Origin of the sequence: Microbispora sp. ATCC PTA-5024 (assembly GCF_000511135.2) — a bacterium.
GTDB classification, from domain to species: domain Bacteria; phylum Actinomycetota; class Actinomycetes; order Streptosporangiales; family Streptosporangiaceae; genus Microbispora; species Microbispora corallina.
Map to the genome: position 1 here is coordinate 268,708 of NZ_KI866523.1, position 52,842 is coordinate 321,549.

General features: G+C 72.2%; 52 protein-coding genes, 1 pseudogene and 2 riboswitches. Of the genes and pseudogenes, 25 read left to right on the forward strand and 28 right to left on the reverse strand.

Annotated elements, in window-relative coordinates; genetic code table 11:
* From MPTA5024_RS13715 to MPTA5024_RS13730, 4 genes and pseudogenes are all read left to right on the forward strand, one after another.
* Positions 1-551 (forward strand): annotated as a pseudogene (locus tag MPTA5024_RS13715) (hypothetical protein); the annotation flags it as partial.
* A 91-nt stretch (positions 552-642) separates the two neighbouring features.
* Positions 643-1,002: a YciI family protein gene (locus tag MPTA5024_RS13720; protein ID WP_036324329.1), complete on the forward strand. Its 360-nt coding sequence runs from the start codon at positions 643-645 to the stop codon at positions 1,000-1,002.
* Complete coding sequence (locus tag MPTA5024_RS13725) at positions 924-2,249, forward strand: RNA polymerase sigma factor (protein WP_269750576.1); 1,326 nt, start codon at positions 924-926, stop codon at positions 2,247-2,249. Before MPTA5024_RS13720 ends, MPTA5024_RS13725 begins: the two co-directional genes overlap by 79 nt.
* A gap of 118 nt (positions 2,250-2,367) precedes the next feature.
* A complete protein-coding gene (locus MPTA5024_RS13730) occupies positions 2,368-2,952 on the forward strand; it encodes a hydrolase (RefSeq protein ID WP_036324330.1) in 585 nt (194 codons plus the stop codon).
* 16 nt (positions 2,953-2,968) lie between these two features.
* Here MPTA5024_RS13730 and MPTA5024_RS13735 read toward each other — a convergent pair whose 3' ends face one another.
* Positions 2,969-3,406 carry a TIGR03668 family PPOX class F420-dependent oxidoreductase gene (locus MPTA5024_RS13735; RefSeq protein WP_036324331.1) on the reverse strand — a complete coding sequence of 146 codons (438 nt, stop codon included), beginning with the start codon at positions 3,404-3,406 and terminating at the stop codon, positions 2,969-2,971.
* Between the two features lie 26 nt (positions 3,407-3,432).
* Here MPTA5024_RS13735 and MPTA5024_RS13740 point away from each other — a divergent pair, with 26 nt between their 5' ends.
* Positions 3,433-3,801 carry an MmcQ/YjbR family DNA-binding protein gene (locus tag MPTA5024_RS13740; RefSeq protein ID WP_036324334.1) on the forward strand — a complete coding sequence of 123 codons (369 nt, stop codon included), beginning with the start codon at positions 3,433-3,435 and terminating at the stop codon, positions 3,799-3,801.
* 32 nt (positions 3,802-3,833) lie between these two features.
* Complete coding sequence (locus MPTA5024_RS13745) at positions 3,834-4,238, forward strand: ClpX C4-type zinc finger protein (protein ID WP_157099463.1); 405 nt, start codon at positions 3,834-3,836, stop codon at positions 4,236-4,238.
* A 107-nt stretch (positions 4,239-4,345) separates the two neighbouring features.
* Here MPTA5024_RS13745 and kynU read toward each other — a convergent pair whose 3' ends face one another.
* Complete coding sequence (gene kynU / locus MPTA5024_RS13750) at positions 4,346-5,578, reverse strand: kynureninase (protein ID WP_036324336.1); 1,233 nt, start codon at positions 5,576-5,578, stop codon at positions 4,346-4,348.
* 407 nt (positions 5,579-5,985) lie between these two features.
* Here kynU and MPTA5024_RS13755 point away from each other — a divergent pair, with 407 nt between their 5' ends.
* Positions 5,986-6,738, forward strand: coding sequence for a GntR family transcriptional regulator (locus MPTA5024_RS13755; RefSeq protein ID WP_084369692.1), 753 nt, complete (start codon positions 5,986-5,988; stop codon positions 6,736-6,738).
* Between the two features lie 118 nt (positions 6,739-6,856).
* Positions 6,857-7,075 carry a hypothetical protein gene (locus tag MPTA5024_RS42110; RefSeq protein ID WP_036324338.1) on the forward strand — a complete coding sequence of 73 codons (219 nt, stop codon included), beginning with the start codon at positions 6,857-6,859 and terminating at the stop codon, positions 7,073-7,075.
* A 101-nt stretch (positions 7,076-7,176) separates the two neighbouring features.
* Here the strand turns inward: MPTA5024_RS42110 and MPTA5024_RS13765 are convergent, their stop codons facing one another.
* Positions 7,177-8,388: a hypothetical protein gene (locus MPTA5024_RS13765; protein ID WP_198167145.1), complete on the reverse strand. Its 1,212-nt coding sequence runs from the start codon at positions 8,386-8,388 to the stop codon at positions 7,177-7,179.
* Positions 8,389-8,579: 191 nt separating this feature from the next.
* Here MPTA5024_RS13765 and MPTA5024_RS13770 point away from each other — a divergent pair, with 191 nt between their 5' ends.
* Positions 8,580-9,107, forward strand: coding sequence for a gamma carbonic anhydrase family protein (locus MPTA5024_RS13770; protein ID WP_036324342.1), 528 nt, complete (start codon positions 8,580-8,582; stop codon positions 9,105-9,107).
* Here MPTA5024_RS13770 and MPTA5024_RS13775 read toward each other — a convergent pair.
* Entirely contained in the window at positions 9,016-10,044 is a 1,029-nt protein-coding gene (locus tag MPTA5024_RS13775) for an endonuclease/exonuclease/phosphatase family protein (protein WP_084369693.1), read from the reverse strand. The two genes, MPTA5024_RS13770 and MPTA5024_RS13775, sit on opposite strands and share 92 nt — an antisense overlap.
* 108 nt (positions 10,045-10,152) lie before the next feature.
* The gene (locus MPTA5024_RS13780; RefSeq protein ID WP_198167146.1) at positions 10,153-11,397 is read right to left on the reverse strand and encodes a mannosyltransferase family protein; all 1,245 of its coding nucleotides are present in this window, start codon (positions 11,395-11,397) and stop codon (positions 10,153-10,155) included.
* 195 nt (positions 11,398-11,592) lie between these two features.
* On the opposite strand from MPTA5024_RS13780, the gene MPTA5024_RS13785 reads away from it, so the two are divergent.
* Both MPTA5024_RS13785 and MPTA5024_RS42115 read left to right on the forward strand, forming a co-directional pair.
* A complete protein-coding gene (locus MPTA5024_RS13785) occupies positions 11,593-13,050 on the forward strand; it encodes a hypothetical protein (protein ID WP_084369694.1) in 1,458 nt (485 codons plus the stop codon).
* 174 nt (positions 13,051-13,224) lie between these two features.
* Positions 13,225-13,386 (forward strand): hypothetical protein, encoded by a 162-nt coding sequence (locus MPTA5024_RS42115; protein WP_169806330.1) that lies wholly within the window; start codon positions 13,225-13,227, stop codon positions 13,384-13,386.
* Between the two features lie 109 nt (positions 13,387-13,495).
* On the opposite strand, the gene MPTA5024_RS13790 is transcribed toward MPTA5024_RS42115, so the two are convergent.
* Entirely contained in the window at positions 13,496-13,777 is a 282-nt protein-coding gene (locus MPTA5024_RS13790) for a metal-sensitive transcriptional regulator (RefSeq protein ID WP_036324345.1), read from the reverse strand.
* 132 nt (positions 13,778-13,909) lie between these two features.
* Between MPTA5024_RS13790 and MPTA5024_RS13795 the strand changes: the two genes are divergently transcribed.
* From MPTA5024_RS13795 to MPTA5024_RS13805, 3 genes are all read left to right on the forward strand, one after another.
* Positions 13,910-14,962 carry a PP2C family protein-serine/threonine phosphatase gene (locus tag MPTA5024_RS13795; RefSeq protein ID WP_036324348.1) on the forward strand — a complete coding sequence of 351 codons (1,053 nt, stop codon included), beginning with the start codon at positions 13,910-13,912 and terminating at the stop codon, positions 14,960-14,962.
* A 112-nt stretch (positions 14,963-15,074) separates the two neighbouring features.
* The gene (locus MPTA5024_RS13800; protein WP_051458150.1) at positions 15,075-15,464 is read left to right on the forward strand and encodes an STAS domain-containing protein; all 390 of its coding nucleotides are present in this window, start codon (positions 15,075-15,077) and stop codon (positions 15,462-15,464) included.
* A 120-nt stretch (positions 15,465-15,584) separates the two neighbouring features.
* On the forward strand, positions 15,585-16,091 hold the full coding sequence (locus tag MPTA5024_RS13805; protein ID WP_036324351.1) for a MarR family winged helix-turn-helix transcriptional regulator: 507 nt from the start codon (positions 15,585-15,587) through the stop codon (positions 16,089-16,091).
* Positions 16,092-16,268: 177 nt separating this feature from the next.
* On the opposite strand, the gene MPTA5024_RS13810 is transcribed toward MPTA5024_RS13805, so the two are convergent.
* From MPTA5024_RS13810 to MPTA5024_RS13835, 6 genes are all read right to left on the reverse strand, one after another.
* On the reverse strand, positions 16,269-17,339 hold the full coding sequence (locus MPTA5024_RS13810; RefSeq protein ID WP_036324352.1) for a glycosyltransferase: 1,071 nt from the start codon (positions 17,337-17,339) through the stop codon (positions 16,269-16,271).
* The gene (locus MPTA5024_RS13815) at positions 17,336-18,130 is read right to left on the reverse strand and encodes a hypothetical protein (RefSeq protein WP_036324354.1); all 795 of its coding nucleotides are present in this window, start codon (positions 18,128-18,130) and stop codon (positions 17,336-17,338) included. Before MPTA5024_RS13815 ends, MPTA5024_RS13810 begins: the two co-directional genes overlap by 4 nt.
* 160 nt (positions 18,131-18,290) lie before the next feature.
* Complete coding sequence (locus MPTA5024_RS13820) at positions 18,291-20,393, reverse strand: (Fe-S)-binding protein (protein WP_036324356.1); 2,103 nt, start codon at positions 20,391-20,393, stop codon at positions 18,291-18,293.
* 237 nt (positions 20,394-20,630) lie between these two features.
* Entirely contained in the window at positions 20,631-21,296 is a 666-nt protein-coding gene (locus MPTA5024_RS13825; protein ID WP_232326460.1) for a TetR/AcrR family transcriptional regulator, read from the reverse strand.
* Positions 21,293-22,063, reverse strand: coding sequence for a class I SAM-dependent methyltransferase (locus tag MPTA5024_RS13830; RefSeq protein ID WP_036324359.1), 771 nt, complete (start codon positions 22,061-22,063; stop codon positions 21,293-21,295). The genes MPTA5024_RS13825 and MPTA5024_RS13830 overlap by 4 nt, the downstream gene beginning before the upstream one ends.
* Before the next feature lie 40 nt (positions 22,064-22,103).
* A complete protein-coding gene (locus MPTA5024_RS13835; protein ID WP_036324362.1) occupies positions 22,104-22,919 on the reverse strand; it encodes a sugar phosphate isomerase/epimerase family protein in 816 nt (271 codons plus the stop codon).
* A 154-nt stretch (positions 22,920-23,073) separates the two neighbouring features.
* Here MPTA5024_RS13835 and MPTA5024_RS13840 point away from each other — a divergent pair, with 154 nt between their 5' ends.
* The 5 genes from MPTA5024_RS13840 (at position 23,074) to disA (ending at position 27,257) form a co-directional block, all read left to right on the forward strand.
* Positions 23,074-23,772, forward strand: a complete 699-nt coding sequence (locus MPTA5024_RS13840) for a class I SAM-dependent methyltransferase (protein WP_036324364.1) — start codon at positions 23,074-23,076, stop codon at positions 23,770-23,772.
* Positions 23,773-23,871: 99 nt separating this feature from the next.
* Complete coding sequence (locus MPTA5024_RS13845) at positions 23,872-24,252, forward strand: MerR family transcriptional regulator (RefSeq protein WP_036324367.1); 381 nt, start codon at positions 23,872-23,874, stop codon at positions 24,250-24,252.
* Entirely contained in the window at positions 24,249-24,563 is a 315-nt protein-coding gene (gene trxA / locus MPTA5024_RS13850; RefSeq protein ID WP_036324370.1) for a thioredoxin, read from the forward strand. The genes MPTA5024_RS13845 and trxA overlap by 4 nt, the downstream gene beginning before the upstream one ends.
* A 103-nt stretch (positions 24,564-24,666) precedes the next feature.
* A complete protein-coding gene (radA, locus tag MPTA5024_RS13855) occupies positions 24,667-26,094 on the forward strand; it encodes a DNA repair protein RadA (protein ID WP_232326461.1) in 1,428 nt (475 codons plus the stop codon).
* An 89-nt stretch (positions 26,095-26,183) separates the two neighbouring features.
* The gene (gene disA / locus MPTA5024_RS13860; RefSeq protein ID WP_157099464.1) at positions 26,184-27,257 is read left to right on the forward strand and encodes a DNA integrity scanning diadenylate cyclase DisA; all 1,074 of its coding nucleotides are present in this window, start codon (positions 26,184-26,186) and stop codon (positions 27,255-27,257) included.
* Positions 27,258-27,283: 26 nt separating this feature from the next.
* Here disA and MPTA5024_RS13865 read toward each other — a convergent pair whose 3' ends face one another.
* The gene (locus tag MPTA5024_RS13865) at positions 27,284-27,988 is read right to left on the reverse strand and encodes a hypothetical protein (RefSeq protein ID WP_036324375.1); all 705 of its coding nucleotides are present in this window, start codon (positions 27,986-27,988) and stop codon (positions 27,284-27,286) included.
* Between the two features lie 137 nt (positions 27,989-28,125).
* Here MPTA5024_RS13865 and MPTA5024_RS13870 point away from each other — a divergent pair, with 137 nt between their 5' ends.
* The gene (locus MPTA5024_RS13870) at positions 28,126-28,992 is read left to right on the forward strand and encodes an A/G-specific adenine glycosylase (RefSeq protein WP_036324378.1); all 867 of its coding nucleotides are present in this window, start codon (positions 28,126-28,128) and stop codon (positions 28,990-28,992) included.
* A gap of 75 nt (positions 28,993-29,067) precedes the next feature.
* Here MPTA5024_RS13870 and MPTA5024_RS13875 read toward each other — a convergent pair whose 3' ends face one another.
* The 6 genes from MPTA5024_RS13875 to MPTA5024_RS13900 form a co-directional block, all read right to left on the reverse strand.
* The gene (locus tag MPTA5024_RS13875) at positions 29,068-30,003 is read right to left on the reverse strand and encodes a TIM barrel protein (RefSeq protein ID WP_036324381.1); all 936 of its coding nucleotides are present in this window, start codon (positions 30,001-30,003) and stop codon (positions 29,068-29,070) included.
* A 464-nt stretch (positions 30,004-30,467) separates the two neighbouring features.
* Positions 30,468-32,972 carry an ATP-dependent Clp protease ATP-binding subunit gene (locus MPTA5024_RS13880; RefSeq protein WP_036324384.1) on the reverse strand — a complete coding sequence of 835 codons (2,505 nt, stop codon included), beginning with the start codon at positions 32,970-32,972 and terminating at the stop codon, positions 30,468-30,470.
* 267 nt (positions 32,973-33,239) lie between these two features.
* Positions 33,240-33,587 carry a histone-like nucleoid-structuring protein Lsr2 gene (locus tag MPTA5024_RS13885; protein ID WP_036324386.1) on the reverse strand — a complete coding sequence of 116 codons (348 nt, stop codon included), beginning with the start codon at positions 33,585-33,587 and terminating at the stop codon, positions 33,240-33,242.
* Between the two features lie 535 nt (positions 33,588-34,122).
* On the reverse strand, positions 34,123-34,758 hold the full coding sequence (locus MPTA5024_RS13890; protein ID WP_084369695.1) for an RDD family protein: 636 nt from the start codon (positions 34,756-34,758) through the stop codon (positions 34,123-34,125).
* A gap of 166 nt (positions 34,759-34,924) precedes the next feature.
* On the reverse strand, positions 34,925-36,205 hold the full coding sequence (locus MPTA5024_RS13895; RefSeq protein ID WP_051458152.1) for an RDD family protein: 1,281 nt from the start codon (positions 36,203-36,205) through the stop codon (positions 34,925-34,927).
* 114 nt (positions 36,206-36,319) lie between these two features.
* Positions 36,320-36,874: an amino-acid N-acetyltransferase gene (locus MPTA5024_RS13900; protein ID WP_036324391.1), complete on the reverse strand. Its 555-nt coding sequence runs from the start codon at positions 36,872-36,874 to the stop codon at positions 36,320-36,322.
* Positions 36,875-37,249: 375 nt separating this feature from the next.
* Positions 37,250-37,418, forward strand: a riboswitch (cyclic di-AMP (ydaO/yuaA leader).
* Between the two features lie 74 nt (positions 37,419-37,492).
* On the opposite strand from MPTA5024_RS13900, the gene MPTA5024_RS44255 reads away from it, so the two are divergent.
* On the forward strand, positions 37,493-38,530 hold the full coding sequence (locus MPTA5024_RS44255) for a C40 family peptidase (RefSeq protein ID WP_036324394.1): 1,038 nt from the start codon (positions 37,493-37,495) through the stop codon (positions 38,528-38,530).
* A gap of 154 nt (positions 38,531-38,684) precedes the next feature.
* On the opposite strand, the gene MPTA5024_RS13910 is transcribed toward MPTA5024_RS44255, so the two are convergent.
* Together MPTA5024_RS13910 and MPTA5024_RS13915 are read right to left on the reverse strand one after the other, a co-directional pair.
* Positions 38,685-38,933 carry a LuxR C-terminal-related transcriptional regulator gene (locus tag MPTA5024_RS13910; RefSeq protein ID WP_036324397.1) on the reverse strand — a complete coding sequence of 83 codons (249 nt, stop codon included), beginning with the start codon at positions 38,931-38,933 and terminating at the stop codon, positions 38,685-38,687.
* 93 nt (positions 38,934-39,026) lie between these two features.
* On the reverse strand, positions 39,027-39,440 hold the full coding sequence (locus MPTA5024_RS13915) for a winged helix-turn-helix transcriptional regulator (RefSeq protein ID WP_036324399.1): 414 nt from the start codon (positions 39,438-39,440) through the stop codon (positions 39,027-39,029).
* Positions 39,441-39,543: 103 nt separating this feature from the next.
* Between MPTA5024_RS13915 and MPTA5024_RS13920 the strand changes: the two genes are divergently transcribed.
* Entirely contained in the window at positions 39,544-40,467 is a 924-nt protein-coding gene (locus tag MPTA5024_RS13920) for an NADP-dependent oxidoreductase (protein WP_036324401.1), read from the forward strand.
* A gap of 98 nt (positions 40,468-40,565) precedes the next feature.
* Here MPTA5024_RS13920 and lysS read toward each other — a convergent pair whose 3' ends face one another.
* From lysS to MPTA5024_RS13945, 5 genes are all read right to left on the reverse strand, one after another.
* Positions 40,566-42,254, reverse strand: coding sequence for a lysine--tRNA ligase (gene lysS, locus MPTA5024_RS13925; RefSeq protein WP_036324403.1), 1,689 nt, complete (start codon positions 42,252-42,254; stop codon positions 40,566-40,568).
* Between the two features lie 60 nt (positions 42,255-42,314).
* Positions 42,315-43,097, reverse strand: a complete 783-nt coding sequence (locus MPTA5024_RS13930; protein ID WP_036324405.1) for a type III pantothenate kinase — start codon at positions 43,095-43,097, stop codon at positions 42,315-42,317.
* A gap of 49 nt (positions 43,098-43,146) precedes the next feature.
* Positions 43,147-45,708 (reverse strand): L-aspartate oxidase, encoded by a 2,562-nt coding sequence (locus MPTA5024_RS13935; protein ID WP_036324406.1) that lies wholly within the window; start codon positions 45,706-45,708, stop codon positions 43,147-43,149.
* Between the two features lie 72 nt (positions 45,709-45,780).
* Positions 45,781-46,629, reverse strand: coding sequence for a pantoate--beta-alanine ligase (gene panC / locus MPTA5024_RS13940; RefSeq protein ID WP_036324407.1), 849 nt, complete (start codon positions 46,627-46,629; stop codon positions 45,781-45,783).
* Positions 46,620-47,510 (reverse strand): Rossmann-like and DUF2520 domain-containing protein, encoded by an 891-nt coding sequence (locus tag MPTA5024_RS13945; protein ID WP_036324408.1) that lies wholly within the window; start codon positions 47,508-47,510, stop codon positions 46,620-46,622. Before MPTA5024_RS13945 ends, panC begins: the two co-directional genes overlap by 10 nt.
* A gap of 161 nt (positions 47,511-47,671) precedes the next feature.
* Here MPTA5024_RS13945 and MPTA5024_RS13950 point away from each other — a divergent pair, with 161 nt between their 5' ends.
* Positions 47,672-48,640 (forward strand): SAM-dependent methyltransferase, encoded by a 969-nt coding sequence (locus tag MPTA5024_RS13950; RefSeq protein WP_036324410.1) that lies wholly within the window; start codon positions 47,672-47,674, stop codon positions 48,638-48,640.
* Between the two features lie 3 nt (positions 48,641-48,643).
* Here the strand turns inward: MPTA5024_RS13950 and MPTA5024_RS13955 are convergent, their stop codons facing one another.
* Positions 48,644-49,843, reverse strand: coding sequence for a cytochrome P450 (locus MPTA5024_RS13955; RefSeq protein WP_036324412.1), 1,200 nt, complete (start codon positions 49,841-49,843; stop codon positions 48,644-48,646).
* Between the two features lie 115 nt (positions 49,844-49,958).
* Positions 49,959-50,074: riboswitch (SAM riboswitch) on the forward strand.
* Between the two features lie 91 nt (positions 50,075-50,165).
* Between MPTA5024_RS13955 and MPTA5024_RS13960 the strand changes: the two genes are divergently transcribed.
* Positions 50,166-51,419, forward strand: coding sequence for an aminotransferase class V-fold PLP-dependent enzyme (locus MPTA5024_RS13960; RefSeq protein ID WP_442922067.1), 1,254 nt, complete (start codon positions 50,166-50,168; stop codon positions 51,417-51,419).
* Between the two features lie 41 nt (positions 51,420-51,460).
* Positions 51,461-52,633 (forward strand): NADH-quinone oxidoreductase subunit D, encoded by a 1,173-nt coding sequence (locus MPTA5024_RS13965; protein ID WP_036324413.1) that lies wholly within the window; start codon positions 51,461-51,463, stop codon positions 52,631-52,633.
* 4 nt (positions 52,634-52,637) lie between these two features.
* Here the strand turns inward: MPTA5024_RS13965 and MPTA5024_RS13970 are convergent.
* Positions 52,638-52,842, reverse strand: a 205-nt coding sequence (locus MPTA5024_RS13970) for a DUF3180 domain-containing protein (protein ID WP_036324415.1), incomplete at its 5' end; no start/stop codon positions are given.

Here is a 52,842-nt window from a genome sequence, read left to right on the forward strand (position 1 = left end):
GTCTGGGGGTCGCGGCGGGCTCCGGGGTGTGCCTGGCCGCCTCCTACGTGTTCACCGTCGGCTACGCCGCGCCCCGCTTCCTCATGCCGGCCTACGCCCTGCTGGCGCTGCCGGCCGCCGAGGGCCTGGCCCGGCTCGCCCGCCCCCGCCTCGTACGGCCGCTGGTGGCCGCCGCCCTCACCGCGTACTTCGTCCTCCAGGCGGGGACGCTGGCCTCCTGGGTCGAGTACCAGCGGGCCAACCGCGACCGCGACCTGGCGACGGCCGCCGGGCTGCGCACGCTCGGCCTGCGGGCGCCGTGCCTCGTCTACGGGCACCACGCCGTCCAGGTCGGCTACCTCGACCGGTGCTCGTCCGTCGGGGTCTTCTCCCGGTACGGCGGGGCGAGGCCTCCCGCGAGCATCAGGACCGCCCTCTCCCGGCACGCCTGGGTGTCCGTGATCACCTATCACCGCCGTCCCCCGGCCGCCTACCTCGCCTCGTGGACGCGGGTGCCGCTCCGGGTGAGCGCGGTCACCACCTGGTACGCGTACCTCCCGCCGGAACAATGAGTCCCGCCCTGTCGATCCGGCGGCCCTCCGTTCGACTAGGAGCGAGACACCGGCGAGGGCCGCCGGCGCGACCACGAGAAGGTGGTGGAGGATGCGATACATGTTCCTGCTCTACGGGCCGGACCGCCCGCTGCCGGAGCCGGGCACGCGGGAGCACCTGGAGATGTACGGCGCCTACCACGCGGCCACGTCCGCGATGGCGGAGGCGGGCGTGCTGGTCGACTGCGCGCCGCTGCGGCCGGTGACCTCGGCCACCACGGTCCGCGTGCGCGACGGGGAGACCCTGCTGACGGACGGCCCGGCGGCCGAGATCAAGGAGCAGCTCGGCGGCTACACGATCGTGGAGTGCGCCGGCCTCGACGAGGCCCTGAAGTGGGCCGCCACGATGCCCGCCGCCCTGGAGGGGTCGGTGGAGGTGCGGCCGATCGTCGATGTGGAGGCACCGAGCTGAACGGCGAGCTGGGCGAGGTCTTCCGCGCGCACTGGTGGCCCGCGGTGGCGACCGTCACCCGACTCGTCGGCGATCTCCAGGTGGCCGAGGACGCCGTGCAGGACGCCTGCCTGACCGCGCTCGCGCGGTGGCCATCGGGCGGCGTCCCGGCCAACCCGCGCGCCTGGCTGGTGGGCGTGGCCCGGCACAAGGCCCTCGACCGGATCCGGCGTGAGAGCGGGCGGCCGGAGAAGGAGGCGGCCGCGGCGCGGGAGCTGCGCGGGCGGGAGCCGGAGGCGGAGTGGCGCGCCATGCCGGACGACGAGCTCGGGCTCGTCTTCCTGTGCTGCCACCCCGCCCTCGACCCCTCCGTCCGGGTGCCGCTGACCCTGCGCTCGGTGTGCGGGCTGACCACGGCGGAGATCGCCGCCGCCTTCCTCGTCCCGGAGCCCACGATGGCCCAGCGGCTCGTCCGGGCGAAGCGGAAGATCCGCGACGCGGCCATCCTGTTCCGGGTCCCCGCGTCGGAGGAGCTCCCCGCCCGCCTCGACGCCGTGCTGCGCGTCGTCTACCTGGTCTTCACCGAGGGCCACCGCGCGACGAGCGGGCACGCGCTGGTGCGGGGGGAGCTGTGCGAGTCGGCCGTCCGGCTGGCCCGCGCGCTCGCGCGGCTGCTGCCGGACGAGCCCGAGGTGCTCGGCCTGCTCGCCCTGCTCCTGCTGACCGACGCCCGGCGGGCGGCCCGCGCCGACGCCCGGGGCGAACTGGTGCTCCTCGAGGACCAGGACCGGAGCCTGTGGAACCAGGCCATGATCGCGGAGGGCGAGGCCCTGGTCGAGCGGGCCCTGCGCATGGGCCGCCCCGGGCCGTACCAGCTGCACGCCGCCATCGCCGCCTGTCACTCGGGCGCGACCTCGGCGGAGGCGACCGACTGGCGGGAGATCGCCCTCCTGTACGGCGAGCTGCTCCGGCACGAGCCGACCCCGGTGGTCGAGGCGAACCGGGCGGTGGCGGTCGCGATGGCCGAGGGCCCGGCCGCCGGGCTGGCCCTGCTGGACGCGGTGGCCGCCCACCCGCGGATCAGCCGGTGGCCGCAGGTGCACATCGCGCGGGCGGAGCTGCTGCGCCGCCTCGGCAGGACCGCCGACGCGCTGCCGGCCTACCGCGAGGCCCTGCGGCTCGACCCGCCGCCCGTCGAGCGGGCCTTCGTGACCCGCCGCATCGCCGAGCTGACCTCGGACCGATCCACCGAGTCACCCGGCACGTAGTTCTACAGGTTCAGCTGTGCAGTTTGAGTTGCACAGTTCAGACTGTCGACTTAGGGTGACAGGGCCGGTGAAAGGCGACGCCCCGAGCCGACACCACCCACACCCGAGAGGACATCCCATGCCCGTCACGACCCTGGATCCGACGACCGCGCTGGTCGTCGTCGACCTGCAGAACGGCGTCATGGCCATCCCCGGCGCACCCCACACCACCGCGGAGGTGCTCGCCCGCACCGTCGAGCTGGCCGAGGCGTTCCGCGCCCACGGCCTGCCGGTCGTGCTCGTGCGCGTCACCGGCGCGCCGGACGGCTCCGACGCGACGCCCGGCCGCACCGACCGCGGCCGTCCCCAGCGGATCTCGGCCACCGGCTGGGACGAGATCGTCGAGGACCTCGCCGGTCACGCCGGCGACATCCTGGTCACCAAGCGCAACTGGTCCGCGTTCTACGGCACCGACCTCGACCTGCACCTGCGCCGCCGGGGCGTGACGCAGATCGTGCTGACGGGCGTCGCCACCAGCATCGGCGTGGAGTCGACGGCGCGCGCCGCGCACGAGCACGGCTACCACGTCACGATCGCCACCGACGCGGTGACCGACGCCGACGCCGAGGCCCACCGCAACAGCCTGGAGAAGATCTTCCCGCGGCTGGCCGAGACCGGCACCGCCGGCGAGATCCTCCGGCTGCTCGGCACGACGCACGGCTGACCGGAGCGGCGCGTCCTCAGCCCGGGTCGCCGTACGACCAGCCGGACCAGCGGGTGACCCGGACGAGGACGGCGGGCCCCGCCGGGGGGCGGTCGCGGTACTGGGGGTACTTCTCCACCAGTCCCGCGACGGCCCGCTCCCGCTCCGCACCCGTGCCCGCGATCCGCGCCAGCCCGTCGGCGCGGGCCCACCAGAGCCGCTCCCAGTCGTCCTCGTAATGGTCGGCCAGCAGGCAGACGGCGGGGTTGTCCGCGATGTCGCGAAGGCGCCGCAGGTCGGCCGACGACTTCGGCTTGTGGTCCACGGCGGTCGCCACCGTCCCCGCGTCCCCGTCGTCCAGCAGCGCGAACGTCACCGGGACCAGGCGCGGCACGCCCTCGTGGCCGGCGGTCGCGAGCCTGGCCACCCGGGCCGCGGCGAACAGGCCGCGGGCGCGCTCGGGCGGCAACCTCACCGGCCCAGCCTATGCACAATGAGGGGATGAGCGACTGGCGGGACACCCGCACGCGGCTGCGCGCGTTCGCCCTCGGCCTCCCCGAGGCCTACGAGGACTTCCCCTGGGGCGACACGGTCATCAAGGTCAACAAGAAGGTGTTCGTGTTCCTCGGAGTGGAGGAGCCCACCGAGAAGTGGTCGCCGTCGTTCGGCGTCAAGCTGCGCGACTCCCACGGCCACGCGCTGAGCGTCCCCGGCGCGGTCCCGAGCGGGTACGGCCTGGGCAGGGCCGGCTGGGTGACGGTCCCCTTCGCCGGCGATTTGCCCGAGCAGGACGTGCTGCACGACTGGGTGGAGGAGAGCTACCGCCTGGTCGCCCCCAAGCGGCTGTCCGCGCGGATCGAGCGCGCTTGATCACTTCCAGGGGACAACTTATGGTGTCCGCCATGGAGCCATCGGACTTACTGGACCGTGCCCGCGCCCACGCCAAGGACCCCGCCGACCCCCTGGAGACCCTGACCGCGGCGATCGCCCTCGGCGCCGAGCTGGGCTCCGGCGCGGACGCCCTGCTCGACCTCGCCGTACGGCAGGCGAGGGACGCCGGGGTGTCCTGGACGGCCATCGGGGAGCGGTTCGGGTTCTCCCGCCGGTCTCCCCGGAGACGCTTCACTCCCGCCTTCGCCCACCGCCACCTGGCGAACCGCCGCCGCAGGCTCGACGCGTCCTGCTCGTTCTGCCGCCGGCCGCCGGGCCCCCGCGTGCGGATGGTGCACGGCGAGGCCGGCCGCATCTGCGAGAAGTGCGTCGCCCTCGCCACCGACATCGTCGCCGGCCTGGCCCGCCGTACCTGAGCAGCCGCAGAGCCACCGCCGCGTCCTCAGCCCGCACTGCCACCGGCCGCCGCCGCCCGCGCGACCGCCGTCCCGCCGGCCGCGGCCCCCCGCGGCCGGCGACGCCGTCAGGTGACGGTCAGCCGCCGGGCGTACCGCTCGTCGCGCCACAGATCCTCGCGGAGGACCTCGGCGAGGGTCGTGGCCGCGTCGTACGCGTCCACGTACCGCAGGTAGAGCGGGGCGAAGCCGAACCGCATGACGTCCGGCTCGCGGAAGTCGCCCACCACGCCGCGGTCGGCGAGCGCGCGGACGACCGGGTAGCCGTCCGGGTGGCGGTAGCTGACCTGGCTGCCGCGCCGCTCAGGGTCGCGGGGCGTCGCGAGGACCAGATCGGTTCCCGCGTCGTCCACCAGCTCGATGAACAGCGAGGTCATGGCCTGGCTCTTGGCCCGCGCCTCGCGCAGGTCCACCCGCTCCCAGATGTCCAGCGACGCGTTGAGCGCGGCGTACGACAACACGGGCGGGCTCCCGGTGGCGAAGCGCCGCACGCCGGGCGCCGGGCGGTAGTCCGGCTCGAACGCGAACGGCGCGGCGTGGCCGTGCCACCCGGAGATCACGTTGCGGACGGCCTCCTGGTGCCGTGGGGCGACGTAGATGTAGGCGGGCGCCCCCGGGCCGCCGTTCAGGTACTTGTAGGTGCAGCCGACCGCGAGGTCCGCCTCCCCCACCTCGACGGGCACGGCGCCCGCGCTGTGGCACAGGTCCCAGATCATGATCGCGCCGGCCTCGTGGACCTGACGGGTCACGGCCGCCATGTCCCTCAGGGCGCCCGTGCGGTAGTCGACCTGCGAGAGCAGCACGAGCGCGACGTCGTCTCCGAGCGCGTCCTCCAGCGCGGCGTCCGAGCCGATGTCGCGGATCTCGTACGACCCGAGCGCCGCGACCGCCCCCTGGACGACATACCTGTCGGTGGGGAAGTTGTCGAGGTCGGAGACGACCACCCGGCGGCCCGGGCGGAGCGGCAGGGCGCCCGTCACCGCCTTGAAGATGTTGACCGAGGTCGAGTCGCCCGCGAGCACCTGGCCGGGTCCGGCGCCGATCAGCGGCGCGATCCGGTCGCCCGTGCTCTCCGGCAGGTCCCACCAGCCGGCGGTGTTCCAGCTCGCCCCCATGTGGACGCCCCACTCGGTCTCGACCGTGCGGGCCACCCGCTCCGGTGTGCGGCGGGGCAGCGCGCCGAGCGAGTTCCCCAGCAGGTAGACGATTCCGGGCGGCAGCGCGAACTCGTCCCGCACGTCCCTGAGGGGGTCCCGGGCGTCGAGGGCCTGGCATTCGGCTCGGGTGATGGCCACGGTCAGTTCCTCCGGTCACCGCGCTTGGTCGTATCTATCGTCATATAGGACCGTATGCGGGTCGAAGGGGGCTCGCGGACGTTCACTTCCACGATCCGGACACTCGGACCCTTACCGCCCGGATAGTTCCCTGCACCCCGGCCAGGCACCTGACTGTGGCCGCCGACGCCGGTCGCCGCGAATCGGCCGGGACAGTCATCGCAGCGCTGATAACACAGCGTTGGCGGACGGCCGAATACCGGCCGGGACCGTTCCACGATTACGGGTGGCTATAACTCGCAGGGATCACCACACCGGCACGATCCGCTCAAAATAAGCACGGGACCAACCTGCGACTCTGTGCGATCGTGGACAAGACGGGGCAAGTTCTCTGTAGACGCCAATCCCCCGTTGGTGACAGAGGGTGATCAAACGTGACGGAGTCCCCGGTGCATCACGAGTCCCCGATCTACCGCCGCATCGCCGACCGGCTGCGCGAGCAGATCATGTCAGGGACCCTCGGTGATGGGGATCGCTTACCGGGCGAGAACGCGCTGATGGCCGAGTACGGCATCGCGAGGGCGACGGCGAGGCAGGCCCTCGCGGTGCTGATCAACGAGGGCCTGGCCGTGCCGCGACGAGGGTCCGGGGTGTACGTCCGCCTGTTCCGGCCCATCCGCAGGCACGGGTCCCGGCGGCTGTCCCGGCAGCAGTGGGGACAGGGGACGGCCATCTGGGACTCCGACGCCCGGGGCCGGGCGTACACGGTGGACGAGATCCAGATCCAGCGCGAGGCGGCCGGCGAGCAGGCGGCGCAGGTGCTGGGCGCGCAGGAGGTGTGGGTGCGCCGCCGCCGCTACTCGGTGGACGGGCGGCCGGTGCAGCTCGCCGTCTCGCACTTCCCGGCCGACCTGGTGGAGGGCACCGCGATCACCCTTCCCGACACCGGTCCCGGCGGCGTGTACGCGCGGCTGGGCGACCTCGGCCACACGCCCGTGCACTTCACCGAGGAGGTGCGGGCGCGGATGCCGCTCCCCGGCGAGGCCGAACTGCTCGGCCTGCCCGCCGGCAACCCGGTGATCGTCATCAGCCGCGTCGCGTACGCCGTGGGGGGCGTCCCGGTGGAGCTGAACGAGATGACGCTCGACGCCGCGTCCTATGTACTCCAGTACGACTTCGAGGCGTAGGTCAAGCGGGTAGGTTGACCTGACCGCCACGATCATTGATTTCTCTAGAGATGTCCCTCACCTTGTGGGTGAGACGTCAAGAACACCCGGGCACGCACGGCGAGGGAAGGTGGACGGAGTGTCCTTTGACCGACACCTTGCTGAGATCGCCCGGGAGTTCCCGGACTGGACCATTTGGCGGAGTGACGCAGGCCGCTGGTGGGCGACGCGGCACCATCCGTTGACGTCCGCGCAGCGGGCGGCCGGGTGCGCGATGACCGTCGACGCCGACGACCCCGAGGGGCTGCGGGGGCAGCTGCGCGACCAACAGGAACGTGCCACTGCCGTCGATCCGTGAGCGCGGAAGCCCCCGACCCTATCGGGGGCGGGGGCTTCCGCTTCCAGTCCGGGCGCGCCTTCTCCGGGCGCGCCTTCTCCGGGCGCTTCAGGGCCGCGCGATCACTTGCTGTTCAGGGGCTCCTGCCGGCCCGGCCCGCGCCGCACCCGGCCGAGGTCGACGTCGGTGTCCTCGGCAGGCTCGAACGGACCGCGCGCCGGCCGGTCGCCCCCGATGATCCGCACGCCCTCGTCCCCAGGGAAGTCGCCGGGGACGTCGTCCGCGGACTCGGCAGGAACGCCGCCGCCGAGAGCACCGGGAAGGCCGTCCTCGATGTCGCCGGGCTGCTCGGCGTCCCCGGTTGCGTCGCGCTCTGAGTGCTCGGGGTGCCCGGAAATCCCGGAGTGCTCCGAGGGCTCAGGGGTCTCGGCCCGGTCCTCCCGGGACGCCTCGGCGGGGGCCGCCTGCTCGCCGTGCCCGTCCTGCCCGGCCGGCGCCTGCGGCCGTACGGCGGGGGTCTCCTGGACGGGCTCCTGCTGGGCCGCGGGCGGGAACTGCGGCGCCGGCGGCAGCACGGCGGCCTCGTCGATGAGCGGCCCGGCGGCCGCCTCCCGGTTCAGCAGGTCGCCCAGCACGGAGCCGATCTCGCCCAGCCGGCGCATGACCTCCGCGTGGGTGTCGGTCAGGTAGGCGACGCGGCGGCCGGTGTGCTCGTCGAGCGCGTTCACCCGCTGCTGGGCCGCCGACATGATGGACTCGGCGTGGCTGCGGGCCTCGGTGACCAGGCGCTCCGACTCCTGCTGGGCCTCGGTGAGCCGACGCTCCGCCTCGGCGCGCGCGGCGCGCAGCGTCTCCTCGGCCTCCGCGCGCGCCGACCCCAGCGTCTCCTCGGCTTCGGAGCCCGCCTGGGACAGCAGCCGCTCGGCCGAGGCGGTGGCGTCGGCGACCCGGCGCTCGGCCTCCTCCTGCGCGGCCGTCCTGATCGCGTCGGCCTGCTCGCGGGCCGACATCACGAGCCGCTCCGCCTCGGCGGACGCGTTCTCCCGCAGCCGGGTCGCCTCGGTCTCGGACGCCTCCTTGTTGGCCGCCGCCTCCTCGTGGGCCAGCTTGAGGATCTGGCTCAGCCGCTCGCCCAGCTCGTCCGGGTTCTGCGGCGACTCGGCCATCTTGCGCCGCGCCTCGGCCAGCTCGATGCGGCTCTGCTCCGCCTGGTCGATCGTGCGCGCGAGCCGTTCCTCCAGGTCTCGGATCTGGTTACGAGTCCTGATCATGTAGTCGTGCACCTGCCGGCGGCTGTAGCCGCGCATCACGACTTCGAAGGAGTCGTCACTCATGAGGTCGGGGAAGTTATCGGTCTGGTTCGTCATGGAAAGCCCTGGGGGTCGGAGATCAACGACGGTAACGCACGTCAGGACACGACTTTCCTGCTATCCGGTGGACATCGCAACCCGAACGCCCTGGCTCCCATGGAAAATGCAGGACACCGGCACCGCTCCCCGAAAGGCCCGCGTGGGATCATGACGACATGTCGTACATAGCTGCCCTGGACGGCGACGCCGTGCCCGACATCCACCCCGAGGCCTGGGTGGCGCCCGGCGCGGTCGTCGTCGGACGGGTCCGGCTCGGCAGCGGCGCCAACGTCTGGTACGGCTCCGTGCTGCGCGGCGACGACGAGCGGATCGAGGTCGGCGCCGACTGCAACATCCAGGACCTGTGCTGCCTGCACGCCGACCCCGGGGAGCCGGCCGTCCTGGAGGACCGGGTGAGCCTGGGGCACCGGGCCGTGGTCCACGGCGCCCGCGTGGAGACCGGGGCGCTCGTCGGCATCGGCGCGATCGTGCTGGGCGGCGCGGTGATCGGATCAGGGACGCTGGTGGCCGCCGGCGCGGTCGTGCCGCCGGGAGCGACGATCCCGGCCGGGGTGCTGGTCGCGGGCGTTCCCGGCCGGATCGTCCGTGAGCTCACCGACGCCGACCGGGCCTCCTTCGCCGCGACTCCTGAGCGATATCGCGCCAAGGCCCGTCGCCACTCGGGGGCGTCCGCGGCGTCGTGACCGCGGCGAAGGTGCCGGTCAGCGCCCGGTGGTCGGACAGCTCGGGACGGGTGTCGATCACCGCGGCCCGCAGCGGGCGGTAGTCCGCCTCGGTGCCGAAGATGTAGTCGATCTTCCGGCCTCCCCGTGTGGTGGCCTCCCCTCCCCGGACCGGGACGCCGCAGGAGGCCGCGTCCACCTCGGCGTACGGACCGTCGCCGACCCCCATGCCGTACAGGGAGCTGAGCTGCGGGTCCTTCGGCATCCGGTTGAAGTCGCCGGTGAGGATGACCGGATCGCCCCCGGCGTACGAGGTGACGAGCCGCAGCACCTGCCTCGGGGTCTCCGTGTCGGACAGGTGGGTGACGCAGCTCACCGCGCGGCCGGGGCCGACCGGGCCGCGGGCGCACAGCAGGCCGCGCGGGTGGACGACCTCGCCCGCCCGGGGCGCGTGGTCCACGCGCAGGCGGCGGCGCAGCGGCGGCCCCTCGGTCCCGTCCCTCAGCGCGAGGGCGACGCCGAACGTCAGGCCGTCGGGCGGCGTCGTCTCGTCGGTCAGGTCACCCCACAGCCGGCGGCAGCCGTCCGAACGCCCGGGGCCGCACCCCCGGGCGTAGCCGTACCAGACGATCCGGTAGCCGGGCAGCGCCCGCTTCAGGAGGCTCACCTGGGCGTAGCACATCTCCGTGAACGAGGCCACGTCCACCTTCCTGCTTCTGATCAGGTCGGCGACCTGCCGCGCCCAGGTCTTCCTCCGCGCGTACGTCAGGTCGGCCACGCAGGTGCCGGCCTTGTTGCCCGACGCGCAGACGTTGTAGGTCAGCACGTTCACCATGCCGTTCACGAAGGCGGCCCCCTGGGCCGCCGCGGCGGGATGCGCCCGGCCGATCACCAGAGCGGCCAGGACCACCCCCCAGACCACCAGTCCTGTCGCGTCGCCGCGACGTCCCCCTGCCATTCGCACGCGCCACTACCTCCCGTCAGCCGGGAGCCCCAACGGGCGTCCGTGATCAGGAGGGCCTGACGACAAATCCCCCCATAGAGGGAGAAGGTATCCAGATGCGGATCAACCCACCCACGCACCAGTGGTGAAATTTCCTACATTGATTGCCATGACCGGCGCCGCGACGGCCAGGTAGGCCATGAAGACCCAGGGCCTCCGAACGGCCGTGACGCCGACCGACAGGTACAGCGGCCACCACAGCAGCGACGCCCTGCCGACCGACATGTAGAACGACGACATGGCGAGCAGCGCCACGGCCTGCGGCGCGAGATAGGCGAAGTCGGCCCAGCGGCGCCGGACGACCTGCCAGACGATGAGCGCCACGAGCACGCCCGCCGCGATCATCTCCTCGCGGTACGACGTCTGCAGGACGGGCTCGTTCAGCGACCGGTCCCATGTGTTGAGGAAGACGGTCCACGGCTTCTCGGGGAACCGGCCCCAGTAATCCGCCTCCGCCTGCTTCCACGCCATCGGCATGCCGGTCCGGTGCCAGAGGTAGAGCATGTACGCGAGGACGGGCAGGCCGGGGACGAGCAGCCACGGCGCCTTGCGCCATCCTGTGGACCGCAGCCCGTTGTCCGACACGAGGAAGGCCACGGCGAGCCCGGCGGCCAGGAACAGCCCGGAGATCCGCACCGACGACGCGAACGCGGCGCAGACGGCGGCCGCCTCCCAGCGCCCCCTGCGCGCGAGCAGCCACGCCGGGACGGCCAGCGCGAGGAACGGCGCCTCCGAGTAGCCGGCCAGCATGAACACCGCGAACGGGCTGAGGAAGAACGCCAGCACCGTCCACGTGCCGCTGCCCTCGCGGTAGGACTCGCCGAGCCGCGACAGCGCCACCGCGACGACCGCGCTCCCGACCAGCGTCACCAGCACGATGGCCAGGCTCCAGTCGGACACCACGACGTGGAGGACGCGCAGGAACAGCGGCAGCCCGGGGAAGAACGCGGTCAGCTTCGGCGCGTCCGGCATGCCCGGCGAGCCGTCGTAGCCGTACTGGGCGATGGTGATGAAGTTGTCGCTGTCCCACGGCGTCAGGCGGTCGAGCATCGGCGCGTCGGTGCGCCCCGGCGCGGCCAGCACCATGTAGATGTACGTCGCGACGTGCCAGAAGAACCAGATCAGCAGGGCCATGCTGTCGGCGGGGCGCAGGTGCCACCAGCGTGGCGCGTCCGCCTCCTGCCCCGGCGCCCCCGAGGCCTGCGCCGCCTCCTGCGCCGACGTCTGCGCCGCCTCCGCGGCCGCGGCGTCGCCGGTCGTCTCCTCCGCGGTGGTCCCGCCGCTCGCGGCCTGCTGGGTCTCGGTCACGAGCACCTATGGAATACGTCCTGAGAGGCCATGCCAAGAGGCAAATATGGGGGTTCGCGGGCCGTCCAGGGAAATCTCGCCGTTTCTCCAGGTCAGCCGCCCCAAATCGGACGTTTCCACCGGGTGAAACTTTCACGACGGTCCGTGGGTCCGGCCCTCCCGTCTCCTGTCGGACGGCCGAACTACCATTGCCGGGTGCACCGGGAACTGCACTGGGACGGGTTCACGGCGATGGAGCGCGACGTCCGCGCCCTGGTCGCCGATCCGCGCTGGACGCTGCTCCCGCCCCTCGGCCGCGCCCAGGCCATCGCCCAGCGGGCCCTGGTCACCCCCGACGGCTCCCGCTGGCTGTTCGGGGCCCTCGGCCGCTGGTACCGCCTCGACCGGGTGGACGGGCGATGGCACCTGTCCCCGCCCCCGCTGCACCCCGCCGTACGGGCCGCCGCCCGGCCGCAGCCGCCGGGCGTCGTCGTCCCGCACCTGCTCGTGCCCGGCGGCCCCGACTTCGCGTACGACCGGGGGTCGACCCAGGGCTTCGTCGGGCCCGACGTGCCGCGAGAGATCACCGAGCGCGTGCGGGCGCTGCTGCTGGCCCACCGCGGTCTGCCGCGTGAGGCGTTCCCCCTGCCCGAGGGGCCGTTCCGGGAGGTCTTCGCCGACGACGTGACGGGGGCCGTGGCTGCCGTCTGGGGGACGATCATGTGGGCCGCCTACGCGCCGGCCTTCGACGGCAACGAGGTGCTGCTGTCGATGTTCGGCGAGTTCCTGGCCCGTCCGCTGCCGGGCGACGACTGGGTGCGCTGGCTGCCGGCCGGGTCGCTCGCCGCGCTCGTCGACCTGTACGCCGAGCGCGTGCGCGCCGGCGCCCAGGAGGCCGGGCTGCGCCTGGCCGGGCTGATGGCCGAGACGGCGACCGTGCTGCGCGCCGACGCCCGATTCCGGCCCCGGGCCGACGCGCTGCTCGCGATGGCCGAGCCGCTGCTCGCCCGGCCCTGGCTCGACCACCACGCCCTGCCCGGCGGAGCCGTACGGGAGGCCTGGCTGGCCCGCTGCCCGCCGCACCTGGCCGCCGCCGCGCTGCCGGAGACCGCGCCGGGCGAGCACTTCCGGCACAGCTTCTACGACCTGGCCGAGGCGCTCGCCTACACGGCCTCCCGGGGCATGGACCCCCGTTCGGTGGCGGCGTCGCTGCTGGCCGCCGACGTCGCCGGCGTCTGCGGCGCGTACGAGCCCTCCTGGGCCGCGCCCGGCGCCTCGGGGACGGCGGAGGTGGTGACCGCGCTCTACCCCTGGATCGACGACGAGCTCCGGCAGGCGCTCTACGTCACGCTCGCCGACCCGTCCCACCCCCTGCGCGGCTGCTGGCCGCGGGGCGGCGTGCTCCCGCCGGCGCTCGTCCCGCCCGACCGGGGGACGGCCGCCGCCGTCCTCGGTTCGGCGTACGCCACGGGGCTGGCCTGGTGCCGGCTGACCGGGATCGCGGCTCCCCCGGCCGGCTTCGCCGTCTGCTCGGCGCTCGTGCAGTGCCTGATCCACCAGCGCGACGACCCGCGCCCGGAGGCCGCCCCGAACGGCCACCCGCGGGACCCTGAGGAATCCGGATGGCTGTTCGAAACTAGAAATACGGATATTTCATCCTTACCTCCGCTTTAGCAATCCCTTCCCTTCATCACCGTCCTTTTCACCGAATCGTGATCTCCCTATCGGGGAAATGGTCAGGGAGGGACGAGGGACGCCCGCCGGAATGGTCCCGATGGGCCATGTCGCGCAAAGGTACCCGGACGTAACCTCGTGGTGGGTGTGGGCTGCGGAAGGAAGGACGACGCGGTGGGGCACGACGACCTGGACTCTCGGGTCCACGACCGTGTCGCGTTGGACGAGATCGCGCTCTACGCAGAGGTGCTGGAGGCCGTCAACTTCACAGATGACCGACTGACCTTGGAAGAGCTCGACAACGCGCTCGGATTGCGGACTTCGGCGAGTCGCTGAAGGCTCTGAGAGCACGAACGATCCCGGACTCCCGTTGGGGGTCCGGGATGGTTTTTTCGGACTAGGCAGTCGTCCTCCCGGCGGCCGGGTGCGCGACCGCAGGCGTCCGTCAGGAGCGGACGAGGCGGGCGATGGCCGCCGACGCCTCCTTGACCTTCTCCTCGGCCTGAGGGCCGCCGCCGGCCACCGCCTCGGCGACGCAGTGCGAGATGTGGTCCTCCAGAAGGCCGAGAGCCACCGCCTGCAGGGCGCGGGTCGCCGCGGAGACCTGAGTGAGGACGTCGATGCAGTAGGCGTCCTCGTCGACCATCCGCTGCAGTCCCCGGATCTGCCCCTCGATCCGCCGCAGCCGGGTGAGGTAGGCCTGCTTGTCTCCGCTGTACCCGTGCATGCCCCCACGATACCCACGACCCGTATCGCTCGCGCCGGGCGTCGCGCGGTACCCCCGGCAGGTAGGCCGCTTTACCAAGGGGTAGCTCGGGAGAGACCGGGGAAGGATTCTTGGACTGGCACGGAGCCGGCCATGGAGTCTGCGATGGAGTCCCAGACGATCCTCCGCTCGCTGCCCTTCGCCGTGATGGGGGCGGTGGCCGTCCTCGACCTGCTCGCCGGGCCCCGGCTCGGCTTCCTGTCCCTGCTCACGCTCGGCCCGGCGTTCGCCTCGGTGTCCGGCGGCGTACGGTACACGGCCGCCGTCGGCGGCATCGCGCTCGCCATCTGCCTGCCGCTGTCGATCTACGACCACCTGCTGGGCAGGCAGCAGAACATGATCACCTTCTTCACGATCGCCGGGGTCACCGCGGCCAGCATGCTCGCCAGCCGGCTGCGCACCCGGCGGGAGCGCGAGCTGGCGAACGTCCGTCTCGTCGCCGAGGCCGCCCAGCGGGTGCTGCTGCGCCCGGTGCCCCGCCGCGCCGGCGACCTGCGGATCGCCCTGTCGTACACCTCCGCCGCGGCGGACGCCCAGATCGGCGGGGACCTGTACGAGGTGGTCACGACGCCGCGCGGGGTGCGGCTGCTCGTGGGCGACGTCCAGGGCAAGGGGCTGGACGCGGTGGAGACCGCCGCCTGGGTGCTCGGCGCGTTCCGCGAGGCGGCCTACGACGAGGCCGAGCTCGCGGACGTGGGCGAACGGCTGGAGACGAGCCTCTCCCGGCACCTGGGCGGCGAGAAGTTCGTCACGGCCGTCCTCGCCGAGGTGCACGACGACGAGATCTCTTTGCTGAACTTCGGGCATCCGTCCCCGCTCGTGCTCGGCGGGGACGGCTCGGTCCACCCGGCCGAGCCGCAGGAGGAGGCGCCCCCGCTCGGGCTGGTCTCCCTCGGCTCGCCGAGGCCCAAGCCGTACAAGATCTGGTTCGCGGAGGGCGACCAGATCCTCTTCTACACCGACGGGGTCATCGAGGCGCGCGACGCGCGCGGGCGGTTCTACCCGCTGGAGGAACGGGCCGCGTCACTGCGGGCGGGCGAGCCGCAGGCGGCGCTGGACTGCCTTCGGGCGGACCTGCTCGCGCACGTCGGCGGGCCGCTCCCGGACGACGCGGCCATGCTGCTGCTGCGCAGGCAGCGGTCCTGACCGACGCCCATTCTTTGCCCTATGCAATGATTGGCCGATCGGCCGGTACAGTCGCAAACCGGGACGAGCCCCAGACCAGCACCACGCACGGGCAGCAGAGGCGGGCGGAATCATGGAGCAGGACAGGCCGCGGCCATCCGGCCAGCCGTTCTCGGCGTCCGCCCGGATACGCGGCGACGTCGTCGTGATCGAGATGGCGGGTCAGCTGGACATGATGTCGGCCTCCGCCCTGCGCTCCTGCCTCGCGCAGGCGGTGACGATGTCGGCCCCGCCGCGGATCGTGCTGGACGCCTCCCTGCTGACCTTCTGCGACTCCACCGGGGTGAGCGTGCTGATGGGGGCGCTGCCCGCGATCGGGGCGGCCGGCGGGCGGATGGCGCTGAGCGGCGTGCACGGCCGGCTGGGGCGGATCCTGCGCATCACGGGCCTGGAGGCGGAGCTGACCATCTTCGGGACCGTCGACGACGCCGCGGCCGACCTCGTACGACACCCTCCGGCCTGACCCCGGCGCCGCGGCCTCCCTCGCGCGACGCCCTCCCACGCCGCCTTCGCCGTCCCGGACACGTGTCCGGCGCCGGGCCGTGGTGCAATACCCCCGGGCGAACGGGAGGAGCGGGGGCACATGGCGGAGCAGGCGGGCGACGAGCCCACGGGCGACGATCTCGAAGCCGTGGCCTCGGCCGTGCTCACCGCGTCCCGCCTGCTGGTGGCCGTCTCGGCGCGGTCGCTGGCCGCGGTCGAGGACAGGGTGACCCTTCCCCAGTTCCGGATGCTGGTGGTCATCGGGCAGGGGGAGGCCACGCTCGTCCGCCTGGCCGACCGGCTCGGCGTCAACCCCTCCACCGCCATGCGCATGGTGGACCGGCTCTCCGCGACCCGTCTCGTGCGGCGTGAGGTGAACCCGAACGACCGCCGGGAGACGCTCGTCGGCCTGACGCCCGAAGGACGGCGGATCGTGGGGGAGGTGACGGCCCGCCGCACGGCGGAGATCACCGCGATCGTCGGACGCATGCCCCCGGAGCAGCGCCGGGCGCTGGTCGTGGCCATGCGGGCCTTCACCGAGGCGGGGGGCGAGCCGCCCGCCGGCGGGTCGTCGCCGCTCGGCTGGCCCGACCTCCCGCCCGCCTGATCGGCCGCCCAGCCCGGACGAGGTGCGCCGGTCCCGGAAGCGCAGGCCCAACGGCGCCCAGGCCGGACGAGGTGCGTCGGTCCCGGAAGCGCGGGCCCAACGGCACCGAGGCCGGACGGGGTGCGTCGTCGCGGGAGCGCAGGCCGTACTTACGCCGCCCAGGCCGGACGGGGTGCGTCAGTCGCGGGAGCGCAGGCCGTACATGAGCTCCTGCCAGCGGGCCGCGACGGCCGGCGCGGCGTACGCGGAGGCGGTCTCCAGCGCCCCGGCGGCGAGCGCCATGCGGCGGCGCTCGTCGTCCACGAGGGCGAGCAGCGCCCCGGCGTACGACTCGACGTCTCCCTCGGGGACCAGCACGCTGTCGTGGCCGGCGCGGAGGATCTCCGACGAGCCCCGCGACCCGGCGAACCCGACGATCGGGACCCCGCAGCCCAGCGCCTCGAGCACCGCCATCCCGAGCCCCTCATGGCGGGCGGGCGCGGCCACGATCGACGCTTTGGCGAACTCGCCGGGCAGGTCGGGCGTGGTGCCCATGAAGTAGACGTGGTTGTGCAGGTCGAGGTCGCGGACCAGTGCGCGCAGGCGCCGCTCCTCCGGCCCGCTGCCGTAGAGCCGCAGCCGCCAGTCGGGCCGCTTGTCCGCGACGACGGCGAACGCCCTGATCAGCCGGTCGTACGATTTGCCCGGGACGAGCCGGCCGCCGGCGCTGACGATGCGGTTGTCCATTCGCGAGCGCGGCCACGGGCCCGCGGGCAGCGGATCGGGGATGGCGTGGACGGACAGTTCGTCGTCGAGCAGCCGCGCCCACTCCTGCCGGCTGCTCTCTCCGCTGGTCACCACCGCGTCGAGCCGGGGGTAGAAGCGGCGGACGGGGCCGGGCACGGACGGCCGCCCCCACTCCCTGGCGATGCGGACGACGTGCCGCGGCGCGTGCCGCGCGGACTGCAGGCTCAGCCCGGGCCGGCCGGTGACCAGCACGTCGGCCCGCAGCCCCCGCAGCATCCGCCACAGGGCCACCTCGATCCGCACCTGCCCGCGCGGCAGCAGGTGGCGCGCGCCGGGACGGGCGTCGACGAGCCAGCGCATGGACACCCGGCGGTCGACGGGGAAGAACGCCGTCTCCCTCGTCCGCCGGACGCTCACGACCTCCACCTCGTGACGGACGGCGAGCTCGCTCGCGAGGTTCAGCGTGGACCGGGCGTCGCCGCGCATGCCGTACGCCGTGGGGACGAGGAAGGTGATCTTCACACGCCCACCTCGAGCCGCAACTCGTCGTCGGCCGTGAAGCTGGGCCGGATGGGCACCCCGTCCACCAGCGCCCTCGGGTAGTGGACCCGGCGGCGCTTGCCCTCGACGTCGTCCAGCCGCGCGCCCAGCGGCATCCGGCCGTCGACGCCGTCGACCTGGAGGGAGGGCTCCCAGACGCCCTGGGAGTCGGGCGTCGCGGCGAGCACGTCGCACAGCGACAGCGCCGCGTGGAAGCGGACCCCCTTGACCGTGGCCGCGACGGTCACCGTCGCCTCGTCGTCGCTGTGCCGCAGCGCCAGCGTGGCCTCGCGCGGCTGGTCGTCGTCGTCGAGCCCGGTGTACGCGAGGAGCCCGGTCACCTCGAACCTGCCCTCACGGAACCAGACGGCCCTCACGTCGGCCACCGGCTCCGCCTCGTCGATCTTTATGGCGAGGAAGCCGTTGCGGGTCCGGTAGGCGCGGTAGGCCATCGTCCGCCTGCCCAGCGCGTACGCGTCGAGGCGGTCGAGCGAGAAGCCGGGGTCCACGCTCTGGATGCGGTCGCGGGGGCCCTCCTGCTCCAGGTAGGCGTCCCAGCGGCCGGGGGTCAGGTCCAGCGGGGCGAGCGACACCGCCACGCTCGCGTCCCGCGCCCGCCCCCGCGGGGTGCCGAGTGTGACCTGCCGCTCCACACCGGTCGTCCGGTGGCGCAGGACGAGCCGGGTGCCGTCGGTGAGCGGTTCCTCGATCGCCAGGCGCAGGGAGAGGACGTCGGCCAGCGTGACCTCCGCGTCGGTAACGACAACGCCCACCGTCCAGCCCCCTCCCCGTCGATTGAGCCAACGTTGAGGTTACCGTGATTTTCCTGTTATGTGGAGAAAGGCTTTGCCGGTGGTGGCCGCGAAGTCACCTTTTTCTGTCGAACTGACAGGTGAATTCAACAAATAGTGCGCACCACCGGCAAAGGGCGGTTTAACCGGCCTTGACGGATTTGATGAGGAGCTGGGCCACGTCCACGACCTCCAGCGACTCCTTGGCCTGACCCGCGTTCTTCTTCTCGTTGATCGCGTCGCCGAGCATGACGAGACAGAACGGGCATGCGGTCGACACGGTGTCGGGATCGGTGGTCAGCGCCTCGTCCACGCGCTCGGTGTTGATGCGCTTGCCGATGCGCTCCTCCATCCACATGCGGGCGCCGCCCGCGCCGCAGCAGAAGCCCCGCTCCTTGCACCGGTGCATCTCCTGCGTCTGGACGCCCGGCACCTTCGCCATGATGTCGCGAGGCTGGGCGTACACCTTGTTGTGGCGGCCGAGGAAGCACGGGTCGTGGTAGGTGATCTTCTGCTCGATCGGCGTGACCGGGGTGAGCCGGCCCTCCTCGACCAGGTGCGACAGCAGCTGGGTGTGGTGGACGACCTCGTAGGACCCCCCGAGCTGCGGATACTCGTTGGCCAGGGTGTTGAAGCAGTGCGGGCAGGTGGCGACGATCTTCTTGACCCCCGCCTCGTTGAGGGTCTCGATGTTCTGCTGGGCGAGCATGGTGAACAGGAACTCCATGCCCAGGCGGCGGGCCGGGTCGCCCGAGCACGCCTCCATCGGGCCGAGCACACCGAACTTCACGCCCGCGATGTGCAGCAGCTCCGCAACGGCCTTGGTCGTCTTCTTGGCCCGGTCCTCCAGGGCGCCGGCGCAGCCGACCCAGAACAGGTACTCGACGTCGTCGGGCATCGTCGAGTCGATGACCGGGACCTCGAAGTCGAGCTCCTCGATCCACTCGGCCCGCTTCATCTCGGACATCCCCCACGGGTTGCCCTTGTTCTCGAGGTTCTTGAGCATGACGCCCGCCTCGGACGGGAACGACGACTCGATCATGACCTGGTAGCGGCGCATGTCGAGGATGTGGTCGATGTGCTCGATGTCGACCGGGCACTGCTCGACGCACGCGCCGCAGTTGGTGCACGACCACAGCACATCGGGGTGGATGACGCCGTCCTCGCCCACCAGCGGCTTGTCCAGCAGGGCGAGCACGTCCTCGGAGAAGCCCTCCTTCTCCTTCTCCCCCGCCAGCAGGTACGGCGCGACTGCGAAGGCGTGGTCGCGCTGGTCGAGGATGAGCATCTTCGGCGACAGCGGCTTGTCGGTGTTCCAGGCCGGGCACTGCGACTGGCAGCGGCCGCACTCGGTGCAGGTGTAGAAGTCGAGGAAGCCCTTCCACGAGGTGTCGGAGATCTTGCCCCGGCCGAAGACGTCGACCTCGGGGTCGGCCTCCTCGAAGTCCAGCACCTGGCCGTTGGAGCGCATGGGCTGCGCCGGCCCCAGGCCGTCGGGACGGCGGGAGAACAGCACGTTCAGCGGCGCGGTGAAGATGTGCAGGTGCTTGGAGTTCACCACGATCACGAGGAACACCAGCATGACGCCGATGTGCAGGAGCAGGCCGACCGACTCCAGGACCTCACTCGTGGGGAGGACCCTGGCCACCAGGTCCGACGCGAAGGCGCCCGACTTGTACGGGAAGTTTCCGGTGTTGACGGCCGATCCCCGGAACAGGAACATCGTCCAGATCACATTGAAGATCATGAACAGGATGAGCCAGGCCCCGCCGAGGTGCGAGCCGGAGAACCGCGATCCGCGGCCGAGCTTCTTCGGCGAGTTCTTCACCCGGATCGCGGCGAAGGCGATCAGGCCGATCAGCGCGGCGACCGCGATGAAATCCTGAAGGAATCCGAGAATGGGCCAGGTGCCGATGATCGGAATGTGGAAATCGGGCTTACCGGTGATCGCTCCCTGGATGAGAGCGCCGTACGCCTCGAGATAAACGGTGGCCAGGATGAAGAAGGCCCACATGACGAAGAAGTGCGCGGTGCCGGACGGAGTCCACTTCAGCAGCTTCCGCTGCCCGAACACCTCGACCAGTTGCGCCCTGATCTCGGCGCCCACGTGCTCCTTGGCGTACGCGACACGCTCCGGGGCCGGCTGGCCGCTGGTGGCGAGCCTGTAGAGGAACAGCACGCGACGGCCCGCCAGCGCGACCGCGGCCACGGTCCCGACGAGCCCGACTATCGCTACCCAGAGCACGGGTGCCTCCCATATCCGACGCTTGGCTGCCAGCGTATGTCCGCCGGTCATCCACAGTGACGACGAGGTCGCGCCCTGTGGAAATGCCCGACGAGGGCACACCGAATGGTACCCGCCGGTAACTTGTGTTCCGTCACCGATCGGCCGTGGCGCACGTCACTGTTTCCGCCCGGCTGCCATGCCGGCATCCCGAGAAGATCGATACTAGAACAAAGCTCTGTAGCCCGATAAGGGGGGTCAGCCGCCGGAGACGCCGGGGCCGGCCGCGTCGCCCCGGCCCGGCTCGTCGAGGTAGCGCTGGATCGTCGGGGCGAGCAGCTCCACCAGGTCCTCGATCTCGGCCGACGCCAGCGGCTCCAGGCGGAGGATGTACCGCATCATGACCACGCCCATCATCTGCCCGAAGGCCGCCTGCAGCCGCAGCGGCGGGATGTCCAGGCCGGCCCCGATGCGGGCCAGGATCGCGGTCGTGAAGAACTCGCGGATCATCGCCGCGGCCTCGTCGTTGACCACGGCCGTGCGGACCACCCCGAGCATCTGCTCACGGGAGGTGGGGTCGGAGGTCATCGTCAGGATGAACCGCACCACCCGCTCGCCGATCTCCTCCCGGGGCCCGGCGAGGAGTCCGGGGATCACCGCCGTGGGCTCCGCCGGCAGCTTCATGGCCGCGACGAACATGCCCTCCTTGGTGTCGAAGTAGTGGTGCACCAGGGCCGGGTCGACCCCGGCCTCCCGGGCGATGCCGCGGATGGTCGCCTTGTCGAACCCCTTCTCGGCGAAGACCCGGCGGGCGGCGGCCAGGATCTCCCCGCGGGTGTCGGCCGAGCCGGGACGGCGGCCGGGCCGCCGGCGCCGCTCGGTCACCTCGCCCTGCCCCCGGGCCCGGGCCCGTCCTTCGGTCACCTGGTGCGCCCCGTCGCGAGGTAGACCCGCATGGGGACGGTCAGCCGGCCGTCGGCGAACACCTTGGCGAGCTCGGCGCGCTCGCGGGCGACCAGCTCGCCGGCCTCCCCCGCGTCGAGCCGGGCAACGTAGGAGTGCGAGCGCAGATCGGTCAGGAAGTCGTCGAGCAGCACGGAGCGGGTCCAGCCCACCCACGTCTCGGCCACGTCGAGCCCGGCGTCCCCCATGGCCTCGGCGATCGGCGGCATGCTCCACCCGGGCAGGGCCGGCCCGACGTACCCGTCGCACGACTCCGCCAGCCGCACGTGGTAGGCCGCGAGCCAGTCGGCCCTGCCGGCGTCCACCGTGTTCCACCAGCCGGCCACCGCGCCGCCTCGCCTGAGCACCCGTACGGCCTCGGCGACCGACAGCGCGGGGTCGAGCCAGTGCCACGACTGGGCGTACGTCACCAGGTCGGCCACGCCGTCGCGGAACGGCAGCTCGTTGCCGTCGGACAGCAGCACTCCGCAGGAGGTGCGGGCCCTCAGCACGGACAGCATCCGGGCCGCCCGGTCGACGGCGAGGACCCGGGCGCCGCGGTCGAGCATGCCCCGGGTGGAGATGCCGGTGCCCGCGCCCACGTCCACGACCCGGGCCCCCGCCAGCCGTACGCCGGACAGGTCCTGCAGGGCGACGTAGAGCGCCTCCGGGTAGTGCGGCCGGGCCGCGTCGTACTCCTCGGCGACCCGGTCGAAGACGAGGTGGCTCTCCTCGACTCCCTCGGTCACCGCTCCTCCAGGGCGACAGGGCCGCGGGCCGGCGATCCGCTCATGCCGTCGTGGGGGAGGCGGCGAAGTGGAGGCGGGCGAAGGCGAGCGCCTCGGTGAGGTCGTCGATCCGCTCGGTGCGGCTGGCGGCCTTGCGCGTGTTGATCTCCAGCACGATCAGGCCGCGGTAACCGCTGCCGGCCAGGCGCTCCAGGATCGGGGCGCAGGGCTGGGAGCCCCTGCCGGGGACGAGGTGCTCGTCCTTGTTGGTGGTGCCGACGCCGTCGGCCAGGTGCAGGTGGGCCAGGCGGTCGCCGAGCTTGGCGGTCATCTCCAGCGCGTCGGAGCCCGACACCGCCGTGTGCGACAGGTCGAGCGTCACCTGGGGGAAGTCGTAGTCGACCGGGTTCCAGTCGGGCGCGTACGGGACGACCTCGTTGCCGCGGGCCCGCAGGGGGAACATGTTCTCGACCGCGAACACCACGTCGGTCTCCTCGCGCATCCGCGCGAGTCCGGCCTCGAACTCCCTGGCGTAGTCGCGCTGCCAGCGGAACGGCGGGTGGACCACGACGGTCTGCGCGCCCAGCCGCTCGGCCGCCTCGCGCGCCCGGCGCAGCTTGATCCAGGGGTCGCGGCCCCACACCCGCTGCGTGACCAGCAGGCACGGCGCGTGCACGGCGAGGATCGGGATCCGGTAGTGGTCGCTGAGCCGCTGCAGGACCTCCACGTCCTGGCTGACCGGGTCCTGCCCCACCATGATCTCGACACCGTCGTATCCGATGCGGGCGGCCAGCTCGAAGGCGTCCGGCGTCCGCTCCGGGTACACCGACGCCGTCGACAGCGCAACCTTCGCGTTGGGCACGCGGATGTCACTCATGACGTCGCCCTCTCAACGGGCACATTCCAGCCCCCATGGCCGTGGCCGTCCGTTCGTTCCCTGCGCCCGTTCACGGATCCAGCCTAAGCCGGACCCGGCCCCGTTGACGCGTCGCCACAATGATGTACCCAAGATCGCCAACTATCGTTGGGCCATGGTTCGGATCGCGAACGGGGCCGTACCCAGCCCGAACATCTGGAACTCCCCCGAGGTGTACGAGGTGGAGAACCGCGCGGTGGGCCCGGAGGGCGCGGTCGAGGCCGCGATGCGGGCCGTGCGTCCCTGGGACGGCGGCCACGTCCTCGACGTCGGCTGCGGCGCCGGGTTCCACCTGCCGGCGATGGCGGCCGAGGCCGTCCGGGTCGTCGGCGTGGAGCCGCACGCCGGCCTCGCCGCGCAGGGCGCCGCCCGGTGCGCGCATCTGGGGAACGTCTCCGTGCGGACGGGCACGGCGCAGGCCCTGCCCGTCCCGGACGCGTCCGTGGACGTGGCGGTTGCTCGCTGGGCGTACTTCTTCGGACCCGGCTGCGAGCCCGGACTGCGGGAGCTCGCCCGGGTCATGCGCAGGGGCGGCGCCGCGTTCGTGGTCGACCTGGACGGCTCACGCGGCGCCTTCGGCCGCTGGTTCCGCAGGTCGGTGCCGTCGTACTCCCCTGAGGCCGTCGAGCGGTTCTGGTCCCGGCAGGGGTGGCAGCGGCGGGAGCTCGACCTGCGGATGTCCTTCTCCTCCCGTGCCGACCTGGAGGCCGTGCTGCGGATCGAGTTCACGCCGGAGGTCGCGCGGGCGGCGGCGGAGGAGACCGAGGGTCTGGAGATCCCCTACCCCAACGTGCTGCGGTGGCGCCGTTTCTGACGGCCTGGGATGAATCCGGCCCCGGCGGGGGCTTGACCTTGACACCGGCGTCAACGCTTACGGTCGTGGCGACAGGGGCCGGGGAGGGGCCGGGAGGACATGCGGATCGGCGAGCTGGCGCGACGGGCCGGGGTGAGCACCCGGGCCCTGCGCTACTACGAGCAGCAGGGGCTCATCAGGGCCCGGCGGTCGGCGAACGGGTACCGGGAGTACGACGAGGGCGACGTGCGCCTCGTCACGGAGATCCGCGCGCTGATGGCGGTCGGGTTCACGCTGGAGGACGCCCGGCCGTTCGTGGAGTGCCTGCGCTCGGGACACGCGTCGGGGGGCTCCTGCCCGGAGTCCGTGGCGGTCTACCGGCGCAAGCTCGCCGAGATCGACGGCGAGATCCGCGCCCTGCTTGCCCGCCGGTCCGAGGTGGCCGCCCAGCTGGCCGAGGCCTGCCCGGGCTGCCTGGTGACGCGACGAGGAGAACCATGATCACACTGACGGCCGACAACTTCGAGGAGCAGGTGCTGCGCAGCGACCGGCCGGTGCTGGTCGACTTCTGGACCGACTGGTGCCCGCCCTGCAAGATGATCGCGCCGATCCTGGAGGAGATCGCCGACGAGTACGCCGGGCGCCTCACGGTCGCCAAGCTCGACGCCGAGGAGCATCCGGAGATCGCCCAGCGGTACGGCGTGCTGGGCTTCCCCACGCTGAACCTCTACCGGAACGGCGAGGTCGTCCGGCAGATCGTCGGCGCCCGGCCCAAGCGCCTGCTGCTGGCCGATCTCGAGGGCCACATCTGACGCCTCACGACGGGCCGGGCGGCCTTCCTGGACCGCCGGATGCGGGCGGCCCGTGCCCGGGTGTGAGCGCGGAATGTCGGCCGCGGCCGGTAGCCTCCCGGTCGTGACCAAGGCAGCGAAGACGACCTACCGGTGCGGCGAGTGCGGCTGGACGACCGTCAAGTGGGTCGGCCGGTGCGGCGAGTGCCAGGCGTGGGGCACGGTCGAGGAGGCGGGCGCGCGGCAGGGCGTCCACGTCGTCAGGCCCGGCGCCGTGTCGGCCCCCGCCGTCCCCATCGGCGAGGTCAAGGCCGAGGTCGCGCACGCCCGCACCACGGGGGTCCCCGAACTCGACCGCGTCCTCGGCGGCGGCCTCGTCGCCGGCGCCGTCGTGCTGCTGGCCGGCGAGCCGGGCATCGGCAAGTCCACGCTGCTGCTGGAGGCGGCCGCCCGCACCGCGGCCGGCGAGACCGTGCTCTACGTCACCGGCGAGGAGTCGGCCTCCCAGGTCCGCATGCGGGCCGACCGCATCGGCGCCATCGAGGACCGCCTCTACCTCGCCGCCGAGACCGATTTGGCGGCGCTGGTCGCCCACGTCGAGAAGGTGCGGCCCGGCCTGCTGATCGTCGACTCGGTGCAGACGATCGGCTCGGCCGACGCCACGGGCGTGCCCGGGGGCGTCACCCAGGTCCGCGAGGTGGCCGGCAACCTCGTCCGGCTCGCCAAGGAGCGGGGCATGGCGACGGTGCTCGTCGGTCACGTGACCAAGGACGGCTCGATCGCCGGCCCCCGCGTGCTGGAGCACCTGGTCGACGTCGTCCTCCACTTCGAGGGCGACCGCAACTCCCGTCTGCGCATGGTGCGCGCGGTGAAGAACAGGTTCGGCCCGATCGAGGAGGTCGGGTGCTTCGACCTGCACGAGCGCGGCATCACCGGGATCGCCGACCCGAGCGGGCTGTTCGTCTCACGCCACCCGGAACCGGTGCCGGGCACGTGCGTCACGGTCACCATCGAGGGCACCCGGCCGATCCCGGCCGAGCTGCAGGCCCTGGTCGGCCCGACCGAGGCCCCGCAGCCGAGGCGCACCTCCTCCGGGCTCGACTCCTACCGGGTCGCGATGGTGCTCGCCGTGATGGAGCGGCGGCTCAACGCCAAGATCGGCAAGTGCGACGTGTTCACCGCGACCGTCGGCGGCATCCGGCTGACCGACCCCGCCGTCGACCTGGCCCTCATGCTGTCGGTGGTGAGCGCGGCCGGCGACACGGCGCTGCCGACAGGGCTGGTGGCGCTCGGCGAGGTGGGCCTGGCGGGCGAGCTGCGGCCGGTGCGCGACGTGCGGCGGCGGCTCGCGGAGGCGGCCCGCCTCGGGTTCACCCGCGCCCTGGTGCCGGCCGGATCTCTGGAGGACGACGCCCCCCGGCTGGAGCGCTCGCAGAGCCGCGGCCACCTGGTCGCGCTGCGCGAGCCGGCCGCCCGCACCACGTCGTTCACCCCGGGCTTCGAGGTGACCGAGGTGCAGAACGTGTGGGATGCCCTCACGCACGTAAGGTGAAGGCTCTGTTACGCCGGTAAGCTTGATGACGTCATTGAGCCCGCAGGGGCGTTCGCAGGCGGGGTAGCCGTCCCGACCGCAGGGGTCACGTGCTGGACAACGACAAGGGATCCGACGACCACAGGAGAGCCGTGCTCGCCGCGGTCGCTCCGGGCACCGCCCTCCGGGACGGCCTGGAGCGCATCCTGCGCGGCCACACCGGCGGCCTGATCGTGCTGGGCTACGACCGCGTCGTCGAGGGCATCTGCACCGGCGGTTTCGAGCTGGACGTGGAGTTCTCCGCGACCCGCCTGCGCGAGCTGGCCAAGATGGACGGCGCGATCGTACTCGACAGCGGGCCGCTGCGGATCGTCCGGGCGGCCGTCCACCTCGTGCCCGACTCCGGCATCCCCACCGACGAGTCGGGCACCCGCCACCGCACCGCGCAGCGGGTGGCCAAGCAGACCGGTCACCCGGTGATCTCGATCAGCAAGTCGATGCGGATCATCGCCCTCTACCTCGACGGCGTCCGCTACGTGCTGGAGGAGTCGGCCGCGATCCTGTCGAAGGCCAACCAGGCGCTCGCCACCCTCGAGCGCTACAAGTCCCGGCTCGACGAGGTCTCGGGCACGCTGTCGGCCCTGGAGATCGAAGACCTGGTGACCGTGCGCGACGTCGCGGTCGTCGTCCAGCGGCTGGAGATGGTCCGCCGGATCGCCGGGGAGATCGAGGGATACGTCGTCGAGCTCGGCACCGACGGCCGTCTGCTGTCCCTCCAGCTGGAGGAGCTGGTGGCCGGGGTCGAGCCCGACCGCGAGCAGATCATCCGTGACTACGTGCCCGACCCGCCCGACCACCTGGAGGCGATGCGGGAGCTCGACGAGCTGTCCTCCACCGGTCTGCTCGACCTGTCGAAGGTCGCCGGGATCCTCGGCTACACGGGGGCCGACGCGCTCGACCGCCCCGTCAGCCCCCGGGGGTTCCGCCTGCTCGCCAAGGTGCCGCGGCTCCCCGGCACGATCGTCGACCGGCTCGTCGACCACTTCGGCGGCCTGCAGAAGCTGCTGGCCGCCAGCACCGACGACCTCCAGTCCGTCGGGGGCGTCGGGGAGACGCGCGCCCGCAGCGTCCGCGAGGGCCTGTCCCGGCTGGCCGAGTCGTCCATCCTTGAGCGCTATCTGTAGACCTCCGCGCGGGGACCGCCGCCGGTTCAGCGGAGGTGGAAGACCACGCGCGAACTCCTGATCGGCCCGGCGTGGGCGGTCGCCACGTAGGTCCCCGGGCCGGCCGCCGGCCGCTTGCCCTCGCAGTCGGTGCCCGACCTGTGCCGGTCCCACCGGATCGTGCGTACGAACGGGATGCCGCGCTCGAGCATCTGGCGGTCCACGCCGTCACCCGCCACGCAGTCGGCGGTGGACCAGACGCGCTGCCCGCCCGACAGCACCCGCATCTCCAGCGTCCGCGGCCCCAGGTCGACCGTGCACTCCATCCGTCCGGTGCTCACGACGGTCAGCACGAACGTCGGCGCGCTGTCCCTGCCGTACACGTCCTGGCCGCTCTGCAATGCGAGGACCAGGTCCTTGGCGTCGCAGGGATCGCCGGGACGGCGCGGCTTCGGCGGCGGCGCGGACGGCGAGGGCGAGCCGGTCGCGCCCGGCGAGAGGGAGGGCGCGCTCGGAGAAGGTGAGGGGATCTTCGACGCGAGAGCCGAGGGAAGCGCGACGACCATCGTGTCGCCGGGCCCCGGCGTCGCCCTCACGGACTTGGCGGCGTCCGGTTTCCCGGAGGCGCTGCTGCAGGCCCACGCCACCACCGCCACGACGACGAGCATTCCCGTGAGCACCGACACCCGGCGGCGCCAGTAGACGTCCGCCCCTTCGACACCCACATCACCACGGAACGTGTCCGGATCCATGCGGACAGTATGAGGAGCCGTGGCGCGGCGGGGGCAAAGACTCGCCGTCCCGTGCCCGTTCGCAGGGGAAACCCTGGCCCTGGCTGTCCACAAGCTTTCCCTAATCGGTCGCGGACGGGCGGCGATAGGGTCGGACGGTGTCCGTCTCACTGCGCGAGCCCATCCTCGACTGGTACGCCGAGCACAACCGCGACCTGCCGTGGCGCCGGCCGGACGCCACCCCCTGGGGCATCCTGGTCAGCGAGATCATGCTCCAGCAGACGCCGGTCGCGCGGGTCCTGCCGGTGTGGACGGAGTGGATGGAGCGCTGGCCCACCCCGGAGGCGCTCGCGAAGGAGTCTCCGGGCGAGGCCGTGCGGCACTGGGGGCGTCTCGGCTACCCGCGCCGGGCCCTCAACCTCCACGCCTGCGCCCGGGCCGTCACCGAGACGCACGGCGGCCGGGTGCCCTCGTCGTACGAGGAGCTGCGCGCCCTCCCGGGCATCGGGGACTACACGGCCGCGGCGGTGGCCAGCTTCGCGTACGGCGGCAGCCACGCCGTCCTGGACACCAACGTCCGGCGCGTGCTCGCGCGGACCGTCCGGGGCGAGGAGTACCCGCCCAAGGCCACCACGTCGGCCGAGCGGCGGCTCGCCGAGTCGCTGATCCCGCCGGTCGGGGCGCCCCGCTGGGCGGTCGCGGTCATGGAACTGGGCGCGCTCGTCTGCACCGCCCGCGCGCCGCGCTGCGAGCGCTGCCCCGTCGCCTCGCTGTGCGCGTGGCGGCTCGCCGGACGGCCCGCCCACGACGGTCCCGTACGGCAGGGCCAGACGTACGCCGGGACCGACCGGCAGTGCCGCGGTCGGCTGCTGGCCGTTCTGCGGGAGGCCCACGGCCCGGTGCCCAAGGACGCCCTGGACGCGGTGTGGGCCGACCACGCGCAGCGCGAGCGGGCCCTGGACGGCCTCCTCGACGACGGCCTCGCCGAGGTCCTCCCCGACGGCACCTACCGCCTCCCCGCCTGACCCTCTCCCGTACGCACGACGGGCCGGTCCGCCGCGCGCGACGACGACGCGGCGGGCGGGCGACGACGCGGAGTGTCAGGCGGCGAGCTTGAGACCGAGGGCGGTGAGGTTGCGGCGGGTCCAGTCGAGCTCGTCGGCCAGGCGGGCCACGAGCGCCGCCGGGCCCTTCGACTTCGGCGCGGTGCCGTCGTGCGCCTCGACCTCGATGTGGGCCGTGCCGTTGACCGCGCCGGACAGGATCGCGTTCAGCGTGTCCTGGATCACCGGCTGCGTGCTCGGGATCTCCTGCCCGTGGTCGTGCACGTGGTTGAGCTTCACCACGGGCGCGCCGGCGAGGGCGAGGCCCCGCAGCGCGGCGTCCGGCTCCTCCGCCCCGCACGACAGGTGGCAGGCGTCGAGGCACACGCCGAGGTGCTCGGAGTCGATGTCGCAGACCCGCTCGAGCGCCTGCTCCGTGGTCTCAAGGACGCAGCCCGGCCACGGCTCGAACCCCACGCGGATGGTCTTGCCGGTCACGCTGTAGAGGCCGCGCAGCTCGCGGGAGAGCCGCTCCAGCCGGCGGGAGGCGATCGAGTGCAGGTCGGCCGGCCAGTCGCGGCGCCAGCCGATCGGGATCGTCGAGATGCTGCCGGACTGCACGTCGTCGGGCAGCAGGAAGGCGAGGATCCGCGCCAGCGACATCGTGTACCGGTACCGCTCGGGCTTGGCCCAGTCGGGGCCGGGGACGTCCTGGTTGCGGCCGCCCGTGCCGTTCAGGCTGACGACCTCCAGGCCGCGCTCCTCCAGCGAGCGGCGCAACCGGACCAGTTCGATGCGGTCGGCGATGAGGTGGTCGGCGACGGCGGGCGCGAGCCACAGGCCGATCCCCAGCCGCTCGACGCCGAGCCTCCTGCGCACCGGGACGGCGTAACGAGTGAGGTGGGCGATCAGGTTCTCCAGGTCCTCGGCGGGATGTACGCCCGCGTTGTAGGCCAGGTGAACGAGCGTCCCGTCGTCGTGCAACAGGCGCATCAGGTGCCTCCCAGGGCTTCGTGCACTGTCGGACCTCATCGGCCCACGCGGTGAATCCGCGTGGAACGGCGGTCCTCCTGCCGCCGGGATCCGCCCGGCACCGACCGAGCTTCCCCCGCGCACTGCGGTTCCCGCGTCCGCCCCGCAGCGGATTGTCCGGTACGCCGCGGGGATGACATGGGAACGTCCGGGCCGCGTTCGGAGAGCCGAAGCCGATGGGCGCCCATCCCTGAGACGCAGCCGACTCTACAGAGTGTAGTACTACGTTTGGTGGTGTGATACCGGATCGACCGAAAGATCTCACTCGAACACGAGGCCTCGCGTGAGTCGTCACGCGGGGCCTGAGAAGGAGACCGGGAACCGGCGCCGGCGAAGAAGGCCGGAAAACGCCGAGGGGCGCCTGGTGGGGCGCCCCTCGGGTGGGAGCCCGTACGGCTCCCGTGGTTGCTCGGCCCTGGCCGGGCTCAGTTCTGGATCGGCTCGGCGATCGAGGCCGCCGAGTCGGGGACCTCGGGGCTCTTGGACTCCCCGGTGAAGACGAACTTCGCCGCGTCGCCCTCGCCCTCGACCTCGACCTTGACGATCTGGCCGGGACGGAGGTCGCCGTACAGGATCTTCTCCGACAGCGTGTCCTCGAGCTCCCGCTGGATCGTCCGGCGCAGCGGCCGGGCGCCCATGACCGGGTCGTAGCCGCGGTCGGCGAGCAGCTGCTTGGCCTCCGCCGACAGGGCCAGGCCCATGTCGCGGTCCTTCAGACGCTCGTCCACCTGGGAGAGCATGAGGTCCACGATCTGGATGATCTCCTTGGGCGTGAGCTGGTGGAAGACGACGATGTCGTCGACGCGGTTGAGGAACTCCGGCCGGAAGTGCTGCTTGAGCTCCTCCTGGACCTTCGACTTCATCCGGTCGTAGTTGCTCTCGACGTCGTTGGACTTCGCGAAGCCCACCCCGATGCCCTTGGAGATGTCCCGGGTGCCGAGGTTGGTGGTCATGATGATGACCGTGTTCTTGAAGTCCACCACCCGGCCCTGGGCGTCGGTCAGGCGACCGTCCTCCAGGATCTGCAGCAGCGAGTTGAAGATGTCCGGGTGGGCCTTCTCGATCTCGTCGAAGAGGACCACGGAGAACGGCTTGCGCCGCACCTTCTCGGTGAGCTGGCCGCCCTCCTCGTACCCGACGTAGCCGGGCGGGGAGCCGAACAGCCGCGAGACGGTGTGCTTCTCCATGAACTCGGACATGTCCAGCATGATCAGCGCGTCCTCGTCCCCGAAGAGGAACTCGGCCAGCGCCTTGGACAGCTCCGTCTTGCCGACGCCCGAGGGGCCGGCGAAGATGAACGACCCGCCCGGCCTTCTCGGGTCCTTGAGGCCGGCGCGCGTGCGGCGGATCGACCGGGACAGGCCCTTGATGGCGTCGTCCTGGCCGATGATCCGCTTGTGGAGCTCGTCCTCCATGCGGAGCAGCCGCTGCGACTCCTCCTCGGTCAGCTTGAAGACCGGGATGCCGGTGGCCGTCGCGAGCACCTCGGCGATGAGCTCCTCGGTGACCTCGGCGACGACGTCCATGTCGCCGGCCTTCCACTCCTTCTCACGGCGTTCCCGCTTGAGCTGGAGCTGCTTCTCCTGGTCGCGCAGCGCCGCGGCCTTCTCGAAGTCCTGCGCGTCGATCGCGGACTCCTTCTCGCGCCGGACGTTGGCGATCTTCTCGTCGTACTCGCGCAGGTCCGGCGGAGCGGTCATCCTGCGGATGCGCATCCGGGAGCCGGCCTCGTCGATCAGGTCGATCGCCTTGTCCGGCAGGAACCGGTCGCTGATGTAGCGGTCAGCCAGCTGGGCGGCGGCCACGAGCGCGCCGTCGGTGATGGAGACCCGGTGGTGCGCCTCGTAACGGTCGCGCAGGCCCTTGAGGATCTCGATCGTGTGGCTGAGGCTCGGCTCGGCGACCTGGATCGGCTGGAAGCGGCGCTCGAGCGCGGCGTCCTTCTCCAGGTGCTTGCGGTACTCGTCGAGCGTCGTCGCGCCGATCGTCTGCAGCTCACCGCGGGCCAGCATCGGCTTGAGGATGCTCGCCGCGTCGATCGCGCCCTCGGCGGCGCCCGCACCGACCAGCGTGTGCAGCTCGTCGATGAACAGGATGATGTCGCCGCGGGTGCGGATCTCCTTCAGCACCTTCTTCAGGCGCTCCTCGAAGTCACCGCGGTAGCGGGAGCCGGCGACCAGAGCGCCGAGGTCGAGCGTGTAGAGCTGCTTGTCCTTCAGCGTCTCGGGCACCTCGCCCTTGACGATCTTCTGGGACAGGCCCTCCACGACGGCCGTCTTGCCCACGCCGGGCTCGCCCACGAGAACGGGGTTGTTCTTGGTCCTCCGGGAGAGGACCTGCATGACCCGCTCGATCTCCTTCTCGCGGCCGATGACCGGGTCGAGCTTCCCCTCACGCGCGGCCTGGGTGAGGTTGCGGCCGAACTGGTCGAGCACGAGCGAGGTCGAGGGCGCGGACTCCTGCGGCCCGCCGGCGGCCGCGGGCTCCTTGCCCTGGTAGCCGTGGAGCAACTGGATGACCTGCTGCCGCACCCTGTTGAGGTCGGCCCCAAGCTTCACGAGCACCTGGGCGGCCACGCCCTCGCCCTCGCGGATGAGGCCGAGGAGGATGTGCTCGGTGCCGATGTAGTTGTGGCCGAGTTGCAGGGCCTCGCGGAGCGACAGCTCAAGGACCTTCTTGGCACGTGGGGTGAAGGGAATGTGCCCCGAAGGCGCCGACTGGCCCTGGCCGATGATCTCCTCGACCTGCTGACGCACACCCTCAAGACTGATGCCGAGGCTCTCCAGAGCCTTGGCGGCAACGCCCTCACCCTCATGGATCAAGCCAAGAAGAATGTGCTCAGTACCGATGTAGTTGTGGTTGAGCATCCGGGCCTCTTCCTGGGCCAGGACGACAACCCGCCGCGCACGGTCGGTGAACCTTTCGAACATCTCGTCGCTCCTCACAGAGCGGTCAGGCGAACGCGGGAGATCCGGCTCGTCGTTCCGCATGGTAGCCCCGACCCAGCGACCGCTCCTCTGGCTGAAGGGTTCCCCGGGAGCAGGGCGTTCACGCTCTATCCAACCCCCTGCTGGGGCCGACATGTTCCCGATACGCCGCAAGCGAACGAGGTTTTAAGGGGACGCAAACAGAATCGCGCGGCTATGCGCTCGCCGGATCATCCGACGACCGACATAACCGCACGATCAAGGGCGGAGTTAGTGCGCCGCCTCGTAGGCCTCGACGATCGACGCGGCAATACGGCCGCGCTCGCTCACCGGGTGCCCGTTCGCCTTCGCCCAGGCGCGGATCTCGGCGCTCTTCTCGCGCGTCATGGCTCGCTGGCCACCGCCGCCGCCACCGCCACGGCGACGCCCCCGGGCCTGGCCCGAATCGGCACGCCGCGCGCTGCCGACGAAAGGCGACAGGGCCTCGCGAAGCCGCTTCGCGTTGCCGTCGCTCAGGTCAATCTCATATGACGTGCCGTCAATCGCGAAGGCGACCGTCTCATTGGCCTCGCCGCCATCGAGATCGTCGATGAGAATCACCTGCGTGTGCTTGGCCATCCGGCAATCCTTTCGCAGCCCCATAGTTTGATTCGTCAGCCAAACATATACCCGGATTCCCCCGGCTGACAATTCACGATTGCGGATTCTCCGGAACCGGTGTGTCCGGTGTCTTCTCTCGTGGCGCGCGTGCCTGGCGGAGGCCGGCGGCATCGGAACGTACCAACTTTACGATGCCGTAGACCGCCGCTCCGGCGACGACCGCGGAAGGTATCAAGGCGGACAATACCTCTGTCATTCTGCCTCGCTCGTGCCGGGGGTGCCATTGCGGACGCCCTCGCGAATTCCGGGGACCTGGAGGCGCTCCCAGCTACTTCTCAGCTGGACCCACCTCCTATGACGCTCCTATGACGATAGCGCCGGACCCGCCCGGGGACGGCTTCCGGGGGCCACCAGGGGGCACGAAGGTAATCGCCGTCTCTCCAGCCGTCTTACCGGATGTACTGGAAATCCTACTCAGAAAGCCAAGTGGGGCGGTCGCCGAAGCGGCCGCCCCACTGTTTCGGTCCCCCTCGGGACCGGGCTTCCCCTGGCGTCAGCCCTGGGTCTTCACCACGATCGTTCCGGCGATCTTGTCGTGAAGGCCCTGCTGAAGGGGCTTGTCAGTGATGATCAGAATTGCGGTGACCAGCACGAAGATGGCGGCCAGCCAGCTCACCACGGGAATCCCGTAGAGAGCCAGGACGCCCGGGTAAAGCAGCGACCGCTTGAGGAGGGCCGACGAATCGAGCGCCCCTCCGTCGCGCGGGAGCACCCGGATCTTCATGACCTTCTTGCCCACGGTCTGACCGTCCTTGCTGTGCAGGACGTAGTCGTAGGCGGCATAAGCGCCGTAGGCGATCAGGGCGGCGAGGAATCCCGGGAGGAAAACGCTGCCGGACGCCTCGACCGACGAGCCGTTAACGCTGACCTTCGGTCCGAACGCGGCGTTGAAGATCATGCTCAGGATGAAGTAAACGATCGAGAAGATGATCGTGTCGATGATGCGAGCCACCCACCGCTCCCACCATTGCGCCACGGGCGCGGGAACGCCGGGAGGAAGGGGGGCTCCCTGGGGGGCCCCATAAGAACCCTGGGGGGCCCCATATCCGCCCGGGGGCGGATATGAACCGGGCGGGGGCGGCGGAGCCGAGCCATATGGATTCTGGCCGGGGGGAGGTTCCGCGGTCATTGGTCACCTCTTGCGACTTGCGTGGGCACTTGCGTCGGACAAGCATCGCACGCCCGAGGTCACCCGTTACGGATTTTCCGTGCACCCGTTCAGCGGACCGGTCTCTCGGCGGAAACACACGAAAAGCGGGACCGATGGCCCGTTCCATCGGCCCCGCTTTGTGGCACTACTTGACCTTGACCACGATCGTCTTGGCGGCCTTGTCGTGCAGGGCCTGCTGCAGCGGCTTGTCCCAGAGCAGCCAGAGAACGTTCACCAAGGCGAAGATGCCGAGCAGCCATCCGACGACGGGAATCCAGCGCAGCACCTGCGGGCCGTAGAGGACGCCGGCGCGCTTGCCCGCCGCGTCGACCGGCAGCCCCTCGGGACCGAGCGAGCCGCCGACGGGCACGACCCTGATGCCCATCACGATCTTGCCGACCGTCTGGCCGCGCATCCGCAGCATGAGGAACTCGTAGGCGATCATCACGAGGCCGCTGATGAGCGCGATGAGCAGCGACGCGAGGAAGAAGCCGCTCGGCGCCGTCACCGCCCCCGTCGACAGGTCGTAGTTGCCCGTCGTGACGACCACCGCGGTGATCACGGCCGAGATGATGGCGAACGGGACGCCCACGATCACGCCGTCAATGATCCGGGCCACGAGGCGCTGCCACCACTCCGCGAGCGGGGCGGGCGCGCCGGGCGGGACCGGGCCGGCCGCGGCGTACGGCTGGCCGAAGCCGGGCTGGCCGTACGCGGGCTGCCCGTAGCCCTGCTGCGGCTGGCCATAGCCCTGCTGGGGAGTCTGCTGGCCGTAGCCGGCCTGGCCGTACCCGGGCTGCTGGCCGTACCCCTGCTGCGGGTAGCCCTGCTGGGGGTAGCCCTGCTGCGGCTGCTGCTGGCCGTACCCCTGCTGGGGGTATCCCTGCTGGCCGTAGCCGCCCTGGCCGTACTGCTGCTGCTGCTCCTGGCCGTACCCCTGCTGGCCGTAGCCCTGCTGGGGGGCCTGCTGACCGTAGCCGGGCTGGCCGTACCCCTGCTGGGGCTGGCCGTAGCCCTGCTGCTGGCCGTAGCCCTGGCCGTACTGCTGCTCCTGGGCGTACTGCTGCTGCTCCTGGCCGTACCCCTGCTGGCCGTAGCCCTGCTGGGGGGCCTGCTGACCGTAGCCGGGCTGGCCGTACCCCTGCTGGGGCTGACCGTAGCCCTGCTGCTGGCCGTAGCCCTGGCCATACTGCTGCTCCTGGGCGTACTGCTGCTGCTCCTGGCCGTAGCCCTGCTGGGACGGCTGCTGGCCGTATCCGGGCGCCTGCTGGGGGCCGGTGTGCTGCCCCGGGTTGCGATAGCTGACTACCGTGACGTCAGGGTCGTACTCTTCGGCGGGCTTATCCGTGTTGTACCCATGAGGGGAAGGCGGAGGTGGCGTGCCGTCCGACTCGTCCTGGGGGTACGGCGGCTGTCCGGTGCTCACCGTGTCACCTCGTTTCAGAAACGCATGCGCCGCACGTCAGTAGCACACGCTGATATTGCCAAAAGTAGCGACAGGTGTATCAACAGTCACCTTTGCAGCCCGTTATGGCGACGGTCAAGATCTCCGGTCGAGATGAAGGAGCATCCGGGTGTTGCCGAGCGTGTTCGGCTTGACGTGCTCCAAGTCGAGGAACTCGGCCACGCCCTCGTCGTAGGAGGCGAGCAGTTCGGCGTACACCTCGGGGGAGACGGGCGTGCCCTGGATCGGCACGAAGCCGTGGCGGCCGAAGAACTCGACCTCGAAGGTGAGGCAGAAGACCCGGCGGACGCCGAGCGCGCGGGCCGCCTCGATGAGCGCGGCGACGATCCGGTGGCCCACGCCCCGGCCGCGCACCGACGGGTCGACCGCGACCGTGCGGATCTCCGCCAGGTCCTCCCACAGGACATGGAGGGCGCCGCAGCCGGCGACCTGCCCGGCGATCTCCGCCACCCAGAACTCCTGGACGTCCTCGTACAGGGTGACCGTCGTCTTCTCGAGCAGGCGGGGGCCGACGCCGGAGTAGGCGTCCACGAGACGGCGGATCACGCGCACGTCCGGCGTCCGCGCCCGGCGCACGATGACCTCCGGACGGCCGGGCTCGGCGTGCGTCTGCTCCGCGACCTGCTCCATGGTCGGTCAGCCTAGCCGGGCCGCCGCCCGCCCCCACCGGGCCCACAACCGGTGCCCGGATTAACGGCCACACCCTAAAGCGGTTCACGACATCGGTTCGTTACCGTGCGTTTCCATGCGTACGCGCAGCGAGACCCAGCGGGTGGACCAGTTGGGTATGAGTTTTGCCCCGGCTTGGACCTGCGATAACGCGAAACAGAAATCCGACAAAACGGACTAGTTGCAGGTTAAACGGGGTCTATGGCGATCCGCTCCCGTGACCCGCCCGTGATCGTTCGGTTGTGGAACGTAGACGGGATTGGGAGTTCTGGTTGAGCAACAACTCGCGGTGCATTAGTGTCCTGCGACGATGCCGGTCGCGCGAGCCCCAATCGCGAGGACCGGACGCCGAGTCTTCGAAGCACCGAGCGTGTGGAGGGGAGCCGGGGACCCAACTGCGAGTCGGGCCGAGTGCGGCCCGTGTCGACAAGGGGTGAATCCGAAAGGTAGGGCTGCTCCGGCCCGAACCCGTCAGCTAACCCGGTAGGCGCCCAGGAGTGCCGTACGGACCCGCGTGACCATTCACGCCCAGGTCGGGTCCGTGAGCGCGGCACGACGAGGAGAGGAGCTTGGTTGCGCATGCGTGGAGGACGGTCCGCGGGTAGGCACGCCCGGGGCCGCAGGCCCGGAGGCACCACGGCCGGGTCGATCATCCGCCGGACGGCGTTCGTGAGCGTGGCCATCGGCCTCGTCACGTTCGGCGCCCCCGTCGTCGCCGCCACCGCCGATCCCAAGCCGAGCCTCAAGCAGCTGTCCGCCGAGGTTGAGCGTCTGTACACCCAGATCGAGACCCTCACCGAGCAGTACAACGGCGAGCGGGTCCGGCTCAAGGCCGCCCAGCGCTCCGCCGACCTGGCCAAGAAGAACCTGGCCAAGAGCGAGGCCGAGCTCGAGGTCAAGCGGCAGAAGGCCAGCCTGCTCGCCCAGAACTCCTACATGACCGGCGGGCTCGGCTCCGCGCTGGCGCTGATCGGCAACACCGACCCCAGCCAGTACCTCGACCAGGCCTCCACCACGTACGCGCTGGAGATGCAGCAGGGCCAGGAGGTCGCCGAGGTCTCCAAGGCCATGGACGCGGCCGCCCGGGCCAAGGCCAGCGCCACCGCCCGCCAGAGCGAGGTCAAGAAGCTGCTGACCAGCCTTGACGGGCAGCGAACCAAGATCGAGAAGCTGGTCAAGAGGGCGGAGAGCAACCTCTACAGCAGGGTCGCCGGCAGCGTCAGCACCGGCCGGGCCACCCGGATCTCGTTCCCCGTCGTCGGCGACGGCAAGGCCGCCGAGGCCGCGCGCTGGGCGCTCAGCCAGCAGATGCGGCCGTACGTGTGGGGCGCGGCCGGACCGACGTCGTTCGACTGCTCGGGCCTGGTGATGGCGGCCTACCAGCAGGTCGGGATCAGCCTCCCGCACTACACCGGCGACCAGTGGACCGCGGGCACCCACATCTCCCGTGACGAGCTGCGGCCCGGCGACCTCGTCTTCTTCTACCCGGACCTGCACCACGTCGGCATCTACATCGGCGGCGGCTACATGGTCCACGCCCCGCACACCGGCGACGTCGTACGGGTCGCGCCGCTCGGCAACCGCCCGTTCGCGGGCGGCGTGCGCATCGCCGACTGAGCCGGCTGAACGGAGGCCGCGCACGGCCGGGCTGCGGCCCGCCGTGCGCGCCGCCGCCTGAATCGGCCGGTACGGCCCGGCGCAGAGCAGGGTGACCCCTGTCAGAGCACGGCGAAAGGACGCGACGTCGTCGCCCGCGACGAGTGAGAGATCGTCAGATGAGACGGCGGCGCGCCGCCCAGGCGACGGCCTCGATCGCGGTAGCCACGCCGATGCGGTCGCAGATCCCCCGTAACCGCCTGCGCACGGTGCGGCCGCTCACGTCGAGGCTGCGCCCGACCCGATCGGCCGTCACGCCCTTGGCGAGCTCGGCGAGAAGGAGCAGGTCCTCATCGGTGAGACCGGCACGATCAAGGTCCGAGGCGACGTCGTCACCCCGGGAGACCACGTCGGGAAAACCCATCGTCTGCCCTCCCCCACGACGATGACTGGTCGGCCCACCCTTCAGGGAAGGTAAACGCCAGCCAGGAAGGTCGTCAAGCATCGCCCTTCGCGGTCAGGCCTCTCCCGAGGCGTTGGAGCTGTCGTACGCCTGCCGGGCGGCCTCGACCTCGTCCATGTGGATCTCCGCCCAGCTCTTGATCGCCTGCATCAGCGGCACGAGGTCCTCGCCCAGTGACGTGAGCCGGTAGTCGACCCGGACGGGCACCGACGGCGTGATGGTCCGGGAGACCAGCCCGTCGCGCTCCATCGTCCGCAGTGTCTGCGTGAGCATCTTCTGGCTCACGCCGGCGACGGTCCTGGCCAGCTCGCTGTACCGGCACGGGCCGTCGGCGAGGGCCGCGAGCACGAGGCTGACCCACTTGTCGCTCAGCGTGTCGAGCAGCTTCCGCGAGGGGCAGCCCGCGAGGTACGCGTTGTAGGCCAGCCGTGCCTCCTCGCGCCTCTGGGCGGCGGTCTGCGTGGCCATGCTCTCTCCCTTACGCACTTCGAGGTGCCTACTTCCCGATAGAGAGTAACCGTTCCTACGCTCGCTCGGGAAGATCCGCCTGTGGGAGGCACAAGGAGGAGTCATGCGCGCGCTCGTCGCACGGTCAGGGAGGGTCCAGCTCGTGGAGGCGCCCGACCCCGAGCCGGGGCCGGGGCAGGTGAGGATCCGCATGGAGGCCGCCGCGCTCAACCCCGTCGACCTCGCCACCGCGTCGGGGTCGCTGACCGCGCTCGGCCTGGTCCAGCCCCTCGACGCGTACGGCCTGGGCTGGGACGTCGCCGGGGTGGTCGACCTCGTGGGCCCGGGGGTGCCGCACGTGCGTCCCGGGGACTTCGCGATCGGGCTGTCGGACCGGCTGCCGCTGCCGGTCAAGGCGCAGGCCGATCACGTCGTGCTGGACGCGTCGGCCGTCGCGCCGGCGCCCGCCGGGATCCCGGCGGTGGACGCGGCGACGCTGCCGCTGAACACGCTTACGGCCGTCCAGGCGCTCGACCTGACGGGGCTCACGGCGAGCGACACCCTGCTCGTGACCGGTGCGGCCGGCGGGGTCGGCGGTTATCTCGTGGAGATCGCGGCGGCCCGGGGCGTCCGGGTCGCCGCCTCGGCGTCCGCCGGGGACGAGGCCCTGGTGCGCGGCCTCGGGGCCGAGTGGTTCGTCACGCGCGGGGAGGACCTCGGGGCGGCCGTACGGGCCGCCGTCCCTGGCGGAGTGGACGCAGTCGTCGACGCGGCGCTCGTGGGGGTGGCCGCGCTCGACGCCGTCCGCGGGGGCGGCGCGTTCGTGTCGGTGGCGGCGGGGGCGGCGCCGGTCCCCCTGCGCGGCATCCGGGTCTCCACGGTCTTCATCCGGGCCGACGGGGGCAGGCTCGCGGAGATCGCGCGGCTGGCCGAGGCCGGGCGGCTCACCACCAGAGTGGCCGGCGTGCACCCCCTGGAGAAGGCCGCCGAGGCGTATGAGCGCCTGGCGGCGGGCGGCCTGCGCGGCCGTCTCGTGCTCGTTCCCTGATCTCGCGCAGGGCCGGCGGAGCGCCCCGCGAGTGGCCTGGAACGCCATGAGGGCTCCCGGAACCTCCGGGAGCCCTCGCGGCGTCGCGGCGACCGCGGTCAGCCGGCCAGGAGCCGGCGGACGCGGTCGCGGCCGACGGCGAGCAGCAGCGTGGGCAGGCGCGGCCCGGTGTCCCGCCCCACGAGCAGCCGGTACAGCAGCACGAAGAACGCCCGCTGGGCGGCCTTCAGCTCCGGCGTCGCGGCCTTGGCGCTCATGTCGAGCCCCGCCTGGACCTTCGGCACGCCGTACAGCAACGTGGTCAGCCCGTCGAGCGACCAGTGCTCGTCGAGGCCCTCGGCCAGCAGCCGCAGCGACTCCCGCTCGACGTCGCCCAGCGAGGCGAGCAGCTCGGCGTCGGGCTCCTCCCGGACCTGGGTGCGCTCGTCCGCCGGGACGTACGTGCTCACCCAGTGCTGGGCCTTGTCGAGCCGCGGCCGCAGCTCGTCGAGCCCGGCGATCTCATGGTCGAACTCGCGCAGGATGCGCAGCGTCTGCTCCTCGTGCCCGGTGGTGATGTCGACCACCGACGCGAGCGTCCGGTACGGCAGCCGGCGCGGGGTGTCGGGCAGGGTGAGCGAGGCGGTCGTGGTCGCCCGGCGGTGGGCCGACTGGTCGGCCGGGAGGGCAGTGCCGTCCGCGACCTTCCTGGTGAGCGTGTCCCACTCGTCGTACATCCGCTGGATCTCCTGGTCGAAGGAGACCTTGAACGACTGGTTGGGCCGCCGCCGCGCGTACAGCCAGCGCAGCAGCGCAGGCTCCATGATCGACAGGGCGTCGGCGGGGGTGGGCACGCCGCCCTTGGAGCTGCTCATCTTGGCCATGCCGCTGATGCCGACGAAGGCGTACATGGGCCCGATGGGCTGCTCGGCCCCGAACACCTCGCGGACGATCTGGCCGCCGACGACGAAGGACGACCCGGGCGAGCTGTGGTCGACGCCGGACGGCTCGAACACCACGCCCTCGTACGCCCAGCGCATCGGCCAGTCGACCTTCCACACGAGCTTGCCCCGGGTGTGCTCCGACAGCAGCACGGTCTCGGTGTGCCCGCACGCGCAGGTGTAGGTCAGCTCGGTGGTGGCGTCGTCGTACGCCGTGACCGTGGTGACGTCGCGGTCGCAGACCGAGCAGTAGGGCTTGTACGGGTAGTAGCCCCCGGCGCCCGACCCGTCGTCCTCGCCGGCCGCGCCCGAGCCCTCCAGCGCCGCGGCCTCATCGGCGTCCACGGCCTGCGCCTGGGCCTTGGGCTTGGCCTTAGTGCGGTACTGGTCGAGGATCGCGTCGATCCTCTTGCGCTCGCGCATCGCGAGCAGCACCTGCTCGCGGTAGGCGCCGGAGGTGTACATCTGCGTCTGGCTGATGCCGTGGAACTCCACGCCCAGGTCGGCGAGCGCGGCCGCCATCGGGGCCTTGAAGTGCTCGGCCCAGTTGGGGTGCTCGCTGCCGGGCGGGGCCGGCACCGAGGTCAGCGGCTTGCCGATGTGCTCGGCCCACGTCGGGTCGACGCCCACGGGGACCTTGCGGTAGCGGTCGAAGTCGTCCCACGACAGGACGTGGACGCAGTCGTACCCGCGCCGCCTGATCTCGTCGGCGACCAGGTGCGGGGTCATCACCTCGCGCAGGTTGCCCAGGTGGATGGGCCCGGAGGGGCTGAGGCCGGACGCGCAGACGATGGGTTTGCCCGGCGCGCGCCGTTCGGCCTCGGCGATGACCTCGTCAGCGAAACGCGCCACCCAGTCGGCGTCCATCACGGCAGTCCTCTCTGAGACGGATCCTGCCTTCTATGGTCCCGTACTCGGAGGAGTGCTTCAGGCGGTGTTGCGCGCGTACACCAGACGCAGGCCGATCAGCGTGAGCCACGGCTCGTGGACGTCGATCGTGCGGGCCTCGCCGACGACGAGCGGGGCGCCCGATCCGGTCGCCACCACGGTCACATCGTCGGGGTCGGCGGACAGCTCCGCGGTCATCCGGTCGACGATCCCGTCCACCAGCCCGGCGAAGCCGTAGATGATGCCGGACTGGAGGGCCTCCACGGTGTTCTTGGCGATCACCGACCGGGGGCGGATCAGCTCGACCTTGTGCAGTTGCGCCCCGGCCGTGGCGAGCGCGTCGACCGAGATCTCCAGGCCGGGCGCCGTGACCGCGCCGACGTACTCGCCGCGGGCCGACACGGCGTCGAACGACGTGGCCGTGCCGAAGTCGACGATCACGCAGGGGCCGCCGTACAGGGTGGCGGCGGCCAGGGCGTTCACGATGCGGTCGCTGCCGACCTCCTTGGGGTTGTCCATGCGGACCGGGACGCCGGTGCGGACCCCGGGCTCGACGACGACGGCCGTCACGTCGCCGTAGTAGCGCCGCGACATCTCGCGCATCTCGTTGAGGACCGACGGGACCGTGGAGCAGATCGCGATGCCGCTGATGTCGGCGTCCTTGAGGATCGGCGACTGGCCGAGCAGCCCCTGGAGGACGACCGCGATCTCGTCCGCCGTACGGCGGGGATCGGTGGCGATCCGCCAGTGCTCGATCACCTCTTCACCCTCGAACAGGCCCAGCACCGTGTGGGTGTTGCTGACGTCGATGGTGAGCAGCATTCCCCGATTATGCACCAGCGCGCGTCCCTGCGATCTTCCGTCTCACGGGTCATTCCCCACGGAGGTCCAGACCTACGTCGAGGACCGAGGCCGAGTGCGTGAGGGCGCCCACGGCCAGGTAGTCGACCCCGGTCTCGGCCACCGCCCGCGCCGTGCCGAGGGTGAGGCCGCCGCTCGACTCCAGCCGCGCCCGGCCGCCCACCAGCCGTACGGCCTCGGCGAGCCGCTCGACGGTGAAGTTGTCGAGCAGGATCTCCTCGGCGCCCTCGGCGAGCACGGGCTCGATCTGGTCGATCCGGTCCACCTCGACCTCGATCGGCAGCCCGGGGAACGCCTCGCGCACGGCCCGGAATGCCTCCGCCACCCCGCCGGCGGCGACGACGTGGTTGTCCTTGATGAGGGCGGCGTCGTGGAGGCCCATGCGGTGGTTGACCCCGCCGCCGCACCGCACGGCGTACTTCTGCAGCGCCCGCAGGCCGGGCAGGGTCTTGCGGGTGTCCCGGACGCGGGCGCGGGTGCCGGCGATCGCGTCGGCCCACCGCCTGGTCGCGGTGGCGACGCCGGACAGGTGGGTGAGGAGGTTGAGGGCCGTGCGCTCCAGGGTGAGCAGGTCGCCGGCCGGGCCGGAGACGGTCATGAGGACGTCGCCGGGGCGCACCCGGTCGCCGTCCGCGGCCCGCCTCTCGACCGTGATCCGCGGCCCCGCCTGGCGGAAGACGGCCTCGGCGACCGGGAGGCCGGCCACCACGCCCTCGGCGCGGGCGACGAGGTCGCCCGTCGCCGCCTGGCCGGCGGGGATCGTGGCGGCCGAGGTGACGTCGAGCCCGCCGCCCAGGTCCTCCTCCAGGGCCGTGCGCACCAGCCTCAGCAGGTCGCCCGGGTCCACGCCGATCGCGGCCAGCTCGGCCCGCAGCGCCGCCGGCAGCTCGTCGCCCACAGGCGCGGCGTGCGCCGGGGACGTGTCGGGACGGGTGTCCTCGTGGGCCTCGTGCCGCATGACCAGTCCTTCCGCTGTGAGGGCGATGTCGATGTGCAGGCGCCAGTGGTCGTCGTCCCGCTCGGGGTGGTCCTCCCGCCAGTGGGAGCCCCGGGTCTCCTCGCGTTCGGCGGCGGCCGCGACGAGGGCCGTGGCCACCGTCAGGAGGTTGGTCGCCTCCCACGACTCGGTGCAGGGCTCGACCGCCACCGGGGTCCACCGGGCGTCCTTCAGCGCGCGGGCGACCTGCGCGAGGCTGACGTCGCTGCGCAGGACGCCGGCGCCGCGGCTCATGTGGTTCTGCACCCGCTGCCGGGTACGCGGATCCACCAGCCCCTCCGGCCGGCCGTCGCCGGCCGGCTCCGCCGGGACGAGGTCGGCCGCGGCCAGGTCGGCGGCGATGCGCTCGCCGAAGACCAGCCCCTCCAGGAGCGAGTTGGAGGCCAGCCGGTTGGCGCCGTGGACGCCGGTGCACGCCACCTCCCCGCAGGCGTACAGGCCCGGGACGGTCGTGCGGCCGTACAGGTCGGTGCGGACGCCGCCGCTGGCGTAATGGGCGGCGGGGGCCACGGGGATCGGCTCGGTCACGGGGTCGATGCCGTGCTCGCGGCAGACCGCGAGGATCGTGGGGAACCGCGTCCGCCACTTCTCCTCGCCGAAGTGCCGGGCGTCCAGGTACACGTGGTCGGCGCCGGTCTCGTCCATCCTGCGCATGATCGCCTTGGCCACGACGTCGCGCGGGGCGAGGTCGGCCAGCTCGTGGACCCCGCGCATGAACCGCTCGCCGGCGCCGTCGACCAGCACGGCCCCCTCGCCGCGCACGGCCTCGGAGACGAGCGGCTGCTGGCCGGTCGAGCCCTCGCCGAGCCACAGGACGGTGGGGTGGAACTGGACGAACTCGATGTCGCGGACCACGGCCCCGGCCCGCAGCGCGAGCGCCACGCCGTCCCCCGTGGAGACGACCGGATTGGTGGTGGCGGCGTAGACCTGGCCCATGCCGCCGCTGGCGAGCACGACGGCGCCCGCGTTGACCGCGCCCACGCCGTCCACCGCGCCCTCGCCCATCACGTGGAGGGTGACCCCGCAGGCCCGCCCGGCGGCGTCCGCGAGCAGGTCGAGGGCGAGCGCGTGCTCGACGACCTCGATGCGCGGCTCGGCCAGCACGGCCTGGACGAGGGCCCGCTGGACCTCGGCGCCGGTGGCGTCGCCGCCCGCGTGGACGATGCGGTTGCGGCGGTGGCCGCCCTCGCGGGTGAGCTGGAGCTCGCCATCGGTGTCCCGGTCGAACTCGGCGCCGTGCCCGATCAACCGCTTGAGCGCGTCCGGGCCCTCCGTCACCAGCACCCGTACGGCGTCCTCGTCGCACAGGCCGACGCCCGCGAGCAGCGTGTCCCGCAGGTGCTCGTCGGGGGTGTCCTCGGGGTCGAGGACGGCCGCGATGCCGCCCTGGGCCCAGCGGGTGGACCCGGCGGACAGCACGTCCTTGGTGATGACGAGCACCCGCCCCCGCGGGGAGAGGTGGACGTAGCGGAGCGCGACCGTGAGGCCGGCGATGCCCGACCCGATCACCACGACGTCCGCGTGCGTGCTCCATCCGGGAGCGGGGGCGGTGAGCCTCCTCGGAATCGCCACCATGAGGGATCCCCTTTCGTCAATATGACGATAACGCCCTCACGGCGATGCTCCGTCGCCGCCCCCATCCGAAGGTCAGGAAACGGCGACGACCAGGTTGTCGATCAGCCGCGTCGTGCCCACCTTGGCGGCCACGGCCAGTACGGCCTCGCCGCGGAAGCCGTCCTCGACCGGGGTGAACGTCGCCGGGTCGACGAGGGCGACGTAGTCGAGCAGGAGCGGCGGGTCGAGCCGGGCCGCCTCGTCCAGCACGGCGGCGGCCGCGCGGAGGATCTCCGAGGGGACGGTCCGCCCGGATCCCGCCCGCAGGGCCCGGGACAGGGCGAGCGCCGTGACCCGGTCGGCCGGCGACAGGTACCTGTTGCGGCTCGACAGCGCCAGCCCGTCCGGCTCGCGGACGGTCGGGCCGCCGGCGATCTCGACCGGCACGTTCAGGTCGGCCACCATCCGCCGGATCAGCGCGAGCTGCTGGGCGTCCTTCTGCCCGAAGACCGCGACGTCCGGCTGGACCAGGTTGAACAGCTTGAGCACGACGGTCAGCACGCCGTCGAAGTGGCCGGGCCGGAACGCGCCCTCGACGATCGCGCCCATCCGCCCCGCGGAGACCTGCACCTGGCGGTCGGGCAGGTACATGTCCTCCGCCGAGGGGGCGAACACCACCCGTACGCCCTCCTCGGCGCAGGCCGCGAGGTCGGCGTCGAACGTCCGGGGATAGCGGGAGAAGTCCTCGTTGGGGCCGAACTGCAGGGGGTTGACGAAGACGCTGACCACGACGTGGTCGGCCAGCTCACGGGCCAGCCGGATGAGGGACCGGTGGCCCTCGTGGAGGGCGCCCATGGTGGGGACCAGGGCGATCCGGCCGCCGCCGAGCGTGTCCTTCGCCTTGACGAGCTCCGTGCGGTCGCCCGCGACGATCACGTCCAAATGTTGCCTCCCAGCGCGTCCAGGAGGCGCTCGGCGGTCTCGGGCTTGAGCAGCCCGGCGGCGAGCGCCCGGTCCGCCGTGAGCCTAGCGAGGGCCACGTACGCGTCGGCCGCCTCGGGCGCCGCCAGGATGAGGGCGTCCACGTGCCGGCGCACGGTGCCGGCGTCGCCGCGCACGACCGGGCCGGTCAGGCCGCTGATCCCCAGCCGCAGGACGTTGTCGAGCGCGGCGCCCAGCAGCGGCGCGAGCATCCGGCCGGGGTGCTCGACGCCGATCTTCGCGAGCAGCTCCTGCGACTCGGCGACGAGCGTGACCATGTGGTTCGCGGCGCCGGCGAGGGCCGCGTGGTAGAGGGCCCGGTCCTGGTCGGCGATCCAGACCGGCTCCCCGCCCATCTCGATGACGAGCGCCTCGGCCACCGGGCGCAGCAGGACGGGGGCCGTCACGCCGAACGAGCATCCGGTGATCTTCGTCAGGTCGTCGTCCCTGCCGGTGAACGTCATCACCGGGTGCAGCGCGAGCGGCATCGCGCCGGCCTCGGCCGCCGGGTCCAGCACCGCCAGGCCGTACGCGCCGCTCGCGTGGACCAGCAGCTTGCCCCGCAGGTCGGCGCCGGTGGCGGCGAGCCCGGCGACCAGTTCGGGCAGCACGTCGTCGGGAACGGTGAGCAGCACGAGCTCCGACCGCCGGATCACCTCGTCCGGCCTGCTGAGCTCCACGCCGAGCCGCTCGGCCGCCCGGCGCCGCGAGGCGTCGGACACCCCGCTGGCCGCGACGACCCGATGCCCGGCGAGCATGAGCGCGGCCCCGAGCACGGAGCCCACGCGTCCCGCGCCGAGCACTCCCACGGCGAGCCGCGCCGGGCGGTCACTTGTGTCCATGACGCCTCCCCTCGGCCCAGAGTAGCGGCGGCGGACGCGCCGGCCCGGCCTCGGCCCGACGGTCGAATTTTGTCCCGTTTCCCCCTGGCTTATGTTGAGCCACGAGTACGAAAGTCGCTACTTTTCGTCACGGTGGCCGCCGTTCGGTAACGTGAACCGCTGTGTGGGTCACCTGGCGCACGGCGACGCAGCGCGCCCTCTACGGCCCCGACGGCTTCTACCTGCGCGAACGGCCACATCGGCACTTCCGGACGTCGGTGCACGTCTCGGCCGCGTTCGCGGAGGCCCTGGTCCGGCTCGCCGCGCGAACGGACGAGGCCCTGGGGCGCCCGCCCGTCCTCGACCTGGTGGACGTGGGGAGCGGCGACGGGACGCTGGCGGCGGGCGTGCTCGCGGCCGCGCCGCCCGAGCTGGCGGAGCGCCTCCGGGTGACCGCCGTCGATCTGTCTCCGCGGCCCGAGGGCCTGGACGCCGCCGTCGCCTGGGCGCACGAGATGCCCCACGGGGTCGCCGGGCTCGTGGTGGCCAACGAGTGGCTCGACGACGTGCCGGTGGACGTCGTCGAGGTGACCCCCTCCGGCCCCCGGGTGGTGCTGGTCGACCCCGCCACGGGCGACGAGCGGCTCGGCCCCGCCCCCTGCGAGGAGGACCTGGCCTGGCTGGAACGCTGGTGGCCGCCGCGCTTCCCGGGCTGCCGGGCCGAGATCGGCCGTCCCAGGGACGAGGCCTGGGCCTCGGTGGTGTCGCGGCTGGAGCGCGGCACGGCCATCGCCGTCGACTACGCCCACCTGGCCGCCTGCCGTCCCTGCGCGGGCAGCCTGACGGGCTACCGCGACGGCTCGGTCGTCCCCGCGGTGCCGGACGGCTCGTGCGACGTCACCGCGCACGTGGCGCTCGACGCCTGCGCCGCCGCGGGCGAGCGGGCCGGCGCGACCGCCACCCTGCTGACCACGCAGCGGGAGGCTCTGCGCGCCCTCGGCCTCCTCGGCGCGCGTCCGCCGCTCGACCTCGCCCGCTCCGACCCCCGCGGGTACGTCCGCGCGCTCAGCCGGTCGTCGGAGGAGGCCGAGCTGATCGACCCCGCGGGACTCGGCGGCTTCGGCTGGCTCAGCCAGTCGCGCGGCCTGTGACGGTCACACGGCGACCTTGAGCGACTCCAGGCCCCGGATGATGTAGTTCGGCTTCCAGGCGGGCTCCTCGGCGAGCTCCACCTTCGGGGCGGCCCGCAGCAGGGCGCCGAACGACTCGACGAGCTCGACCCGGGCGAGCGGCGCCCCCAGGCAGAAGTGGATGCCCGCCCCGAACGAGATGTGCGGGTTGTCCGCCCGGCTCACGTCGAGCCTGTCGGGGTCGTCGAACACCTCGGGGTCCCGGTTCGCCGAGCCGAACAGCAGCGCGACCTCGACGCCCCGGGGGATGCGCACGCCGCCGATCTCGACGTCCTCCAGCACCCAGCGCTCGAACATCTGCAGCGGGGTGTCCCACCGCATGAGCTCCTCGACGGCCGTCGGCAGCAGGCCGGGGTCGGCGCGCAGCCGGTCGAGCTCCCCGGGGTTGCGGAACAGCGACCACCAGCCGTTGCCGGTGACGTTGACCGTGGCCTCGTGTCCCGCGTTCAGCAGCAGCACGCAGGTCCCGATCAGCTCGTCCTCGGTGAGGCGGTCCCCCTCGTCGACGACCTGGGCGAGCGCGGAGATCATGTCGTCGCCCGGCCGGTCGCGTCGGGCCCGGGCCAGCTCGCGCAGGTAGCCGGAGAACTCGGCCGCCGCCCGCACGGCCGTGTGCTGGACCTCGTCCGACGGGTTGAGCTCGTACATCCCGCAGATGTCGGCCGACCAGGGCCGCAGCAGATGCCGGTCGGCCTCAGGGACGCCCAGCATCTCGGCGATCACGGTCACCGGGAGCGGCTCGGCGACCTCCGCGAGGAGGTCGCCCCCGCCCCGCTCGGCGAACTCCTCGGCCAGTCCGGTCGCGATCGCGCGCACCCGGGGCCGCAGCGACTCGACCATCCGCGGGGTGAACGCCTTGGACACCAGGCGGCGCAGCCGCGTGTGGACGGGCGGCTCTACGTCGAGCATCCCGGCCCGGATCACCCGCCAGAACGGCTCCTGGAACTCCGGCTCGGCCTGCCTGCCGAACTCCTCGTGCGAGGCGACGTGGAGGTAGGAACGGCCCAGCCTGCGATCGCGCAGCAGCGTGTTCACGTCGGCGTGGCGGGCGACCAGCCACTGGCCGGTCGGCTCGAAGAAGCTCACCGGGTCGTGGTCGCGCAGGGCGCGGTACACGTCGTACGGGTGGGCGACGAACTCGGGATTCCAGGGATCAAACCGCACAAAGCAACCATACGGACCCGGGACGGCGGCCGCACCCACGCGGTTCCGCAATCGAGAGCCTTGCCGAACTGCGGATTTGCGGATGGGGGCGGTCGTCTGGTTATAGTGCGGCTCAGGTTATGAGTGCCAGCGTCAAGCCCCGGCTCGCTGGCCGGCAACCCTCGCGCTCGCGGCGGGGTGCCCCGGGTGATGACCGGGCTCGGCACGAGGGGTGCCGGGCAAGCGCGGGCTCCGACGCCATGGCCGGAGTCCATGACTCCGAGGGAGCCTGACGTTGTCCGCTGTCACCTGCACCCACGCCGAGACCGTCGCCGAGCCGATCGTGCGAGGCGGCTCGGCGCCGTTCGCGGCCCGCGCCCGCGAGATCCCGGCCGTTCTGGGCGCCGACCTGGAGGTCCCCGTCAGGGGCGGCCGGCTCGTCCGGTACGCCAACCTCGACTACGCCGCCAGCGCCCCCTGTCTGGAGCCGGTGAACGCCGCCCTCGCCGCGGCGCTCCCGGCCTACTCCAGCGTCCACCGGGGAGCCGGGTACGCCTCGCAGCTCACGACCGCGCGGTACGAGCAGGCCAGGCACACGGTCAAGGCCTTCGTCGGCTCCCGCCCGGACGACGCGCTGATCTTCACCCGCAACACCACAGACGCGATGAACCTGCTGGCCCGCTGCCTGCCCGAAGGCACCACGGTCGTGGTCTTCGACAGCGAGCACCACGCCTCCCTGCTGCCCTGGCCGCGGGCCGTGCGGCTGGCCCCGCCCGCCTTCCCCGGCGAGGCGATCCGGGCGGCCGACGAGGCCCTGGCGGCCGTCGAGGGCCCCGCCCTGCTCGTGGTGACCGCGGCCTCCAACGTCACGGGCGAGCTGTGGCCGATCGCCGGGCTGGCCCACGTCGCCCACCGGCACGGCGCCCGCATCGCCGTGGACGCGGCCCAGCTCGTGCCGCACCGGCGGCTCAACCTGACCGCGCTCGACCTCGACTACGTCGCCTTCTCCGGGCACAAGCTCTACGCGCCCTTCGGCGCGGGCGCGCTGGTGGGCCGCCGCGACTGGCCGGCCGAGGCCGAGCCGTACCTGCGCGGCGGGGGCGCCGTGACGGCCGTGGGCGACGAGGCCGAGTGGAGCGCCGACCCCGAGGCCCGGCACGAGGCCGGCACGCCCAACGTGCTCGGCGCCGTCGCCCTCGCGGCCGCCTGCGACGCGCTCACGGCCACCGGGTGGACCCCGCTCGTGCGCGAGGAGGAGCGCCTGCTCGCCCGCCTGCGCGCCGGCCTCGCGTCGATCGAGGGCGTACGGGAGCTGTCGCTGTGGGGCCCCGATCACCCGCGCGTGGGCATCGTGTCGTTCACCGTGGAGGGCCGCACCGCGCGGGAGGTCGCCGAGTTCCTGTCGTCCGAGCACGGCATCGGGGTCAGGGACGGCAAGTTCTGCGCCCACCCGTTCGTCCGCCACCTGCTCGGGACGGCCGACGGCGGCTGCGCGGACGGCACGGCGAGCGCGGTGCGCGCCTCGATCGGCGTCGGCTCGACCGAGGAGCACGTCGACCGCCTCATCGAGGCGCTGCGGGGCCTCGCCGCCGAATGACGCTCTTCGCCCCACCGTACGGTCGTGACAGCATGGGCCGTATGGAAGGGACGCCGCGGGAGCGGGTTGTCGGCATCGGCGCGGGGGCGGGGCACGTCCAGCCGCGGGAGCTGGCCACCGAGGACATGGTCCTCAACATCGGCCCGCAGCACCCCTCGACCCACGGGGTGCTGCGGCTGCGGCTCGTCCTCGACGGCGAGCGGATCGTCACGGCCGAGCCGATCATCGGGTACATGCACCGGGGCGCGGAGAAGCTGTTCGAGGTCCGCGACTACCGGCAGATCGTGGTGCTGGCCAACCGGCACGACTGGCTGTCGGCGTTCGCGAACGAGCTCGGCGTCGTGCTGGCCGTGGAGCGCATGCTCGGGATGGAGGTACCGCCCCGGGCCGTGTGGGCGCGAACGCTGCTGGCCGAGCTCAACCGGGTGCTCAACCACCTCATGTTCCTCGGCTCCTACCCCCTGGAGCTGGGCGCGATCACCCCGGTCTTCTACGCGTTCCGGGAACGGGAGACGCTCCAGCACGTGATGGAGGAGATCTCCGGCGGCCGCATGCACTACATGTTCAACCGGGTCGGCGGTCTCAAGGAGGACCTCCCGCTCGGATGGCTCGACCGCGTCACGGCCGCCGTGTCCGCCGTACGGCGGCGGCTGCCCGACATCGAGAACCTGATCGCCGGCAACGAGATCTTCCTGGCCCGCACCCGCGGCGTCGGCGTGCTCGACCGGGAGACGATCATGCAGTACGGCGTGAGCGGCCCCATCGCCCGCGCCTCCGGCGTGGACCTCGACCTGCGGCGCGACGAGCCCTACCTGGCGTACGGCGAGCTCCCGGTGAAGGTCGTGACCCGGTCGGCGGGCGACTGCAACGCCCGGTTCCAGGTGCTGCTCGACCAGGTCAAGGTTTCGCTCGACCTCGCCGACGCCTGCGTCGAGCGGCTGCGGCAGCTGCCCCCCGGGCCGATCAACCAGCGGCTGCCGAAGATCCTCAAGGCGCCCGAGGGGCACACGTACGCGTGGACGGAGAACCCGCTCGGCCTCAACGGCTACTACCTGGTCTCCCGCGGGGAGAAGACGCCCTGGCGGCTGAAGCTGCGCAGCGCGTCCTACAACAACGTCCAGGTCCTGCGGGAGATGCTGCCGGGGCAGCTCGTCTCCGACATGGTCGCGATCCTCGGCTCGATGTTCTTCGTGGTCGGCGACATCGACAAGTGAGCCGTCAGGCCTCTCCGGAGGGCTCGCCGGGCACCCGGCAGCAGTGCTCCAGGAACAGCGCGGCGCAGATCAGGATCACACACGAGACGAACGACCCGCCGGCGACGAGCGCGTCCTGCCGCGGTTTGGGCAGGTCGAGCAGGTTGATCACGTGGAGGACGAAGCCGGCGAACACGCCCGCGAACGCCGCACCGGCGTACGCCGTGGCC

Coding starts and splice junctions, on each gene's coding strand:
- MPTA5024_RS13720 (WP_036324329.1), top strand. CDS start 643: ATGCGATACATGTTCCTGCTCTACGGGCCGGACCGCCCGCTGCCGGAG.
- MPTA5024_RS13730 (WP_036324330.1), top strand. CDS start 2,368: ATGCCCGTCACGACCCTGGATCCGACGACCGCGCTGGTCGTCGTCGAC.
- MPTA5024_RS13740 (WP_036324334.1), top strand. CDS start 3,433: ATGAGCGACTGGCGGGACACCCGCACGCGGCTGCGCGCGTTCGCCCTC.
- MPTA5024_RS13745 (WP_157099463.1), top strand. CDS start 3,834: ATGGAGCCATCGGACTTACTGGACCGTGCCCGCGCCCACGCCAAGGAC.
- MPTA5024_RS13765 (WP_198167145.1), bottom strand. CDS start 8,388: ATGAGTGACGACTCCTTCGAAGTCGTGATGCGCGGCTACAGCCGCCGG.
- MPTA5024_RS13770 (WP_036324342.1), top strand. CDS start 8,580: ATGTCGTACATAGCTGCCCTGGACGGCGACGCCGTGCCCGACATCCAC.
- MPTA5024_RS13775 (WP_084369693.1), bottom strand. CDS start 10,044: ATGGCAGGGGGACGTCGCGGCGACGCGACAGGACTGGTGGTCTGGGGG.
- MPTA5024_RS13790 (WP_036324345.1), bottom strand. CDS start 13,777: ATGCACGGGTACAGCGGAGACAAGCAGGCCTACCTCACCCGGCTGCGG.
- MPTA5024_RS13795 (WP_036324348.1), top strand. CDS start 13,910: ATGGAGTCTGCGATGGAGTCCCAGACGATCCTCCGCTCGCTGCCCTTC.
- MPTA5024_RS13800 (WP_051458150.1), top strand. CDS start 15,075: ATGGAGCAGGACAGGCCGCGGCCATCCGGCCAGCCGTTCTCGGCGTCC.
- MPTA5024_RS13805 (WP_036324351.1), top strand. CDS start 15,585: ATGGCGGAGCAGGCGGGCGACGAGCCCACGGGCGACGATCTCGAAGCC.
- MPTA5024_RS13835 (WP_036324362.1), bottom strand. CDS start 22,919: ATGAGTGACATCCGCGTGCCCAACGCGAAGGTTGCGCTGTCGACGGCG.
- MPTA5024_RS13840 (WP_036324364.1), top strand. CDS start 23,074: ATGGTTCGGATCGCGAACGGGGCCGTACCCAGCCCGAACATCTGGAAC.
- MPTA5024_RS13845 (WP_036324367.1), top strand. CDS start 23,872: ATGCGGATCGGCGAGCTGGCGCGACGGGCCGGGGTGAGCACCCGGGCC.
- trxA (WP_036324370.1), top strand. CDS start 24,249: ATGATCACACTGACGGCCGACAACTTCGAGGAGCAGGTGCTGCGCAGC.
- MPTA5024_RS13865 (WP_036324375.1), bottom strand. CDS start 27,988: ATGGATCCGGACACGTTCCGTGGTGATGTGGGTGTCGAAGGGGCGGAC.
- MPTA5024_RS13875 (WP_036324381.1), bottom strand. CDS start 30,003: ATGCGCCTGTTGCACGACGACGGGACGCTCGTTCACCTGGCCTACAAC.
- MPTA5024_RS13880 (WP_036324384.1), bottom strand. CDS start 32,972: ATGTTCGAAAGGTTCACCGACCGTGCGCGGCGGGTTGTCGTCCTGGCC.
- MPTA5024_RS13885 (WP_036324386.1), bottom strand. CDS start 33,587: ATGGCCAAGCACACGCAGGTGATTCTCATCGACGATCTCGATGGCGGC.
- MPTA5024_RS13890 (WP_084369695.1), bottom strand. CDS start 34,758: ATGACCGCGGAACCTCCCCCCGGCCAGAATCCATATGGCTCGGCTCCG.
- MPTA5024_RS13900 (WP_036324391.1), bottom strand. CDS start 36,874: ATGGAGCAGGTCGCGGAGCAGACGCACGCCGAGCCCGGCCGTCCGGAG.
- MPTA5024_RS44255 (WP_036324394.1), top strand. CDS start 37,493: ATGCGTGGAGGACGGTCCGCGGGTAGGCACGCCCGGGGCCGCAGGCCC.
- MPTA5024_RS13910 (WP_036324397.1), bottom strand. CDS start 38,933: ATGGGTTTTCCCGACGTGGTCTCCCGGGGTGACGACGTCGCCTCGGAC.
- MPTA5024_RS13915 (WP_036324399.1), bottom strand. CDS start 39,440: ATGGCCACGCAGACCGCCGCCCAGAGGCGCGAGGAGGCACGGCTGGCC.
- MPTA5024_RS13920 (WP_036324401.1), top strand. CDS start 39,544: ATGCGCGCGCTCGTCGCACGGTCAGGGAGGGTCCAGCTCGTGGAGGCG.
- lysS (WP_036324403.1), bottom strand. CDS start 42,254: ATGGACGCCGACTGGGTGGCGCGTTTCGCTGACGAGGTCATCGCCGAG.
- MPTA5024_RS13930 (WP_036324405.1), bottom strand. CDS start 43,097: ATGCTGCTCACCATCGACGTCAGCAACACCCACACGGTGCTGGGCCTG.
- MPTA5024_RS13935 (WP_036324406.1), bottom strand. CDS start 45,708: ATGGTGGCGATTCCGAGGAGGCTCACCGCCCCCGCTCCCGGATGGAGC.
- MPTA5024_RS13945 (WP_036324408.1), bottom strand. CDS start 47,510: ATGGACACAAGTGACCGCCCGGCGCGGCTCGCCGTGGGAGTGCTCGGC.
- MPTA5024_RS13965 (WP_036324413.1), top strand. CDS start 51,461: ATGGAAGGGACGCCGCGGGAGCGGGTTGTCGGCATCGGCGCGGGGGCG.